At 66.1% G+C, this 43,262-nt stretch carries 48 protein-coding genes and 1 pseudogene (1 of these 49 only partly in view); 31 read left to right on the plus strand and 18 right to left on the minus strand.

All coding sequences use genetic code 11. The annotated features are described in order from the left end of the window. The 10 genes from ureC to E3U47_RS14095 all read left to right on the plus strand — a co-directional run. A protein-coding gene (gene ureC / locus E3U47_RS14055) for an urease subunit alpha (protein ID WP_134692037.1) crosses the window boundary here: on the plus strand, positions 1–598 show its 3' portion. 1,106 nt of this gene lie to the left of the window's left edge; 598 of the gene's 1,704 nt are visible here — the last part of the coding sequence; its start codon lies beyond the left edge, outside the window; it ends in the stop codon at positions 596–598. A gap of 53 nt (positions 599–651) precedes the next feature. Continuing rightward, positions 652–1,125: an urease accessory protein UreE gene (ureE, locus tag E3U47_RS14060; RefSeq protein ID WP_134692038.1), complete on the plus strand. Its 474-nt coding sequence runs from the start codon at positions 652–654 to the stop codon at positions 1,123–1,125. Between the two features lie 15 nt (positions 1,126–1,140). Further along, the gene (locus E3U47_RS14065; RefSeq protein WP_134692039.1) at positions 1,141–1,686 is read left to right on the plus strand and encodes a HupE/UreJ family protein; all 546 of its coding nucleotides are present in this window, start codon (positions 1,141–1,143) and stop codon (positions 1,684–1,686) included. After that, on the plus strand, positions 1,686–2,360 hold the full coding sequence (locus E3U47_RS14070; protein ID WP_134692040.1) for an urease accessory protein UreF: 675 nt from the start codon (positions 1,686–1,688) through the stop codon (positions 2,358–2,360). Before E3U47_RS14065 ends, E3U47_RS14070 begins: the two co-directional genes overlap by 1 nt. 10 nt (positions 2,361–2,370) lie before the next feature. After that, a complete protein-coding gene (gene ureG / locus E3U47_RS14075; RefSeq protein WP_134692041.1) occupies positions 2,371–3,012 on the plus strand; it encodes an urease accessory protein UreG in 642 nt (213 codons plus the stop codon). A gap of 152 nt (positions 3,013–3,164) precedes the next feature. Further along, on the plus strand, positions 3,165–3,404 hold the full coding sequence (locus E3U47_RS14080) for a hypothetical protein (RefSeq protein WP_134692042.1): 240 nt from the start codon (positions 3,165–3,167) through the stop codon (positions 3,402–3,404). A gap of 438 nt (positions 3,405–3,842) precedes the next feature. Next, positions 3,843–3,989: a hypothetical protein gene (locus tag E3U47_RS24975; protein ID WP_167659484.1), complete on the plus strand. Its 147-nt coding sequence runs from the start codon at positions 3,843–3,845 to the stop codon at positions 3,987–3,989. Positions 3,990–4,245: 256 nt separating this feature from the next. Further along, positions 4,246–5,151 (plus strand): LysR family transcriptional regulator, encoded by a 906-nt coding sequence (locus tag E3U47_RS14085; RefSeq protein WP_134692043.1) that lies wholly within the window; start codon positions 4,246–4,248, stop codon positions 5,149–5,151. Positions 5,152–5,193: 42 nt separating this feature from the next. Beyond that, positions 5,194–6,129 carry a DNA-3-methyladenine glycosylase gene (locus tag E3U47_RS14090; RefSeq protein WP_134692044.1) on the plus strand — a complete coding sequence of 312 codons (936 nt, stop codon included), beginning with the start codon at positions 5,194–5,196 and terminating at the stop codon, positions 6,127–6,129. Between the two features lie 175 nt (positions 6,130–6,304). Further along, on the plus strand, positions 6,305–6,565 hold the full coding sequence (locus tag E3U47_RS14095) for a DUF1652 domain-containing protein (protein WP_134692045.1): 261 nt from the start codon (positions 6,305–6,307) through the stop codon (positions 6,563–6,565). A gap of 15 nt (positions 6,566–6,580) precedes the next feature. Here E3U47_RS14095 and E3U47_RS14100 read toward each other — a convergent pair whose 3' ends face one another. The 3 genes from E3U47_RS14100 to E3U47_RS14110 form a co-directional block, all read right to left on the minus strand. Continuing rightward, positions 6,581–7,195: a Yip1 family protein gene (locus E3U47_RS14100; RefSeq protein ID WP_134692046.1), complete on the minus strand. Its 615-nt coding sequence runs from the start codon at positions 7,193–7,195 to the stop codon at positions 6,581–6,583. A 90-nt stretch (positions 7,196–7,285) separates the two neighbouring features. Further along, positions 7,286–7,573 carry a hypothetical protein gene (locus E3U47_RS14105; RefSeq protein ID WP_134692047.1) on the minus strand — a complete coding sequence of 96 codons (288 nt, stop codon included), beginning with the start codon at positions 7,571–7,573 and terminating at the stop codon, positions 7,286–7,288. Positions 7,574–7,662: 89 nt separating this feature from the next. Continuing rightward, on the minus strand, positions 7,663–7,977 hold the full coding sequence (locus E3U47_RS14110; protein ID WP_134692048.1) for a hypothetical protein: 315 nt from the start codon (positions 7,975–7,977) through the stop codon (positions 7,663–7,665). 159 nt (positions 7,978–8,136) lie between these two features. Here E3U47_RS14110 and E3U47_RS14115 point away from each other — a divergent pair, with 159 nt between their 5' ends. From E3U47_RS14115 to E3U47_RS14125, 3 genes are read left to right on the plus strand one after another with little or no spacing between them, the layout of a single operon-like run. Beyond that, positions 8,137–8,784, plus strand: a complete 648-nt coding sequence (locus E3U47_RS14115) for a secretin and TonB N-terminal domain-containing protein (RefSeq protein ID WP_256660276.1) — start codon at positions 8,137–8,139, stop codon at positions 8,782–8,784. Next, a complete protein-coding gene (locus E3U47_RS14120; RefSeq protein WP_134692049.1) occupies positions 8,781–9,323 on the plus strand; it encodes an RNA polymerase sigma factor in 543 nt (180 codons plus the stop codon). The genes E3U47_RS14115 and E3U47_RS14120 overlap by 4 nt, the downstream gene beginning before the upstream one ends. A gap of 29 nt (positions 9,324–9,352) precedes the next feature. Beyond that, entirely contained in the window at positions 9,353–10,261 is a 909-nt protein-coding gene (locus tag E3U47_RS14125; RefSeq protein WP_134692050.1) for a DUF4880 domain-containing protein, read from the plus strand. Here the strand turns inward: E3U47_RS14125 and E3U47_RS14130 are convergent. Further along, a complete protein-coding gene (locus tag E3U47_RS14130) occupies positions 10,254–10,847 on the minus strand; it encodes a type II secretion system protein J (RefSeq protein WP_134692051.1) in 594 nt (197 codons plus the stop codon). The genes E3U47_RS14125 and E3U47_RS14130 overlap by 8 nt on opposite strands. Beyond that, the gene (gene gspH / locus E3U47_RS14135; protein ID WP_134692052.1) at positions 10,844–11,278 is read right to left on the minus strand and encodes a type II secretion system minor pseudopilin GspH; all 435 of its coding nucleotides are present in this window, start codon (positions 11,276–11,278) and stop codon (positions 10,844–10,846) included. The genes E3U47_RS14130 and gspH overlap by 4 nt, the downstream gene beginning before the upstream one ends. 117 nt (positions 11,279–11,395) lie before the next feature. On the opposite strand from gspH, the gene E3U47_RS14140 reads away from it, so the two are divergent. After that, entirely contained in the window at positions 11,396–11,836 is a 441-nt protein-coding gene (locus E3U47_RS14140) for a general secretion pathway protein GspC (protein ID WP_134692053.1), read from the plus strand. On the opposite strand, the gene E3U47_RS14145 is transcribed toward E3U47_RS14140, so the two are convergent. Then, a complete protein-coding gene (locus E3U47_RS14145; protein ID WP_134692054.1) occupies positions 11,818–12,297 on the minus strand; it encodes a GNAT family N-acetyltransferase in 480 nt (159 codons plus the stop codon). The two genes, E3U47_RS14140 and E3U47_RS14145, sit on opposite strands and share 19 nt — an antisense overlap. A 274-nt stretch (positions 12,298–12,571) precedes the next feature. Here E3U47_RS14145 and E3U47_RS14150 point away from each other — a divergent pair, with 274 nt between their 5' ends. From E3U47_RS14150 to E3U47_RS14165, 4 genes are all read left to right on the plus strand, one after another. Then, positions 12,572–13,192 (plus strand): LysE family translocator, encoded by a 621-nt coding sequence (locus E3U47_RS14150; protein ID WP_134692055.1) that lies wholly within the window; start codon positions 12,572–12,574, stop codon positions 13,190–13,192. Positions 13,193–13,211: 19 nt separating this feature from the next. Further along, positions 13,212–14,087 (plus strand): alpha/beta fold hydrolase, encoded by an 876-nt coding sequence (locus E3U47_RS14155; RefSeq protein WP_134692056.1) that lies wholly within the window; start codon positions 13,212–13,214, stop codon positions 14,085–14,087. Positions 14,088–14,201: 114 nt separating this feature from the next. Continuing rightward, positions 14,202–15,338: an HlyD family secretion protein gene (locus tag E3U47_RS14160; RefSeq protein ID WP_134692058.1), complete on the plus strand. Its 1,137-nt coding sequence runs from the start codon at positions 14,202–14,204 to the stop codon at positions 15,336–15,338. Beyond that, positions 15,328–16,836, plus strand: coding sequence for an MDR family MFS transporter (locus E3U47_RS14165; protein WP_134692060.1), 1,509 nt, complete (start codon positions 15,328–15,330; stop codon positions 16,834–16,836). The genes E3U47_RS14160 and E3U47_RS14165 overlap by 11 nt, the downstream gene beginning before the upstream one ends. A 3-nt stretch (positions 16,837–16,839) precedes the next feature. Here the strand turns inward: E3U47_RS14165 and E3U47_RS14170 are convergent, their stop codons facing one another. Next, positions 16,840–17,445: an START domain-containing protein gene (locus tag E3U47_RS14170; protein WP_134692062.1), complete on the minus strand. Its 606-nt coding sequence runs from the start codon at positions 17,443–17,445 to the stop codon at positions 16,840–16,842. Between the two features lie 80 nt (positions 17,446–17,525). Next, the gene (locus E3U47_RS14175; protein ID WP_134692064.1) at positions 17,526–18,362 is read right to left on the minus strand and encodes a bifunctional allantoicase/(S)-ureidoglycine aminohydrolase; all 837 of its coding nucleotides are present in this window, start codon (positions 18,360–18,362) and stop codon (positions 17,526–17,528) included. Between the two features lie 279 nt (positions 18,363–18,641). Between E3U47_RS14175 and E3U47_RS14180 the strand changes: the two genes are divergently transcribed. After that, a complete protein-coding gene (locus E3U47_RS14180) occupies positions 18,642–19,544 on the plus strand; it encodes a hypothetical protein (RefSeq protein ID WP_134692066.1) in 903 nt (300 codons plus the stop codon). A 125-nt stretch (positions 19,545–19,669) separates the two neighbouring features. Then, positions 19,670–20,422 carry a class I SAM-dependent methyltransferase gene (locus tag E3U47_RS14185; protein WP_134692068.1) on the plus strand — a complete coding sequence of 251 codons (753 nt, stop codon included), beginning with the start codon at positions 19,670–19,672 and terminating at the stop codon, positions 20,420–20,422. A gap of 86 nt (positions 20,423–20,508) precedes the next feature. Here the strand turns inward: E3U47_RS14185 and E3U47_RS14190 are convergent, their stop codons facing one another. After that, the gene (locus tag E3U47_RS14190; RefSeq protein ID WP_134692070.1) at positions 20,509–22,062 is read right to left on the minus strand and encodes a hypothetical protein; all 1,554 of its coding nucleotides are present in this window, start codon (positions 22,060–22,062) and stop codon (positions 20,509–20,511) included. A gap of 91 nt (positions 22,063–22,153) precedes the next feature. Here E3U47_RS14190 and E3U47_RS25120 point away from each other — a divergent pair, with 91 nt between their 5' ends. Further along, a complete protein-coding gene (locus E3U47_RS25120; protein WP_218568157.1) occupies positions 22,154–22,663 on the plus strand; it encodes a hypothetical protein in 510 nt (169 codons plus the stop codon). 69 nt (positions 22,664–22,732) lie between these two features. Here E3U47_RS25120 and E3U47_RS24980 read toward each other — a convergent pair whose 3' ends face one another. Then, complete coding sequence (locus tag E3U47_RS24980; protein ID WP_167659485.1) at positions 22,733–22,903, minus strand: hypothetical protein; 171 nt, start codon at positions 22,901–22,903, stop codon at positions 22,733–22,735. A 197-nt stretch (positions 22,904–23,100) separates the two neighbouring features. Between E3U47_RS24980 and E3U47_RS14200 the strand changes: the two genes are divergently transcribed. The 8 genes from E3U47_RS14200 to E3U47_RS14235 all read left to right on the plus strand — a co-directional run bounded on the left by E3U47_RS14200 (position 23,101) and on the right by E3U47_RS14235 (position 32,315). Further along, positions 23,101–24,123: a substrate-binding domain-containing protein gene (locus E3U47_RS14200; RefSeq protein ID WP_134692074.1), complete on the plus strand. Its 1,023-nt coding sequence runs from the start codon at positions 23,101–23,103 to the stop codon at positions 24,121–24,123. Positions 24,124–24,195: 72 nt separating this feature from the next. Next, on the plus strand, positions 24,196–24,966 hold the full coding sequence (locus E3U47_RS14205) for a sugar phosphate isomerase/epimerase (protein WP_134692076.1): 771 nt from the start codon (positions 24,196–24,198) through the stop codon (positions 24,964–24,966). Continuing rightward, positions 24,959–25,918, plus strand: coding sequence for a sugar kinase (locus E3U47_RS14210; RefSeq protein ID WP_134692078.1), 960 nt, complete (start codon positions 24,959–24,961; stop codon positions 25,916–25,918). The genes E3U47_RS14205 and E3U47_RS14210 overlap by 8 nt, the downstream gene beginning before the upstream one ends. A gap of 57 nt (positions 25,919–25,975) precedes the next feature. Further along, entirely contained in the window at positions 25,976–27,253 is a 1,278-nt protein-coding gene (locus tag E3U47_RS14215) for an MFS transporter (RefSeq protein WP_134692080.1), read from the plus strand. Between the two features lie 10 nt (positions 27,254–27,263). Then, complete coding sequence (locus E3U47_RS14220; RefSeq protein ID WP_134692082.1) at positions 27,264–28,250, plus strand: D-glycerate dehydrogenase; 987 nt, start codon at positions 27,264–27,266, stop codon at positions 28,248–28,250. 200 nt (positions 28,251–28,450) lie between these two features. Further along, positions 28,451–29,197: a gluconate 2-dehydrogenase subunit 3 family protein gene (locus tag E3U47_RS14225; RefSeq protein ID WP_134692084.1), complete on the plus strand. Its 747-nt coding sequence runs from the start codon at positions 28,451–28,453 to the stop codon at positions 29,195–29,197. Between the two features lie 11 nt (positions 29,198–29,208). After that, positions 29,209–30,984, plus strand: coding sequence for a GMC family oxidoreductase (locus tag E3U47_RS14230; protein WP_134692107.1), 1,776 nt, complete (start codon positions 29,209–29,211; stop codon positions 30,982–30,984). A gap of 11 nt (positions 30,985–30,995) precedes the next feature. Then, on the plus strand, positions 30,996–32,315 hold the full coding sequence (locus E3U47_RS14235; RefSeq protein WP_134692086.1) for a cytochrome c: 1,320 nt from the start codon (positions 30,996–30,998) through the stop codon (positions 32,313–32,315). A gap of 187 nt (positions 32,316–32,502) precedes the next feature. Here E3U47_RS14235 and E3U47_RS14240 read toward each other — a convergent pair whose 3' ends face one another. The 3 genes and pseudogenes from E3U47_RS14240 to E3U47_RS14250 form a co-directional block, all read right to left on the minus strand. Further along, a complete protein-coding gene (locus E3U47_RS14240; RefSeq protein WP_102685238.1) occupies positions 32,503–32,832 on the minus strand; it encodes a hypothetical protein in 330 nt (109 codons plus the stop codon). Positions 32,833–32,906: 74 nt separating this feature from the next. Next, a pseudogene (locus E3U47_RS14245) lies at positions 32,907–33,557 on the minus strand (DUF998 domain-containing protein). A gap of 64 nt (positions 33,558–33,621) precedes the next feature. Beyond that, positions 33,622–34,437 carry a sulfite exporter TauE/SafE family protein gene (locus E3U47_RS14250; RefSeq protein ID WP_134692088.1) on the minus strand — a complete coding sequence of 272 codons (816 nt, stop codon included), beginning with the start codon at positions 34,435–34,437 and terminating at the stop codon, positions 33,622–33,624. A gap of 109 nt (positions 34,438–34,546) precedes the next feature. Here E3U47_RS14250 and E3U47_RS14255 point away from each other — a divergent pair, with 109 nt between their 5' ends. Both E3U47_RS14255 and E3U47_RS14260 read left to right on the plus strand, forming a co-directional pair. Continuing rightward, on the plus strand, positions 34,547–35,314 hold the full coding sequence (locus tag E3U47_RS14255; protein WP_134692090.1) for a helix-turn-helix domain-containing protein: 768 nt from the start codon (positions 34,547–34,549) through the stop codon (positions 35,312–35,314). A gap of 79 nt (positions 35,315–35,393) precedes the next feature. Then, positions 35,394–36,143: a FadR/GntR family transcriptional regulator gene (locus E3U47_RS14260; RefSeq protein ID WP_134692092.1), complete on the plus strand. Its 750-nt coding sequence runs from the start codon at positions 35,394–35,396 to the stop codon at positions 36,141–36,143. Positions 36,144–36,193: 50 nt separating this feature from the next. Here E3U47_RS14260 and E3U47_RS14265 read toward each other — a convergent pair whose 3' ends face one another. From E3U47_RS14265 to E3U47_RS14285, 5 genes are all read right to left on the minus strand, one after another. Further along, positions 36,194–37,774: an aldehyde dehydrogenase (NADP(+)) gene (locus E3U47_RS14265; protein WP_134692093.1), complete on the minus strand. Its 1,581-nt coding sequence runs from the start codon at positions 37,772–37,774 to the stop codon at positions 36,194–36,196. A gap of 121 nt (positions 37,775–37,895) precedes the next feature. Then, positions 37,896–39,449 carry a galactarate dehydratase gene (garD, locus tag E3U47_RS14270; protein WP_134692095.1) on the minus strand — a complete coding sequence of 518 codons (1,554 nt, stop codon included), beginning with the start codon at positions 39,447–39,449 and terminating at the stop codon, positions 37,896–37,898. A 73-nt stretch (positions 39,450–39,522) separates the two neighbouring features. After that, positions 39,523–40,872, minus strand: a complete 1,350-nt coding sequence (locus tag E3U47_RS14275) for an MFS transporter (RefSeq protein WP_134692097.1) — start codon at positions 40,870–40,872, stop codon at positions 39,523–39,525. A 102-nt stretch (positions 40,873–40,974) separates the two neighbouring features. Beyond that, complete coding sequence (gene kdgD / locus E3U47_RS14280) at positions 40,975–41,886, minus strand: 5-dehydro-4-deoxyglucarate dehydratase (protein WP_038706239.1); 912 nt, start codon at positions 41,884–41,886, stop codon at positions 40,975–40,977. A gap of 451 nt (positions 41,887–42,337) precedes the next feature. Continuing rightward, positions 42,338–43,147, minus strand: coding sequence for a gamma-glutamyl-gamma-aminobutyrate hydrolase family protein (locus tag E3U47_RS14285; protein ID WP_134692099.1), 810 nt, complete (start codon positions 43,145–43,147; stop codon positions 42,338–42,340). Positions 43,148–43,262: the final 115 nt, after the last annotated feature.

The raw sequence follows: 43,262 nt of genomic DNA on the forward strand, positions 1-43,262 counted from the left end.
GGTGGTGCTGCGTACCTGGCAGGTGGCGCACCAGATGAAGCTGCGCCGCGGCCCGCTGGCGCCGGACAACGACTTTAGCGACAACTTCCGGGTCAAGCGCTACATCGCCAAGTACACGATCAACCCGGCGCTGACCCATGGCATCGCCCATGAAGTGGGTTCGGTGCAAGTGGGCAAGCTTGCCGACCTGGTGCTGTGGGCGCCGGCGTTCTTCGCGGTCAAGCCGGCGCTGGTGCTCAAGGGCGGGATGATCGCCAGCGCGCCGATGGGCGATATCAACGGCTCGATCCCCACGCCGCAGCCGGTGCACTACCGGCCGATGTTCGGCGCCCTGGGCGCGGCGCGCCATGCCACGCGCATGACGTTTTTACCCCAGGCCGCCATGGACCGTGGCCTGGCCGCAGAGCTGAACCTGCGCAGCCTGATCGGCGTGGTCCATGGCTGTCGGCGGGTACGCAAGGCCGACATGGTCCACAACAGCCTGCAACCGCGGATCGAAGTCGACGCGCAAACCTACCAGGTGCGCGCCGATGGCGAACTGCTGGTGTGCGAGCCGGCCCACGAACTGCCGCTGGCCCAGCGCTACTTCCTGTTCTGAGGGAGCGATGCCAATCAACGTTGCACGTTCTGGTTTGTTTTGAAGGAGTGAACATGATCGTACTGACCCAAAGGCTCAGCGCCGCTGCCAGGGTGACCGGCAGCGTCACCCTGAGTGTCGACAGCCGTATCAAGAGCCGCCTGCGCGTGACCCTCGACGATGGCCGCGAAGCCGGCCTGATGCTCGAACGCGGCCACCTGTTGCGCGGCGGCGAACTGCTCGCCGATGCCGATGGCCGCCAGGTGATTCGCGTGCTGGCGGCGCCCGAAGCGGTGTCGACAGTGCGCTGCGCCGACCCACACCTGCTGGCGCGCGCCGCCTATCACCTGGGCAATCGCCATGTGCCGCTGCAGATCGAGCCGGGCTTGCTGCGCTACCAGCACGACCATGTACTCGACGACATGCTGCGTGGCCTAGGCCTGAGCGTCGCCGCCGAACAGGCGCCGTTCGAGCCCGAGGCTGGCGCCTACCAGAGCACAGCGCACAACCACGACCACCCGTTCGTGCGCCTGAATGCACCTGCCTGACCTTTGGAGCTTGCAATGAAAAAGACCTTGGCCTTTTTGCTGTTGATGGTGGCCCTGCCGGCCTTCGCCCACCCAGGGCACGATGCCAACCCGTTGCAGGATGGCTTGTTGCACCCGCTCACTGGCCTTGATCATCTGCTGATGCTGCTGGGCACCGGCGCGCTCGCCGCCCTGGCCAGGCGCCCCCTGAGCTTGCCGCTGGCGACCCTGGCGGCGATGTTCGGCGGCGCCGTGTGCGGCCACCTGTTCGGCAACGTGATCGGCATGGAGCAGATGATTGTCAGTTCGCTGCTGGTGGCCGCCGCCGCCCTGTTGTTGCCCAGCCGCCAGTGGCTGTTGTCGCTGATCATGCCGGTGTTCGCCCTGTTCCACGGCTGGGCCCATGGCGTGGAGGCCACCCCGAGTGCGTTCTGGCTGTTCAGCGCCGGCTTCGTCACCGTCAGTGGCCTGTTGCTGGCGGCAGGTTTCGCTGGCGGTTGCCTGTTGCGGCGTCACCCGGGGTTGCAGAAAGCCTTCGGTGGCGGCCTGCTGGCCGGTGCCGCGCTGGTGCTGGCCGGTTGATGCACAGCGACCTGGCGCTGCTGCGCCTGCTGCAACTGGCCAGCCCAGGGCTGCCGGTGGGCGGTTTTACCTATTCGCAAGGCCTGGAATGGGCCGTCGAGGCCGGTTGGGTGAGCGGTGCCGTGGGCTTTGCCGCCTGGCAGCGTGAGCAATTACGCGACACCCTGGGCTGTCTCGATTGGCCGGTGCTGGCCCGCCTCTACCAAGCCTGCCAGGCGCATGATGCACAAGCGTTCGCCCACTGGACGCGCTTTCTGTTGGCCAACCGTGAAACCGCCGAGCTGCGCCTGGAAGAGTGCCAGCGCGGCAGCGCCCTGGCGCGGCTGCTCGAAGGCTGGCAGTTGGCCCAGGAGCCGGCCTGGCGCTCCAGTCTCGAACTCAGCCAGCTCGGTGGCATGGCCTGGCTGGGCGCGCATTGGGCGATTCCGCTGCGCCAGCTTGCCCTCGGCCATGGCTATGCCTGGCTGGAAGGGGCGGTGATGGCTGGGGTCAAGCTGGTGCCGTTCGGCCAGCAAGCCGCCCAGACGCTGTTGCGCGATTTGGGCGCGGAACTGCCCGGCGTGCTCGATCAAGCCTTGATGCTGCAGGACGGCCAGCTCGGTGGTGGCCTGCCACTGCTGGCGATTGCCTCGTCACGCCACGAAACCCAATACACCCGTTTGTTCCGTTCCTGAGGATTGCCCCATGCAAAACTACCAGCAACCCCTGCGTGTCGGCGTCGGCGGCCCGGTCGGCTCCGGCAAGACCGCACTGCTCGAAGCCCTGTGCAAGGCCATGCGCGATGAGTACCAGATCGCCGTGGTGACCAATGACATCTACACCAAGGAAGACCAGCGCATCCTCACTGAGGCTGGCGCCCTGGAGCCCGAGCGCATAGTGGGCGTCGAAACCGGCGGCTGTCCGCACACCGCGATCCGCGAGGATGCTTCGATGAACCTGGCCGCGGTCGAAGCCCTGGCGCGAAAATTTGGCAACCTCGAGGTGATTTTTGTCGAGAGTGGCGGCGACAACCTCAGTGCCACCTTCAGTCCGGAATTGGCCGACCTGACGGTGTATGTGATCGATGTCGCCGAGGGCGAGAAAATTCCGCGCAAGGGTGGGCCGGGCATCACCAAATCGGATTTCCTGGTGATCAACAAGACCGACCTGGCGCCCTACGTAGGGGCCTCGCTGGAGGTGATGGCGCGCGACACACGACGCATGCGCCCTGAACGGCCGTGGACCTTCAGCAATTTGAAGCAGGGTGAAGGCTTGCAAGCCGTGATCGATTTTATCGTTGAGCGAGGGATGCTCGGGGTAGGGCGTCGTCGGCGCGAAGGCGCTTAGGTCAAGCGATCGGGGTGTTGCCCACGCGATCGTGCGTAAACGGCGGCCCGCTTGAGGGCGCAGGGCCACCTTCATAGGTTTGGCTGAGGAGGTAGAGTCATCGGGGGTGGCGGCGTACCTTGCCGCCAGTTCACTGACTCAAGGACGCTAACATGAATACCACGGCATTGATCGCCCTATGGATTGTCGCAAACTCAGCTCAGGTACAGCCTGATGACTGCGCCCCGCAGGCAATTCTCCCTTCACCCTTTACCCCGCCTGCGTCGGCGAGTGGCAATGCCGCGCAGGTAGCGGGGCTCGGGCACTACGGTGGTGTGACCGCGATGGACTGTCCGGACGATACCTTGCGCACATCGGTTGGGCATTGCCAGCCATTCTTCGAGTTCGACTGAGCCTTGTGATAATGCTGTGCCGCAGGCGAGGCTCTTCGCCTGCGTTCCCTTCGTCAGGTTGGGTTCGAGTACGCCCAACCTGAGCCCTTCGGTGTTCCACACGCGCCTGCGCGAAGCACCTAAGCATTGAGCCTGTCAGCTGCCCTGAATGCGTTTTCCGGTCAATCTGCGGCCGTCTGGAACGCCTCGCTCAATGCGCTCCCTGGCCCGCGTTGTAGGAAACTTCACAGCGTTGCGGTAGACCAGTGCAGGACTAAAACACCATCGCCATTGAATTGAACGGGCTTTGTGCACGACAGAGGAAGATATCCAGTCGTTGCACCAGGCTTTGGCAAAGGAATGTAGTCGGTGATGTAAGTAAAGTTCGTCGGGCTGACGGCAGAAAGGATTGAGAAAGTTCATCTGCAGCAGCCCCAACAAATACTACAGAAGGATTACATGATGAAACGCCTTGCACTGATCGCATTTCTGGCCACTGCTGGTCTGACCCAAGTCGCCCTGGCGGGTGATTGGCCAGACAATTGCCCGGAAGGTACCTACCCGACGCCAGTGGGTCATTGCCAGCCTGCCTGGGATTTTGAGTGATCGTTAACGATCGACTAGCGCCCTAGGTGGATTAACCCCCGTCCGTATCGCCACGGACGGGGTCTTTTGTGCAAGGCCGTCCTGTCGAGCGCCGGGTTGGCAGTTGACGGAGCTGCTCGGTGGGCGGCAACCGAGGGACAGCGCAAATGTGCTCAAGGCATAGGCAAATCCTTGGTCGCGTGATCTGCCGCAGGTTTAGGCGTCGAGGTAAAGTGACAGAAAAACCGATGCCGTGCCCCGCGCCAGAGAGGTATCCATGGCCTCCTATACCTTGCGTCAACTCAAGTACTTCGTCACTACCGTCGAGGCTGGCAGCGTGGCCGAGGCTTCCCGTCAGCTTTATATCGCCCAGCCATCGATTTCCACCGCGATCAAGAGCCTGGAGGAAAGCTTTGGCGTGCAACTGTTCATCCGCCATCATGCCCAGGGCGTCTCATTGACCCCAGGTGGCAAGCGTTTCTATGCCAAGACCCGGGCGTTGCTGCAGATGGCCCATGAATTCGAGCAGAACGCCCTGGCCGACAACGACACCGTAGCTGGACAGATCGATATCGGCTGCTTCGAGACCGTGGCACCGCTATACCTGCCGCGGCTGATCGCCGGTTTTCGTGAACGTTACCCGGGAGTCGACATCCGCCTGCGCGACGGTGAGCAGCAGGACCTGATTCAGGGTTTGACGGCCGGCACCTTCGACCTGGCCTTTCTCTATGATCATGACCTGGACGGCACCATCGAGACCGAACCGCTCATGCCGCCCCAGAAGCCCTACGTGCTGCTGCCCGAGAAGCATCGTTTCGCCGGCCAGGCCCAGGTGTCGCTACGCGACCTGTGCCCGGAACCGATGATCCTGCTCGACGTGGCGCCGAGCCGTACCTACTTCGTCAGCCTGTTCAATGACCTTGGGTTGACGCCGAACATCGTCTTCAGCTCACCGTCGATCGAAATGGTGCGCGGGATGGTTGGTCAAGGCTTTGGGTTTTCGCTGTTGGTCACCCGGCCTCATTCTGAATTCACCTATGACGGGCAGCGCCTGGTGACCCTCGATATTGCCGAGCCGGTGGCCTTGTCGGGGTTGGCTGCGGCCCATCTGAAGCGATTGCAATTGACCAAGCCGGCGCAGTTGTTCGTGGCTTTTTGTCGGGAGCAACTGGCCAGTGGGTAGCGCAGGCTTGCCGGGAACAGAATCAGCCGAGATGATGCGCCCATGACTCGATTCACCGGTTTGCACGCCGTCCGGCGTAGCCTGTCTGCGCAGGGGCCGCAGTGGCTCTGGCTGCGCTACCAGCGACCCTATCATTGGCCGTCGACCTTGGCGTTCTTCGCCGCGAGGTGTATTCCCGGTATCGAGAGCTGCCTGGAGGGTGTATATCGGCGCAGTTTCGTCTGGGCGGGGCGCCATGGCGTGCTCGAGGCCAAGCCGGGGGTGTGCCTTCGGGTGCGTCTGAGCGGGGTGGCTCCGGCGCAAGTTCCTGGGTTGATTGCTCGCTTGCGCCGCGTGTTCGACCTGGATGCCCAGCCCGCGCGGATCGCCGCGGCGCTCTGCGCCGACCCGTTGATGGCACGCTTGCTGGCCGCCCGCCCGGGCCTGCGTGTGCCCAAGGGCTGGGAGCCCTGCGAGCAGGCGATGCGCACTGTGCTGGGGCAGCAGATCAGTGTCGCCGGCGCCATGACCCTGGCCGGCCGGCTGGTGGCTCGACATGGGCAGCCATTGCACGCCGCCGAGCCGTGCTTGAGCCATGTGTTTCCCGGCGTCGAAGCACTGGCGGTGGCTGAGTTGACCGGACTGGGCATGCCCCAGGCGCGAGCAATGACCTTATCGACCCTGGCCAGGGCCTTGCTCGTTCAGCCCGACTTGCTGCGGTCGGGCCAACCGCTTGAGCGCGCTATCAATCGCTTGTGCCTGCTCAAGGGTATCGGCCCGTGGAGCGCGCATTACCTGGCTTTGCGCCAGCTGGGCGATAGCGATGCGCTGCCCCTGGGGGACGTGGCGCTGGTCAAGGCCCTGCGCCTGCATGAGGGCCCGTTGGCACAACTGGCCGAACGCGCCCAGGCCTGGCGCCCTTGGCGTGCCTATGCGGCGCAGCACTTGTGGGCCTCGTTGGCCGACTTTCCCCCGGCAAGCGGTCGCCAGGGCAGGTAAGCGGTCGGGTTTGGACCACCTGTCGGATCAGCGGGACTGTCGGTCGAACGATCTGCCTGCGACCAGGATCTTCCACTAAGGTGCAAGAGGATTGCGCTGCTCTTCATAGCCTGGGCGAAGGGACCGTCGCCGGGGCGTAATCACCCACAACAGGCCAGACAGAGAGGGACGTACCATGTCGTTGATTGGCGTTTCGATGCTTGAAATGCGGCAGATGATCGAACAGGCCTGCCTGCCCGATCGCTGCGAGGTGAGCTGCCCGGATGGCGAATACCTCACTATCCGCCTGGGCCAGGGCCAGAGCCTGGACGATTGCCTGACTGTCACCGGGGTGCCGGTGACCAGCCTCAACAGTTGCCGCGACCTGGTTGGCCTGGTGACCCAGCTCAAGGAGCAGCGTCACGGCCAGCCGCAGCCGCTCAAGGCGTTTGCCTGAGCGGCGACAGCCCGGTCAGCCGAGGCTGGCCGGGCGCACATATTCAGGCATCAGGCCGTTGAACCAGAACAGGATCATCGACACCAGCAGGGTGACCAGCAGCAACAGCCCCACCCCCCAGATGCAGGTGGCGAACAGCATGGCTTGCTCCTTGCGCAGCCGCAGGAAGGTTTGCAGGCCGCCATACAGCAGCACGCTGGCATAGGCCGACGCCGCCAGCAACGCCACCACCGCCACCCAACGCACCGGGACCAGGCCCACCACCCCGGCGAAGAACCAGGGCGTGGCGCAATAGGCGGCAAAGCCGATGCATTGATTGAGGTTCGGTTGCACATCGAAACCGCGCGACATCCAGCGGATCATCACCCCCATCAACATCACCCCGACCACGGTCGTGGCGTACAGCAGCCCGGCCAACTGCGCCGCGCTGGTCGCGTCCAGGCGTACCCGTGCCTCGGTGGCCAGGCTCCAGCCCAAGGTGCTGGTGCCGACGAACAGGCACAGGGCCGGGATCAGCGCCAGCACCAGCAGCCGTGGCAAGTATTGCTGCGGGTGGTCTTCCTCGGCCCGGCGGATCTCGATCCAGGCGTCGGCTGGGTGGGTGAAGAGCTTGAGCAATGGGCTGTTCATGGTGTTCTCCTCGCAAGGCATGCACTGCCTTTGTGCTATGGAGACGCGGGTTCGCGGCAGGGTTCAGCCGGGCTTAACGCCGTTGATCGGCTATTGCAGCTCCAGCAGCAGGTTGAGGCCGCCGTCGCCGCAGCGCACATGGTCGCGGACCACGCCGTGGTAGCTGCGGCCCTCCCAGACGAACGCGACACTGTGGGCGCGCTCCACCTTGCCCGGCAGCGGCGGTTCGATATGCAGGCGCAGGGCCGGGCGCCCCTGCAGGTTGAGGGCTGCCACCTGCACCTGACAGGCGGCGCGCTGCGCTACTGGGCCGAACAAGGTGTCACGGACGAAGTCCAGCTCCAGGCAGGCACAGGGCGCACGGCAGGACATCTTCATGGCGGGCTCCCGATGAAAGAGGCGATACATCAATCATTGGAAGCCTGGCGCAGGAAGGTGTTCAAATTATTTCAATGCCGTTGGGCGGCTTACGGGCGCTGCGGCACTGCCGATGTGCCAAAGCTATTACCCATGCGCGTCGAGGTTGCCGCCGGGGTGGCCAGCCCCATCTGGTTGGGGGCCTTGCGCTGCAACTGGCGCGCCGGGTCGAGCTGTTCGCGCAGGCCTTTGGCCGCCTGCGCGGCGCCACCCTTGAGTTGTTCGGTCAGGCAGCCGTAGGCCAGCGCACGTGCCTGGCCGACTTGCACATCGATACAGCCTTGCGCAGGTTCGCGCTGCTCGGCGAACACCGGCCCGGTGGCGGCCAGCAGCAAAGCAAGGGTGGTGAGCGATAACCGGCTCATGGTGCGGCTCCTCGATCGAATCCTGGCGCAAGTCTAGCCCCCGCGGGCCCGGGGCGGGGTGAAGCTTTGGTTGCGGTGGGCTGTCACCACAGCGTCATACACAGGCCCCAGGATGACGTCTTCCCGGCGACTGCGGCCAGCAAGGAGGCCCGTTCATCCGTGCGTGCATTGCTCGTGGCCGGTGCGCTGATGCTGGCCTGGTCGCTCGCTGCGACTCCGCTGCGCGGCCAGCCGTTGCTGACCCTGGACATTCCGGCACAAGCCTTGGACCAGGCCTTGGACAGCTTCGCCCGGCAAAGCGGCCTGGCAGTGCTGGTCGATCAAGCCCTGGTGGGCGGACAGCGCTCGAGCTCTGTACGTGGGCGTTATGCCGCGCGTGAGGGGTTGCAACGCTTGTTGCAGGGCACTGGATTACAGGCACGCTACAGCGGCAGTGGTGGCTTTACCGTGCAACCGTTGCGGTTGAACGACGTTGCACCGCGCAAGCGGCAGGGCAGCGGCTTGGCAGGCGGTTACGCCCTGGCGTTGCAGCAGGCGGTGGAAAGGGCCCTGTGCGGTTCGACGCTGACCCGGCCGGGTGGTTACCGAGCGGCCCTGCAGGTCTGGATCGATGGTCGCGGCCAGTTGCTGCAGAGTCGCTTGCTGGCTTCGACCGGTGATCCCTTGCGCGACGCCGCGGTGATCGAACGCATGCGTGCGGTACGCCTAGAAGAGGCGCCGCCAACATCCCTGGCGCAGCCGGTAACCCTGCTGTTGCGCCCGGTACCCATGGATTGCCCATTTTCGCAAGGAGCTGCGGCGGCATGAACAAACCCCGGGACAGTGCGCTGATCAAACTGTTTCTGTCCTCCTACGACGCCTTCAGGGTGCGCCTGAAACGCCGGCTGGGTTCGGACGACCTGGCCAACGATGTGCTGCAGGAGACCTACCTGCGGGTCGATCGCCTGGAGGCCGTGCACGATGTGCACAAGCCCGGCGCCTACCTGTATCGCATGGCCCTCAACGTCGCCGCCGATCGCCGCGAGGCCGACGCGCGCCTGCTCACCGGCGCCGAAGTGGAGGCCTTGCTACAGGTTGGCGAGGACCAGGACCCGGCGCGTATCGTCGGCGGCCAGCGCGAGATCCAGAGCCTGATGGGCGCCTTGTACGAGTTGCCGGCGCGGCGGCGACGGATTTTCATTGCCGCGCGCCTGGAAGAGGCCTCGCACCTGGAAATCTCCCAGCGCTTCGGCATATCCACGCGCACGGTGGAAAAGGAACTCAAGGCGGCGCTGGGCCACTGCGCGGCGCGCCTGGACAGAAAAGTGTTTCAGCGCTTCGGTCCAGGCGCGGGAAAACCGTCTTGATCAATAGTCGACCCATTCATGTGAGCACCATGCCCAAGATTGCGCCCGATTCCGACTTGCAGCGTCAGGCCCTGGACTGGCTGGTTCGGTTGACTTCCGGCCAGGCCACCGAGGCCGATGCCAAGGCCCTCAGGCACTGGTGCGCACGCAGTCCCGCGCATGCCGAGGCGTTCGTCCAGGCCCGGCAACTGTGGCAACTGCTGGGCCCGGCGGCGCGCCAGGCCCGCCAGGTGGTGCCGCTGCCGACGCTGAGCCGGCGGGCGCTGCTCGGTGGCGCGGTGGCGGCTTCGGCGGCGCTGGTGATGTGGCGTGGCGGTTGGCTGCAAGGCTTCGCGTCGGCGCCGGCGGCCTTTGCCACCGAGGCGGGTGAGCAGCGCCGCATCGAGTGGGCCCCCGGCGTCGAGCTGGAACTGAACGTGCGCACCCAGGTCGGTCGTGAGGCGCACGGGATTGCCCTGTTGCGTGGCGAGATCGAAGTGCAGGCCCGCCGGGCCGTGCAGGTGCGGGCCGGGGAGGGGCTGATCGATGCCGAGCAGGCCCGCTTCAACGTGCGCGAGGATGAGGGTGGCGTCTGCGTCACCTGCCTGAGTGGCGAGTTGCGTATCGCCACCCAGGGCCAAGCCGAGGTGCTGCCGGCGGGGCGCCAACTGCGCTACGACGCCCAGGGTCTTGGCGTCGCCGGGGCCTTCGATGCCAGCCAGGTCATGGCCTGGCGCGAGCGCATGCTGGTGTTGCGCGATGCCCCTCTGGCCCAGGTCATCGACGAGATCAACCGCTACCGCCCCGGGCGCCTGGTGTTGCTCAACCCAAGCCTGGGCCGACGTCGGGTCCAGGCCCGATTCAGTTTCGACCAGTTGCCCCAGGCCGCCGAGCTGATCCGCGCCGCTTATGGCGCACGTTGCCTGGAGTTGCCCGGCGGCGTGGTCCTGGTCAGTTGAACGGCCCCAGCACCTGGCGGTAGCGCTCCTCGCCCTGTGGGCCGCGCCAGTGCAAGCGCACTTCAAGCCCTGGCGGATCGTCCCGCGCCTCGCCGCCTGGCGCCTGCCACCCCGCCTTGGCCTGCCACGCCCGCAGGTTGAAGGCTGTCACGTTGTCCAGTACCGCTACTGCAGCCTTTGGTGCTGGCAGTGGGTAACGCGCGCGCAGTGGCGCGGCGGCCCGGTACAGGGTGCCGCCCCGCACGAACCAGCGCACCCGTTGCAGGCCGCTGCCGGGCACGGCGCCAACGCGCACCAGCTCCAGGCGTTCGGCGCGCACGCGCAAGGCAGGCAGCAGCGGTTTGCCGGGCGCTTCGCGGCCGGGCAGCGGTGGCTCCAGCAGCTCGACCGAGGCGCGCAGGGCCAGGTCGCGCTCCAGTTGCTGGAAGACCCGCTGCAGCGCCTGGCTGTCCTCGCTGGCCTGGCGTACATGACGATCGGCGCGGCTGACGCTGTCCAGGCCTCGCCAGGCGATCAGGCTGACCACCGCCATCAGCAGGATGGCGATCATCACTTCGAGCAGGGTGAAGCCTTGTTGGTGCCTCATGGCTGGCTGACCCTGAGCGCGCCAGCGGCACTGCGTGTCAGGTCCATGCGCACGGCGCCGCTGCGCAGGTGCAGGGTCAGCGGCGTGCCGATCCATTCGCCCTCCAGCCAAAGCGGCCCCGGGGGCTCGACCTGCACCCTGACCGCGTCGGCTTGCCAGCGTCGCGGCTTGAGCGGGCCGTCGGCAAGCGGTTGGCCGTCGGCGCGGACGAAGCGGTAGCCTTCGCGGTCGCTGCGCCAGCGCAGCGGCTGGCCATCGGCCTGGGCCTCGCTCTGCGCCAACTGCAACAGGCGGGCCAGACGCTCGGCATCGGCGCGCAGCTGCTTGCCCGGGTCGGGGCGGATGTTCAGGCTGATGGCGGCGCTGGCGATGCCGACGATCACCAGCACCACCATCAGTTCGATCAGGGTGAAACCACGTTGTCCTGGCACGGCAGCGCTCCTTGTCCATGCCTGCCAGCTTGCCCGAGCAAGATGATCGCGATGTGAAACAAAACCGTGAGGATTGCCCGCTATGCTCGGGCACAGGCCCACAAGGAGCGCGTGACCATGCCGATTGTTCGTCTCAAGCTGTCCCCCGGTCTGTTGTTGCAAGGGCTGGGCGTGTTGGTTGCCGCCGCCGGGTTGGTGACTTGGGCTGCGCTGCTGCTGCCGTCAGCGCCGTCGGCCGCCTCGGCTGAGCCGGTGATGGCGGTGCCGTTGAGCGAGACCCCGGCGGCGCGCTGGTTCGCGGATATCCCGCTGCAACTGCAGATCAGCGTCAGCGGGGTGATGGCTGGCAGCCAGGGCGCGGTGGCCATCGTCAGCCTCGACGGTGGCCCGGCCCGCGCGGTACGCAGTGGCGAGGAGCTGGCGCGCGGCGTGCGCCTGGTCGCCATCGAGCGTACCGGGTTGCTGATCGAACAGGCTGGCCAGCGCCGCCGGGTCGAGGTGCCGGTGCTGGCTCAGGCATCGTTCTGGGGCGAAGCGCCTCAGCCTTCGGCGAACTGACGCAGGCGCTCGCCGTCCAGGCGGTAGCGGATCCACTCGTCCTGTGGCTCGGCGCCCAGGGATTGGTAGAAACCGATGGCCGGTTCGTTCCAGTCCAGCACGCTCCATTCCAGGCGCCCGCAGTGATTGGCCAGCGCTTCTCTAGCGATATGCCGCAGCAACTGGCGACCGGCACCGTCGCCGCGTTGTTGGGGGCTGACGTAGAGGTCTTCGAGGTAGATGCCGTTACGCCCCAGCCAGGTGGAGTAGCTGTAGAAATACACGGCGAAACCGATCGCCTGGCCGTCGCGTTCGCAGATCAGGCTATGCACGGTGCTACCGGCGTCGAACAGGCTGTGCTCGATATCGGCGAGGGTCGCCACCACTTCGTGGCGGGCGCGCTCGTATTCGGCCAGTTCGGTGATGAAGGCAAGGATCTGCGCGGCATCGGTGCGTGCTGCGCGGCGGATGGTCAGGCTCATGGTTTGGCTTCCTTGTGCAAGGCTCTGGGGCGACAGGCAGTGTCATGCAATTGGCCGGTGCCGCGCCAGTGCCTCTTCAGGCCCATAGGAGCCAGCCTTGCTGATGAATCAGCCTGGCACCGGCGGCGCCAGTGTTCGCCGGCAAGCCGGCTCCTACGGTGATCGCGACCATATCAATAATGTGTATCTGTGCAATTTTTATAAACTGTACCGGTCACGATCCGTGTGGCTCCGTTAGTGTGGCAACACAACTACCCCTCCGGAATACACCGCCATGCTTGCCTCGCTCGATCTGCTCAGCGCCTTCGTGCTGTTCGCCTTCGTTTCATCCATCACCCCGGGCCCCAACAACACCATGCTGCTGGCCTCGGGGGTGAATTTCGGCGTGCGCCGCTCGATCCCGCATGCCCTGGGGATCAGCGTCGGCTTCATGGTCATGGTGCTGGCGGTAGGGCTGGGGCTGGGCGAGGTGTTCAAGCTGTGGCCGGCGCTGTACACCGTGCTGCGTTATGCGGGCGCGGCCTACTTGCTGTACCTGGCCTGGAAGATCGCCACCTCCGGGCCGCTGTCGGGCGACGCCAAGGGTACTCGCAAACCGCTTGGGTTCTGGGGCGCGGCGGCGTTCCAGTGGGTCAACCCCAAGGCCTGGGTGATGGCCGTGGGGGCGATCACCACCTATACGCCGGCCCAGGGTTATGTGTTCAACGTCGTCGTCATCGCGGTGGTATTTGCCTTGGTCAACCTGCCCAGTGTCGGGGTCTGGGTGATGTTTGGCAGCGCCTTGCGCAACCTATTGCGCAATCCGCGCGCGGTGGTGCTGTTCAATGTCGTGATGGCCGTGTTGCTGGTGATTTCGCTCTATCCACTGCTGTTTGTAGAATCGACGTTTTCCTGAATGTCGGTGAGTGCTGTAGATGGAGTTGATTCCCTGGTCCCATGACTGCGCCGAAGGCTTCACCCTGCGTGGTTGGCGCACACCGGCCAGCGGCCGGCCACTGTTGCACTTCGTGCATGGCAACGGTTTCTGCAGCCTGGCCTATGAGCCGTTGCTGCTGCGCCTGGGGGCACATTTCGACCTGTGGCTGAGCGATGTCCAGGGGCATGGCGACAGCGACCATGGCGGCCCGTTCCGCGGCTGGAACCGCACGGCGGCGTTGGCGCTGGAGGCGTTCCAGGCCGGGCGTGGCGAATACGGTGAGGTGCCGTACCTGGCTGTCGGGCACAGTTTCGGTGGGGTGCTGACCGGGTTGATGCTGGCCGCCGAGCCGGGCCTGTTCCAGCGCGCGGTGCTGCTCGACCCGGTGTTGTTCAGCCGGCGCATGCTCGGGGTGATGGGCGCGGCCGCGCTGGTTGGCCTGCATCGTCGCCATGCCCTGGCGCGTAAAGCCGCAAGCCGCCGCAGCCACTGGCCCGACCGTGAGTCGGCGCACGCTGCGCTGCAAGGGCGGGGGATCTTTAAGGGTTGGAGCGATGCCGCGCTGCAGGCTTATGTGGCCCATGCCATCGGCGATTGCGGCGAGGCGGTGGTACTCAAGTGCCGGCCCAGCCGCGAGGTGGAGATCTTCAGTTCGTATCCCGAGCGGATGTGGCGGCAACTGACGAGCATCCAGACGCCAACGCAGATTCTGTATGGTGAGCATACCTATCCGTTCGTGCCGCATTCGGCGCAGCGTCTGGCCGCGCTCAACCACCAGGTGAACGCTCGGCAGGTGGCGGGAGGGCATTGCTTCATGCAAGAGGACCCGGTTACCGCGGCCGAGCAGGTCCTGGCGTTTCTGATGGCGCATTGATGCGTTGCGCCGTAAAGCGCTGATGTCCATTTCACGACGATCAGCGCCCTTATCGCGCGCGAACGACAGTCGCAGATTGCGTACCCTGAGGCTCCCCATCGGACGGAGCCCAGCATGAACCAGGCGGTCAGCCCAGATCCCCAGCACACCCTCGAGCAATCCCCTGCCCAGCGCCGCCAGCGCTTGCTGCGCTTGGGCCTGGCGAGCGGGTTGGGGCTGCTACTAGCGGCCTATGGCGGTTACTGGTGGCTCGATGGGCGTTTCCTCGAACAAACCGACGACGCCTATGTGCGGGCCGATTGGGCGCCTGTCAGCGCGCGGGTCAGCGGCTACGTCGCCGAGGTAGCGGTGGCCGACAACGCCACGGTCAAGGCGGGCGATTTGCTGGTACGCCTGGACGAGCGCGATTTTCGCGATCGTCTGCGCAAGGCCGAGGCACGCCTGGCGGTCAGCGAAGCCGCCTTGCAGGTGCAGGCCATGCGCCTGCGTGCGTTTGCCGCCGAGCAGCACGAGCAGGTCCAGGCCATCGCCCGCGCCGCTGCCGAACGTGGCGGCAGCCGTGGCGAGGCGCAGCGTGCCGAAGCCGACTGGCAACGTTACCAGCGCCTGGCGCAATGGCAGGCGGCAAGCGTGCAGCGCATGGAGCAGGCGCGGGCCACGCATATCCAGGCCCTGGCCCTGCAGCGCGCCGCCAATGCCGAACTGGCTCGCCAGCAGGCGCGCCAGGCGGTGTTGGCCGAGCAAGGCAAGCAGTTGCAGGCCGAGTTGTTGCAACGCCAGGCCGACCTCGACCAGGCGCATGCCGAAGCGGACCTGGCCCGTAGCGCCCTGGCCGATACTGCGATCCGTGCGCCGTTCGATGGCGTGGTGGGTCAGCGCAAGGTGCGCCAGCAGCAGTACGTCACCCCAGGCTTGCCCTTGCTGGCCGTGGTGCCGGTGCGCCAGGCGTATGTGGTGGCCAACTTCAAGGAGACCCAGCTGGCGCACATGCGCCCCGGACAGCCGGTGACCCTCGAGGTCGACACCTTCGGGCGGCACTGGCACGGCACCGTGGATAGCCTTTCGCCGGGTTCCGGCGCGGTGTTCGCGCTGCTGCCGCCGGACAACGCCACGGGCAACTTCACCAAGATCGTCCAGCGCTTCCCGGTGCGTATCCAACTCGATACCGACAGTGAAGAAACGCCGCGGCTGCTGCCTGGCATGTCGGTGATTGCCACCGTGGATACCCGGCAGGCCCGCGATGAGCGCTGAGGAAAAGGTTTCCACTCGCGCCTGGGTCGCGGTGATCGGTGGTCTGTTCGGCTGCTTCATGGCCGGTATGAACGTGCATGTCACCAGCGCCGCGCTGCCGGAGATCGAAGGCGCACTGGGGGCCAGCTTCGAGGAAGGTTCGTGGATCTCCACCGCCTACCTGGTGGCGGAGATCAGCATGATCCCGCTGACCGCCTGGTTGGTGCAGGTGTTCTCCTTGCGCCGGGTGATGCTGGTGGGCTCGTCGCTGTTCCTGGCCAGTTCGGTGAGTTGCGCCCTGGCCCCGAGCCTGGAGGCGATGATCAGCTTGCGGGTGATCCAGGGCGCGTCGGGGGCGGTGCTGATCCCGCTGTCGATGCAACTGATCATCACCGAGCTGCCGGCCAGTCGCATCGCCCTGGGCATGGCGCTGTTCAGTCTGTCCAACAGCGTGGCCCAGGCCGCCGGGCCGTCGATCGGCGGCTGGCTCACCGACTTGTACTCCTGGCGCTGGATCTTCCTCTTGCAGCTGCCGCCGGGGTTGGCCTTGCTGGCGGCGGTGGCTTGGTCGATCAAGGGCCAGGCCGGCGATCGCAGCGCCCTGCGCCAGGCCGACTGGCTGGGGATCGCGGCCATGGCCCTGGGCTTGGGGGCATTGCAGATCGTGCTGGAAGAGGGCGGGCGCAAGGATTGGTTCGATTCGCGTTTCATCACCAGCTTCAGCGTGATCGCGGTCATTGCCTTGGCGCTGTTCATCCAGCGCCAGCTGTGGGGCGCGCGTCCGTTCATCAACCTGCGCCTGCTGGCCAGTTACAACTTCGGCGTGTCGAGCCTGGCCATGGCGGTGTTCGGCGCGGCGACCTTCGGCCTGGTGTTCCTGGTGCCCAACTACCTGTCACTGGTGCAGGGCTACAGTGCCAGCGAGATCGGCAAGAGCCTGATCGCCTATGGCTTGGTGCAGTTGTTGCTGGCGCCGTTGCTGCCACGCCTGATGCGCTGGCTCAACGCCAAGCTGCTGGTGGCCAGCGGCTTCGCCATCATGGCCCTGGGCTGCTGGTTGGGGTCGCAGTTGACGGTGGACTCAGGCAGCAACGTGATCATTCCCTCCACCGTGGTGCGTGGCATCGGCCAGCCGCTGATCATGGTGGCGCTGTCGGTGCTGGCGGTGAAGGGCCTGGACAAGGCCCAGGCCGGCTCGGCCTCGGCGTTGATCTCGATGTTGCGCAACCTCGGGGGCGCACTGGGCACGGCGTTGTTGACGCAACTGGTGTCGCAGCGCGAGCGCTTTCACTCGGTGCGGGTGGGCGAGGCCTTGACCCTGTTCGACGGCGCTTTGCAGCAGCGCTTGCCGGGGGGGATGGTCGACCCGCAGTCGCCCGAGGTCATGCAGACCTTGGCGCTGATCGACCAGAGCGTGCGCGAGCAGGCCTATCTGATGGCGTACTCGGATGCCTTTTACCTGTCGTGCGTGGCCCTGCTCGGCTGCGCCGCGGCGTCGCTGTTGCTGCGCAGCCGTTAAGCCTCAGGGCTGGCGCTCGGCCATGGCCCGCAGGGTCTTGAGGGTAACCAGCGGCGCATCCACCACGAACTGGTTGGCCAGCCAGCCCGGCACGTCGCCGGCCGGGTCGGCGCGCAGTTGGTAGATGACCTCGGTCTCGCGCTCGGCCAAGGGGCGCATGATCCATTCGCCGCTGAGCCGGCGCACCCGGATCAGCCCGGGTTCGGTCGGTACCCGCCCGGGCTCGGCGCTCAGGTGGCGCACCAGGGAGTCGTCGTCCAGGCGCTCGGTACGCACCTTGAGCACCATGTCCCTGGGTTTGGCCGGCCAGGGCAGGGCGGTGCTCAGGTAGACCCAGGTGGTATCGCCGTCCACTTCCAGCAGGCGCATGTCGGCGCAGGCGTACAGCCATTTGCAGGCCACGCGCAGGTTTTCCTGCAGGTCACTCAGGGTCCGGACGCTGGCCTTGATCCGGGTGACGCCGCGAAATTGCTGGTAGGCCGAACCGTCGACGCTGGCCAAGTAGACGTCGATGCCGTCTTCCTGGCGCGCGAGTTGCCAGTCGTCTGCCCACGGCAACGCGCCCGGCAGCAGGAGCAACAGGGCAAGTAGAAGGCGATGGAAGGTCATGGCGGGAGGCCGGGAAGGGGCTGTGCGCTTAGTATGGCCCAAGACAGCAGGAGCGGCAGGCTGCCGCTCCTGCAAGGTCATCAACGCTGCGGGTTGAGCGTCAGGTGCACGTGGCGGTTGACGTCCTTGTACAACAGGTAGCTGAACGGGCCCGGGCCGCCGGAGTAGCAGGCTTGCGGACAGAAGGCGCGCAGCCACATGAAGTCGCCGGCCTCGACCTCGACCCAGTCCTGGTTCAGGCGATATACCGCCTTGCCTTCCAGCACGTACAGGCCGTGCTCCATTACATGGGTCTCGGCGAACGGGATCACGCCGCCAGGCTGGAAGGTGACGATGTTCACGTGCATGTCGTGGCGCATGTCGGCCATGTCGACGAAGCGGGTGGTGACCCAGCGGCCTTCGGTGCCTGGCATCTCGATGACGGTGGCGTTGTCGCGGTGGGTGACGAACGACTCCGGCGCCGGCAGGCCTTCTACCTTCTGGTAGTGCTTGCGCAGCCAGTGGAAGGTGACGTTGGCCTTGCTGTTGTTGCGCAGGCTCCAGTCGGCGCCTGGGGCCAGGAAGGCGTAGCCGCCTGGGACCAGGGTGTGGTGCTTGCCTTCGACGGTGATGTCGATCTCGCCTTCGACGACGAACAGCACCGCTTCGGCGTTCGGATCCAGTTCAGGGCGCTCGCTGCCGCCTTCGGGGGCGACTTCTACGATGTACTGCGAGAAGGTCTCGGCGAAGCCGGTCAGCGGGCGGGCGATGACCCACATGCGCATCTTGTCCCAGAACGGCAGGTGGCTGGTGACGATGTCACGCATCACGCCCTTGGGGATCACGGCATAGGCTTCGGTGAACATGGCACGGTCAGTCAGCAGCTCGGTCTGAGCCGGGTGTCCACCGTGGGGGGCGAAGTAGGAAGGTTTCGACATGAACGGTCTCGACTTGTTGTTCTCTCCCCGTGCCTGGGACCACACCGGCCGGTGCGTGCAGGGGATGCCACGGCAGCATAGGGGGCAGTTCGGGATATCCACAAATGAAATGTTGAAATACCCAGTATTTGGTTTGTGAATGAAGTCCTTGGCTGCTTGTCTGGGCGCATGCAAGCCAAATTCCTATATCGATGTAGGAAGGTTCTGCAATATTGGATCCACGACATTTTTTTCACATCCCCTTGCTAGCATCGCCGGCACTTTCAAGGAGCCGATTCGATGATGCATGTGCTGCGCAAGCGTGGTGTTCGCCTGACCTTGGCCGCTACCGCAGGCCTGGCCGCCAGCACCCTGGGTTTCTTCGCCTGGCAAACCTTCTACCCGGTGCAGGCCGCCGACGGCTGGGAGGTGCAGGTGTTGCACACCTCGGTGGCCCGGGCCGCCTCGCTGCTGCCCCAGGCCGACGGCAGCCTGCTGGTGAGCCGCGAGCTCAATGGCGGCAAGGGCAGCATCCTGCGCATCAGCGCCGAGGGTGACCGGGAGGTCTTGCTCGAGGGGCTGTCCAAGCCTGATGGCATGGTCGCCGTCCACGGCGGCTGGGCGTTCAGCCAGGAGGTGGGCGGGGCGCCGGTCAGCGTATCGCGCAGTGGCCAGGTCAGCACGCTGTTCCAGGGCAACAACGTCCAGGGGTTGTACAACGATGGCGAACACCTGTACGCCATCGAAGACCGTAAGGGTGATGGCCGGCTGATGCGTTACAACTGGCGCAGCGGCCAGCTCGAGGTGCTGCGCGCGGGGCTGACCGAGACCGAGGGCCTGACCCGCTGCAATGATGGGCGACTGCTGTACACCGAGAAGAGCACCGGCAAGATCCGCGCGTTGACTACCGAGGGCAACGATCCGGTGGTGGTCGAGGGGCTGCGTAATCCCACCTTCCTGCTGTGCGATGCGCGTGGGCTGTGGATCAGCGAGGATTCGACCCATCGCGCGCGGTTGCTGCGGGTCGACGGCGCTGGCGTGCAACACGTCGTGCTCAGTTACCTGAAGGCGCCGCAAGCCATCGTGCCCGATGGCAAGGGGGGCTACCTGCTGGCCGAAGGCGGTCGTGACCGAGTATTGCGCCTGACCCCGCCGGTACCGGCCGACACCGCCGCGCTCGCGCAGCGGGTGCCGCAGGCCTGAGCCAGGTGAACCCGCACGGCGCCAGGCCCGACGACTGCGCACAGGCGCGCGAGGCCTCGGCATAGGAGCCCTTGTGCCCGAACCACCAGGCTCGGCACACTGGGTGCCTTGTGAAGGAGCAGGCCATGGCATGTGCGAAAGCGGATTTCACCACGCGGCTGTTGCTGGACGCCGGCATCGGCCCGGGCATGCGCGTGCTCGATGTCGGTTGTGGCAACGGCGAGGTGAGCCTGCTGCTGGCCGAACTGGTGGGCGAGGACGGCGCGGTGGTGGGCATCGACCAGTCGAGCGCGGCACTGGCCAGCGCCCAGCAGCGCGAGGCCCCCACGGGCGCGGCATCGCTGCTGTTCGTGGCCGCCGACCTGAATGCCCCACCGGCCTCGCTGGGGCTGTTCGACGCCGTGGTCGGGCGGCGGGTGCTGATGTACCAGGCCGATGCGCTCAAGGCGGTGCGGGCCCTGGCCCGACAACTGCTGCCCGGTGGCGTGATGGTGTTCCAGGAGCATGACACCACCCTGGCCCCAGCCAGCCTCGAACCTTTCCCGCTGCACCGCAAGGCGACCCGCTGGCTACAGCGCATGCTCGCCGCCGAAGGGGCGGACCTGCAGTGTGGTTTCCACCTGTACGCGACCCTGAGCCAGGCCGGCCTGAGCGTACAGGACCTGCGCGCCGAATGCCTGGTACAAACGCCCGACAACGACATGGGCCTGGCCGCGATCATCCGCGCCTGCCTGCCGCGTATCATCGCCCTGGGCGTGGCCACGCCGCGCCAGGTCGGCATCGACACCCTGCACGCCCGGCTCGAGGTCGAGCGGCGGCAGGCGCAGGGTATCTACATCGGCGATGTGATGTTCGGCTGCTGGGCCCGCAAGCCTTAGGCACTGTACGAAAAGCCTTGATACTCGTTCATGCTGCGTTGAAAACAGCCTCGCCTGACCTTCGTCTCAAGACTTTCATACAGAGCCTAGGCCTCGCTGGGTTCCTCCTCCATGGCTTCTGCCAGCAGCTCCACCTGGCCGTGGCCGGGCAGGGAGGCGACGATGTTGTCGATCTTGGTCTGGTCGAGAATTGGCGCCGAGCGCATGCGTTCCTTGGCCGCGGCATGGGTCACGTCGATTTCGTTGAAGCGCCCGTCCAGCTTGCGGTAATGGGCGTAGCAGCCGATGTCGACGGCGAAGGCCTGGAAGGTACCCTCGGCCGACTTGTGGGTCAGGGCGGTGGCGCAGCTGTGGATGATGCGGTAGTCGAGCAGGCGATAGATCAGCGCCCGTAGCGCGTCGTTCTGCTGCAGCAGTTTCTCCTCGATGACGAAGATGTTGTTCTTTTTGTCCAGGCAGAAGCTCTTGATGATGTAGATGCCCTTGATCAGGTCGTCCTGCTCGTCGTCCTTGGAGTCCTGCTTGAGCTCCTCGATCTTGCGCTCGAAGTTGTTGCGCGAAAGGATCCGCACCTCGTCCTTGCCAATCTTGCCGCCTTCGTTCTGCACGGTCTCGTTGAGCAGGTGCAAAAACAGCGAAAGCACGTCGCGCGGCACGCCACCGCCGGCCATCACCAGGCGCTCGAAGCCTTCGCCCTTGAACAGACCCATGATCTGCGTCTCGCTGATGCCGGCCTGGGCGCCGAACTGCAAAAGGATGGCGTGATTCTGCTTGAGGGTGCGGGGGAAGTTGCTGAAGGTGTAGTCGATGTCGATGGGTTGGTAGTCGTGGCGCTCCTGGGCGCCGATCGGCTGGCCCTCGCGGTCGACGTAGAGGGTGGAGGAGTGGCGCAGGGTGGCGATCTTGAAGTAGATCGGGATGTCCTTGCACAGCCGATGCACGTAGTCGACGACGAAGGCCTGGTCGGTGCGCTTGAGGTGATACAGGTCGTCGATCTGCAGCAGGATGCCCTTGACCGTGTTCGACGCCGCGAACAGCTCGCGCAGGTTGTCCTTGAGCCGTGGCAGCCAGAGGTCGAGCTCTTGCAGTTTTTGCCGGTGGATACGGAACGAGCGCTCGACCTCCTGGGTTTCCTTGGCCGTGCTCTTGGCATTGAAGGTGATGTCGTCGATCTTGATCCCGGCGTCGAAGCCGGCATGCTGCTCGCTGGCGCTGCGGCTCCTGACCTCTTCCTCGTGGGCATCGGCGTTGACGTGCAGGGTTTTGAGCTTGTCGAGGATGTCCTTGATGATCAGCTTGAGCTTTTTCTTCTTGCCGAACCAGCCCGAGATGTTCTTGTCCAGTTCGCGGAAGATCGACGCCAGGATCTCCACCAGCACATTGGGGAACGAGTGGCGTTTGAAGTCCTCGCAGTTGAGGTAGATGCTCTTGAGCTCGGGTTTGAGGCTGCGTGAGGAGTGGTGCAGCAGCAGGGTCTTGCCACAGCCACGGCGGGCGAAGATGGCGTGGTTCTGCTTGGAGATCGCATCCTGCAGCGCGGTGCCGACGCTGATGTAGGCGACCGGGTCGTTGTCGCGCTGGACGCGCAGGTTTTCCGAGATGACTTCGCGGAGTTTTTCGAGTTGCGCGGGTTTGAGCATGGGACGTGCCTGTCAGGGAGAAATTTTCACCTGCGTAGCAAAGCACGACCGATGCTCCGAAATTTCCCCCTTGCGCGTAGGGCGATTCCGAGTGATTCACCCCCATACGGTTTGCCGCCTCGCCAGCACCTGGCACTGCCGACTCTGGAAACAGTTACAGCCGCAGTTCCTTGGCCAGTTCGGGTGTGTTGGTCTTGAGGTCTTCGATGATGTGGCTCAGTGGCACTGCCTTGTTGACGCTGTCCTGTTGCTCGCAGGTCCGCGGGTCCCGTCGGAAGCCCAAATGGTGAAGGGCAACCACTTGGCCCTGAGCGTTGCGGACGCGGTGAGTATCGGTGGCATTGCGGTATCGACCCCGGCGACCCATGGTCCGCTCAACTTCAAAGTGGTGGCCGAAAATCACTTCAATTTCACCAAACCGCTGAAATTCCCGGCAAGTAACGATGTGTACATCAATTTTTCGGTCGTGGAGACCGGTACGCTCGCGGGGCTGGATAGTCAGAGCAAAGCCGAGATCAAGGCCATGGCCGATGCGCTTGGCCCGGTGGCCAAGGAAGCCTGGAAGAAAAAGCTGGAGAAGGAAAGCAAGAAAGAAGAGTAGAACGCTTGGGCAAGGGTGATGATCACGCTGGCCAGACAGCGCCGACGCATGCCCTGTCCGCAGGGCAGTTTAGGCGATGAATTGCGCTTCGGTCGGGGCGAGGGGCTCGGCATCTTGCAGGATGCTGGCGTAGATCGCGCCGCCGCACAGGCCCGCCAGGCCGATGCTGGCCACGACGATATCGCCCAGGAGCAGGCCGGCAAGCAACAACAGCAGGCTTATGCGAAACACGGTAGTCATGGCGCGCTCCTGGGCGGTCGTTATGGCGTCCTGGCCTACCATAACGTGCTGGTTCCGACCGTACAGTCCTTTGGCACAGTTCGCCTGTGCTTTGGCCGAACGAGCGTCACTTGACGATCCGGGCCATCCCTGATTTCATTGAAACCGTTTTCATCGCCTCTGCGCATGCATCGATAACAAGACAAGAAGGGCATTGGGTGGACAAGGATCAGGCTCCCGCGCGCACGCGGGTCACCATCAGCGAAGTCGCCAAGGCAGCGGGCGTGTCCAAGGCCACCGTCTCGCGCTACATGGGCGAGGACCGGCAACTGCTCGCCGAGGCCACGGCCGCGCGTATCGCCGCGGTGGTCGAGAACCTCGGCTACCGGCCCAATCGCATGGCCAGCGCCCTCAAGCGCGGCCGCACTGGGCTGATCGGCATGCTCCTGGCCGATATCCGCAATCCCTATTCCGTGGCGGTGATGCACGCTGTCGAAACCGCCTGCCGCCAGCACGGCTACAGCCTGGTGGTGTGCAACACCGATTGTGACGATGCCCAGGAGCGCAGCCAACTGCAGGCCCTGCAGGCGTACAACGTCGATGGCCTGATCGTGAACACCCTGGGCCACCGCGCCGGGGAGCTGGCCAGCCTGGCCCGCGACCTGCCCATGGTGCTGGTCGACCGGCAACTGGCGGGCCTGCCGGTCGATCTGGTGGGCCTGGACAACAGCGACGCTGTCGAGCAGGCGCTCGATCACCTTGAACACAACGGTTATCGCGACATCCTCGCCGTCACCGAGCCACTCGATGGCACCAGCTCGCGGCAGGAGCGCGTGGATGCCTTCCAGGCCTCCATCGCCCGGCGCCATGGATTGCGCGGGCAGGTGCTGGAGGTAGGCCCGGGCCTCGCCGAGCAACTGGGCGCGTTCATCGCCGGGGCAGGGCACGGCCCGCAGGCGCTGTTCAGTTGCAATGGTGTCGCCACCCTGGAGCTGGTGCGGGTGCTGCACGCCAGGGGCGGGCCGCTGTTCCAGGACCTGGGCCTGCTGGCGCTGGACGACCTGGACTGGTACCCGCTGGTGGGTGACGGCATCAGCGCATTGGCGCAACCCACCGGGCGCATCGGCGCGGCGGCGTTCCAGTGCCTGCTGGAGCGCCTGCAAGGCAGCCCTCTGCCTGCCCGGCGCCTGGATATGCGCGCGCAGCTCATTGCGCGAGGCTCTACCCGATCACAACACTGACGGCGTCGCGGACGCCGTTGTGGCCGGGGAAAAATGAAACCGGTTTCATTCACAAGAACAAGGACTACCACGATGCGCACGCACACTGTCTCCATCAGCTTGTCGAGTTTCGGTGCCGATGCCGTGAGGCGGCTGGGCCAGGCCAGCTACCTGCCGTTGCTCGCTGCGGCGGGTGCGCGGCGGGTGGAGTGGCGCGAGGAGCTGTTCGACTCCGCGCCTGATGCCGCTACCCTGGCCAACCTGGCCGCCGAGCATGGCCTGCAGAGTCTCTACTCCACGCCACTGGAACTGTGGCGCGAGGACGGTAGCCTGGAGCCCGCGATTGCCCAGCGCCTGCAGCTGGCGAGCGAGATCGGTGCGGTGGCGCTCAAGGTGTCGCTGGGTCATTACCAGGATGGCTGCGATTTGCCGGCGCTGGCGCCACTGTTGCAGCACAAGACGGCGCTGTACGTGGAAAACGACCAGACGCCCTACGGCGGGCGGCTGCAGACCTTGGTCAAGTTCTTTCGCGAGGCACAGGCGCAGGGCGTGGCGCCGGGCATGACCTTCGACATCGGCAACTGGTACTGGCACGACGAGTCGCCGCTGCTGGCCGCGCAATTGCTGGGGCGCTGGGTGCGCTACGTGCACTGCAAGGCGGTGGCGCGCCGCGCCGACGGGCGCCTGGTAGCCGTGGTGCCCGAGGACCTCGACCTGGCCCAGTGGCGCGAATTGATGACGCATTTCGCCCCGGGCCTGCCGCGTGCAATCGAGTACCCCCTGGCCGGCGAGGACCTGCTGGCGCTGACGGCGCGCCAGGTCGCGCAACTGGCCGAGCTGGAAGGGCAGGTGTGCCATGGCTGAGCATGACGTGCTGTGCTTCGGTGAAACCATGGCCATGTTCGTGGCGGCGCAGCCGGGCGACCTGGCCCAGGTCGAGGGCTTCGGCAAACGCATCGCCGGTGCCGACAGCAATGTGGCCATCGGCTTGTCACGCCTGGGCCTGCGGGTGCAATGGCTGAGCCGGGTCGGTGACGACTCGCTCGGTGCCTTCGTGCTCGACAGCCTGCGCCGCGAAGGCCTGGACTGTTCCAGTGTCGAGATCGATGCCGGGCACCCCACGGGGTTCCAGCTCAAGGAGCGCTGCGACGATGGCCGCGATCCGAAAGTCGAGTATTTCCGCCGTGGCTCGGCGGCCAGCCGGCTGTCGCCCGCGCTGGTGCGGCCGGCGTTGTTGCAGGCCCGGCACCTGCATGCCACGGGCATTCCGGCGGCGCTTTCAGGCAGTTGCCGCGAACTGTGCCACCAGTTGCTGGATGGCATGCGAGCCAATGGCCGCAGCATTTCCTTCGACCCCAACCTGCGTCCGTCACTGTGGCCCGACCGCCAGACCATGGTGCGCGAGGTCAACGCCCTGGCGGCCAAGGCCGACTGGGTGCTGCCAGGGCTGGAGGAGGGGCGTCTGCTCACCGGCCGGCAGTCGCCGCAGGCCATCGCCGAGTTCTACCTTGAACAGGGCGCGCAGTACGTGGCGATCAAACTGGGGGCCGAAGGCGCCTACTGGCGCGATGCCCAGGGTGCCCATGGCGTGGTGCCCGGCCAGCCGGTTGCCCGGGTCGTGGACACCGTGGGCGCGGGCGATGCCTTCGCCGTCGGGGTGATCAGCGCCTTGCTCGAAGGCTTGCCGCTGCGCCGCGCCGTGGCCCGCGGCAACTGGTGCGGCAGCCGCGCGGTGCAGAGCCGCGGCGACATGGAAGGCCTGCCGCAACGTCATGAACTGGACCACCACGAAAACCCTGTGCGCGATGCACGCTGAAGCGCCGGCTTGCGCGCAACCTGATGTGACAAGAACAACAAGACCAGGAGAACACCCATGCAGATCGATCGACTCGCACCCAGACGCTGGTGGTACATCATGCCCATCGTCTTCATCACCTACAGCCTGGCCTACCTCGACCGGGCCAACTACGGCTTCGCCGCGGCCTCGGGCATGGCCGACGACCTGAAGATCACCCCGGCGCTGTCGTCGCTGCTCGGCGCGCTGTTCTTCCTTGGCTACTTCTTCTTCCAGGTGCCGGGCGCCCTGTACGCGCAGAAGCGCAGCGTGAAGAAGCTGATCTTCGCCAGCTTGATCCTCTGGGGCGGGCTGGCCACGCTGACCGGGATCGTCCACGACGTCTATTGGCTGATCGCCATCCGCTTTCTCCTGGGCGTGGTCGAGGCGGCGGTTATGCCGGCCATGCTTATCTACCTGTGTCACTGGTTCACCCGTGCCGAGCGCTCGCGGGCCAATACCTTCCTGATCCTCGGCAACCCGGTGACCATCCTGTGGATGTCAGTGGTCTCGGGTTACCTGGTGCAGCAGTTCGACTGGCGCTGGATGTTCATCATCGAGGGCGCGCCGGCCATTCTCTGGGCGTTCATCTGGTGGCGCCTGGTCGATGACCGACCGGAGCAGGCCAAGTGGCTCGATGCCCGGGAGAAGGCTGCGCTGCGCGAAGCGCTGGACGCCGAGCAGCAGGGCATCAAGCCGGTGAAGAACTATGCCGAGGCATTCCGCTCGCCCACGGTGATCATCCTGTCGTTGCAGTATTTCTGCTGGAGCATCGGCGTGTACGGCTTCGTTCTGTGGCTGCCGTCGATCCTCAAGCAGGCTGCGGCGCTGGACATCGTTACCGCTGGCTGGCTGTCGGCGGTGCCCTATCTGGGGGCGGTGCTGGCCATGCTCGGGGTGTCCTGGGCTTCGGACCGCCTGCAGAAGCGCAAGCGCTTCGTCTGGCCGCCGCTACTGATCGCCGCGCTGGCGTTCTACGGCTCCTATGCCCTGGGTACCGAGCACTTCTGGTGGTCATACGCCTTGCTGGTGATCGCCGGCGCCTGCATGTACGCGCCCTACGGGCCGTTTTTCGCGATCGTTCCCGAACTGTTGCCGGCCAACGTCGCCGGGGGCGCCATGGCGCTGATCAACAGCATGGGCGCGCTGGGCTCGTTCTCGGGCTCGTACCTGGTCGGCTACCTCAATGGTGTCACCGGCGGCCCCGGCGCTTCGTACCTGTTCATGTGCGGTGCACTGCTGCTGGCCGTGGCCCTGACCGCCGTCCTCAACCCCTTGCAACAGGCGCGCCGGCACAGCCTGGCGCCGAGCCGATAGGAGCCTCAGCATGAAAAAGCGCATCGTCGCCTACAAACGCCTGTCCGATGAACTGATGGCGCGCCTGCACGCGCAGGCCGAGGTGACCCTGGTGGAAGCGCCGGCCGCCGATGGCCTGGCGCGCTTGCGCGCGGCGCTGCCGGGCGCCCATGGCCTGCTGGGCGCCAGCCTGCGCCTGGACCGCGCGCTGCTCGACCTGGCGCCGCAGCTGGAGGTGATCTCCAGTGTGTCGGTGGGCGTGGACAACTACGATATCGCGGCGCTGGATCAGCGCGGGGTGCTGCTGACCAATACCCCAGACGTGCTCACCGAAACCACCGCCGACACCGGTTTCGCGCTGATCCTGGCCTGTGCCCGGCGGGTGGTCGAGCTCGACGGCTGGATTCGCGCCGGCCACTGGCGGGCCGGGATCGGCCCGGCGCAGTTCGGCTGCGACGTGCAGGGCAAGACCCTGGGCATCGTCGGCATGGGCCGTATCGGCGAGGCCCTGGCGCGGCGTGCCCACGCCGGTTTCGGCATGCGCGTGCTGTACCACACCCGCAGCCCGCGGCCCGAGGTGGAGGCGCGGTACGGCGCTGGCTATCGCAGCCTTGACGCGTTGCTGGCCGAGTCCGATTTCGTCTGCCTGTGCCTGCCGCTGACCGGCGCTACGCAAAACCTGATCGGCGCGCGCGAGCTGGCCCTGATGAAACCCTCGGCGATCCTGGTGAACATTTCCCGCGGCCGCGTGCTCGACGAGGTGGCACTGTTGCAGGCGCTGGCCGAGCGGCGCATTCGTGGTGCCGGGCTGGACGTGTTCGTGCAGGAGCCACTGGCGGTGGATTCGCCGCTGCTGCAACTGGACAACCTGGTGGTCACCCCGCATATCGGCTCGGCCACGCTGGAGACCCGCGAAGCCATGGCCCGTTGCGCAGTGGACAATCTGCTGGCCGCGCTGGCCGGCGAGCGGCCGGCAAACCTGGTCAACCCTGTGGCCTGGGAGCGGCGAAACAATTGAACCTGGTGAGCGTCGCGCTTGCCTCATGTCTAGCAAAACAACAGCCTTTGTCTGGTTCGAGATCCCGGGGTCGCGCTGCGACCCCTTGGCAATTCAAGGTCGGCCACGCAAGACAGCGCTGTCTTGTGTGGCCGGCGGGATCTCCATTGGCGAAAAGGGCGACGATTCCCGTATGACCTGATCAACAGAGAGACATCCTCATGTCCAAGGACCAACCCGCCTCCGTGCAACCGGCGCGCCGGGCGTTCCTGCGCCAATCCCTGACCCTGATCCCGGTGGCGACCCTCGCCAGCACCGGACTGGGCGGTGCAGTGCTCGCCGACAGCGCCACCCCGACACCCGCTGAACCGGCCCGGCCGGTTACCGCGCGCGCCTACCAGCCGACCTTCTTCACCCAGGAGGAGTGGGCCTTCGTCAGCGCCGCCGTGGCCGTGCTCATTCCCACTGATGCCTTGGGTGCTGGCGCGGCCGATGCCGGCGTGCCCGAGTTCATCGACCGCCAGCTCAACACCCGCTACGGCAGTGGCGGGCTGTGGTACATGCAAGGGCCATTCCACCCCGACGCCCCCAGCGAGCTGGGCTACCAGCTCAAGCTCAACCCCCAGGAAATCTACCGGCTGGGCATCGCCGAGACCGACGCCTGGTGCAAGGCGCAGCTCGGCAAGGCGTTCGCCCAGCTCGATCTTGCGCGCCAGCAGCAGGTACTGGAGGCCCTGGACGGCGGCACGGCGACATTTGCCTCGTTGCCGGCGGCCACCTTCTTCAACATGCTCTGGCTCAACACCCGCGAAGGCTTTTTCAGCGATCCGCTGCACGGCGGCAACCAGGGTTTGGTCGGTTGGAAGCTGGTGGGCTTCCCCGGCGCTCGCGCCGATTTCATGGACTGGGTGGAGCGCGACGAGCGTTATCCGTTCCCGCCGGTCTCCATCAGCGGCGAGCGGGGGTAAGCATGAGCCAGATGAAAAAAGTCGATGTAGTCATCGTCGGGTTCGGCTGGGCCGGGGCGATCATGGCCAAGGAGCTGACAGAGGCCGGCCTGCAGGTGGTTGCCCTGGAGCGAGGCCCGGCCCGGGACACCTACCCGGATGGCGTCTACCCGCAGACCATGGACGAGCTGACCTACAACTCGCGCAAGAAGCTGTTCATGGACATCTCCCGCGAGACCGTGACCCTGCGCCACAGCGTCAACGACGTGGCCGTGCCGTATCGCCAGTTCGGCGCCTTCCTGCCCGGCACCGGCACGGGTGGGGCGGGGCTGCACTGGTCCGGCGTGCATTTTCGCGTCGACCCGGTGGAGCTGCGCCTGCGCAGCCACTACGAGGAGCGCTACGGCAAGGCCTTCATCCCCGAAGGCATGACCATCCAGGACTTCGGCGTGAGCTACGAAGAGCTCGAGCCGTACTTCGATTTCGCCGAGAAGGTGTTCGGCACCTCCGGCACGGCCTGGTCGATCAAGGGCCAGGTGGTGGGCCGCGACAAGGGCGGCAACCCGTTCGCCGCCGACCGCTCCAGCGACTTCCCGCTGGTGGCGCAGAAGAACACCGTGTCGGCGCAACTGTTCGAGAAGGCCGCCCGTGAAGTCGGCTATCACCCCTACAACCTGCCGTCGGCCAACACCTCCGGGCCTTACACCAACCCGTACGGCGCGCAGATGGGACCGTGCAACTTCTGTGGTTACTGCAGCGGCTATGCCTGCTACATGTACTCCAAGGCCTCGCCCAACGTGAACATCCTGCCGGCCCTGCGCCAGGTGCCCAACTTCGAGTTGCGCAACAATGCCCATGTGCTGCGGGTCAACCTGACCGAGGACAAACGCCTGGCCACCGGCGTGACCTATGTCGATAGCCAGGGGCGCGAGGTCGAGCAACCGGCCGACCTGGTGATCCTCGGCGCCTTCCAGTACAACAACGTGCGCCTGATGCTGCTCTCGGGCATCGGCAAGCCTTACGATCCGGTCAGTAACCAAGGCGTGGTGGGGCGCAACTTCGCCTACCAGAACATCTCCACCGTGACCGCGTTCTTCGACCGCGACAGCCACCACACCAACCCCTTCATCGGTGCCGGCGGCAACGGTGTGGCGGTAGACGATTTCAATGCCGATAACTTCGACCATGGCCCCCACGGTTTCGTCGGCGGCTCGCCGTTCTGGGTCAACCAGGCGGGCGCTAAGCCGATCTCCGGCACCAAGGTGCCGCCGGGCACGCCGAAATGGGGCAGTGGCTGGAAGGCCGCGGTGGCCGACAGCTACCGGCACATGCTGTCGATGGACGCCCACGGCGCGCACCAGTCCTACCGCGACAACTACCTCGACCTGGACCCGGTGTACAAGGACGCCTACGGCCAGCCGTTGCTGCGCATGACCTTCGACTGGAAAGACAACGACGTGAAGATGAACCGCTTCATGGTCGAGCGCATGGGCAAGATCGCCGAGGCCATGGGGCCCAAGGCGATCAGCGCGGGCAAAAAGGCCTTCGGCCAGCACTTCGATGCCTCCTCCTACCAGACCACTCACCTCAATGGCGGCGCAATCATGGGCACCGACCCGAAGACCAGCGCGCTCAACCGCTACCTGCAATGCTGGGACGTGCACAACGTGTTCGTGCCTGGCGCCTCGGCCTTCCCCCAGGGCCTGGGCTACAACCCCACCGGGCTGGTGGCGGCGTTGACCTACTGGTCGGCGCGGGCGATCCGCGAACGCTATCTTAAGAACCCCGGCCCACTGGTGCAGGCATGAGGAGGCCGGTCATGAAACTCAAGACACTGTTCATCGCCATGCTCGGCCTGGGTGCGAGCACCTTGCTGCACGCCGCCGACGGCGTCGATCCAGCCTTGGTCAAACAGGGCGAGTACCTGGCCCGTGCCGGCGACTGCGTGGCCTGCCACACCGCCAAGGGCGGCAAGCCGTTCGCCGGCGGGCTGCCGATGGAAACACCCATCGGCACCCTGTACTCGACCAATATCACCCCGCACGCCAGCGGCATCGGCCAGTACCGCTACGAAGACTTCGAGCGCGCCGTGCGCCAGGGCATCGGCAAGGATGGCAGCACGCTGTATCCGGCCATGCCATACCCGTCCTATGCCCGGGTCAGCGATCAGGACATGCAGGCGCTGTATGCCTACTTCATGCACGGCGTGCAGCCGGTGGCGCAGCAGAACAAGGCCAGCGACATCCCTTGGCCATTGAGCATGCGCTGGCCGCTGGCGTTCTGGCGTGGGTTGTTCGCGCCCGAGGTCAAGCCGTTCGAGGCTGCAGGGCGTGATCCGGTGGTGGCGCGAGGTGCCTACCTGGTCGAAGGGCTGGGCCATTGCGGGGCCTGTCATACGCCACGGGCGATCACCATGCAGGAAAAGGCGTTGGATACCACCGACGGTGATGCCTTCCTGGCCGGCAGCGCACCGCTGGAGGGCTGGATCGCCAAGAGCCTGCGCGGCGACCACAAGGACGGCCTGGGCAGTTGGAACGAGGCGCAGATCGTCGCCTTCCTCAAGACCGGCCGCAACGAGCGCACCGCGGTGTTCGGCGGCATGAGCGACGTGGTCGAGCACAGCATGCAGTACATGAGCGATGCCGACCTGACGGCCATTGCCCGCTACCTGAAGACCTTGCCGCCGAGCAACCCGGACGACCAGCCGTTCCAGGCGGACCCCAGCGTGGCCCAGGCGCTGTGGCAAGGCAATGACCGCAAGACGGGCGCGGCGTTGTACGTGGACAACTGCGGGGCTTGCCACCGTACCGACGGCCAGGGCTATGCCCGGGTGTTCCCGGCGCTGGCGGGCAATCCGGTGGTGCAGGGGCAGGATGCCACCTCGCTGATCCACATCGTGCTGGAAGGCGCGACCCTGCCGGCCACGGCGAGCGCGCCGTCGACGTTCAGCATGCCCGGCTTCGGCTGGCGGCTGTCGGACCAGCAGGTGGCCGATGTGGTCAACTTCATTCGCAGCAGCTGGGGCAACCAGGCCGCGGCGGTGACCGCGGGGCAGGTGGCGGCGCTGCGCAAGGCGGCACCGGTGCCGCTCAAGGCGCAGACGCTGATCGGCGATACCACGGGGATTACCGAGCCTTGATCGACAGGCCCGATTGACCGGGAGGTGTTGTGGGAGGGGGCTTGCCCCGCGATGGCCGCTTGGCCAGATCGCGGGGCAAGCCCGCTCCCACCGGTTGCCGATTACGCCGCTGAATACCTCGAAATCACTTCAACATGTTCTAATAAATTACATTTCATATAACTCATAACCATTTGAATTATATGAATTATTTTTTAGCAACTGCGTGCTGGGCACATTGCTCGTAATACGTCTGCTTGATCGCCGCCGGCTTCAGCCGCGAGCGGCTGTTGTACGTCTGCTCGGTGATCCCGAACGCCGTCATGCGCATCCATGGCTTGGCGAACTTGCGTACCTGCAGCTTCTTGCGCGTGGCGTACAGGGTCACCCCGGAAAGCTTGGCCTGTTGCGCCTCGGCGGCGATCTGCGCGCCCCAGCCGCACACCTGGCGATCGTTCTGGCTCAGGGCCCGGGCCTGGGCGCCGAAGGCGGTCGTGGCCAGCAGGCACCCAGCCACGGTTGCTAGAATTACGCGCATGTTGCTGTCCTAAGCATCTGAAGGAAAACGAAGTTTGCCCGCGCTTTCGACGCCTGGGGGCCAGCAGTTTGCCGTCAGGCGATGGCCATTTGCAGGCCATCGCGGCTGTGCGCGCGCAGCGATTGCAGGGCCAGGGCGGCAACCCACAACACGCTGATGCCGTAGTTGAGGCGCTGGTACAGGCCGAACAGTTCACCGCCTTGCGCGGCTTTGGCCATCAGCACCACGGTGATCATCGCCAGCACCGAGCACAGCAGTGACCACCTTCCCAGCCACGGGGAGCCTGCCACACGTTTGCCCAGCCAGATCCACAACACGCTGGCCAGGGTCAGCGAGAGGAACATCAGCAGGCCGCTGAGGTTGTGCATCTGTTGCGAGAACGACGGCTCCAGCAGCGCGCAGCCCTGGTCGCAGGGGAACCAGCCGGTACCCAGGCTGCCGACAGCGTGCAACAGCACCAGCCCCGCGCTCGACCGAGCCAGCCCCGAGTAGCGCCAGCGCCGCGCCAGGCCCCAGGCGAACAGGCCGAAGAGCAACGCCAGCGGGAAGTTGTTGACCCAGGGCGAGAGGCCATGGGTCGGCGCACCGACCGCGCCGAGCTGGCTCATGGCCTACTGCAGATGGTCGTAGCCGGGATAGGCCAGGGCGGTCAGGCCAACGCCCGACAGCAGCCAGAGCGGAATGAGCAGGCCTGTGGCGAGCAGCAGGCGATCGAACGTCTTCATGCGGTTTCCTTCCTTGGAGAGAGCAGGTCGCAGCCTACAGCGCGGGCATGACCGATGGCCAGGCTCAATCGCCAACGAGCAGCATCACCAACAGTACGCAGGCCAGCAGCGCCAGGTAGGCCCGGGCATGCACATGGTCGGGGATGCGCCCCAGCAAGGGCGCGGCCAGGTGCATGCCCAACCAGGCGCCGACCGTCATCACCAGCGCGGCGCGCAGGTCGATCAGCCCGAGCAGGCCGGCGCCAAGGTCAGCCTGACTACTTGGCACCAGGGCATAGACCAGCGTGGCCACCAGGGCCATGGGCAGCGACAGCGGATTGGCCATGGCGGTGGCGGTGCGCATGCTGGCGCCGCGGCGGCGCATCAGCGGCACGGTCATCACGCTGCCACCGACGCCCAGCAGCGCCGCCAGCGCGCCGATGGGCAGGCCGGCCAGGGTCGCGCCGGCACGGCTCATTCCAGCCAGTGCCTGCCCGCCTGTGCGGACGAAGCCCGGGCGCAGCCAGGCATCGAGCAGGCTGAGCAGGAGATAGGCGATGAACAACCCGCGCAGCCAGGCGCTGGTCACGTACAGGGCGGCCCAGGCGCCGAGCAGGGCGCCAACGGCAATGGCCGGCGCCAGGGGGCGTACCAGGTCCCAGCGCAGGCTGCCGGCGCGGTGGTGGCGCCAGGTGGCCAGGGCGCTGCTGAAGATCATCAGCGTGGCCGAGGTGGCCACGGCGATCTGCATGGCATGCTCCGCCACGGCCGTGCCGGCGCCGTGGCTGGTGAGCAGCAGGGCATAGAGCAGCGGCACGGCGAAGAACCCGCCGCCGAAGCCGAACAGCAAGGTGGTGACGCCGGCACACAGGCCGAACAGGCCAAGCAGGGGGTAGAGCATGGGAACAGCCTCAGGGCCAGGACAGGGGCTCTCAGCGTAGGTGCCTGCCCCTTGGCTGGCTTGCGCCAGTTGGCCAATAATCATCGCATCACGGCCAGAGCCTGCTGTCATGCGCAATGTTCCCCTGTCCCAGATCGATGCCACCCCCCGTGCGGTACTGGCCATCGCTACCGATTACCCGCCCGACACCCTGTTGCCCAGGCATGTCCATCGCCGGGCGCAATTTCTTTATGGGATGAGCGGGCTGATGGAGGTGCTGACCGACGATGGCGCCTGGGTCATTCCACCCGGCAGCGGCGTGTGGATTCCTCCCGGCAAGCCGCACCAGGTACGCATGCGCGGCGTGAGTACCCGCAGCCTGTACATCGAGCCGACAGCGCTGCCCCGCTCAGGGCCGCTATGCGAGGCATTGCGCGTCGAACCGCTGCTGCACCAGCTGTTGCTGGCCAGCGCCGAAGTGCCGGCCCTGCATGACGAGGCGGGGCGCGACGGCCTGCTGCTGGGGCTGCTGTTGCACGAGCTGGGCCAGGCCGAGCGCCTGCCGCTGTTCGCGCCGATGCCGAGGGAGCCACGTTTGGCGGCCCTGTGCCAGGCGTTCCTGGCGCAGCCGTTGATCCATGCCCGCGCCGAGGCCTGGGCCCGTCAACTCAACTGCAGCCCGCGCACCTTCAGCCGGCGTTTTCGCGAGCAGACCGGGCTGTCGTTCGGCCAATGGCGCCAGCAGGCCTGCCTGATGGCGGCGGTGACCCGCCTGGCGGCGGGCGAGGCGGTGACGGCCATCGCCCTGGACCTGGGCTACGAGAGCCCCAGCGCATTTTCCAGCCTGTACCGCAAGGTCATGGGTCACACGCCCTCGGCGGCGCGCCAGGGCGCATGAAAACCCGCCCGGACGTATGTGATCGTACAACTGCTTGCGCTATCATCGCGCCTGTCTTCCACAACCAGACAGACAGGGCATGACAGAGCAGCAGGTACAGGCACGGGCCCGGCGCAAGCCACGCAGTCTGGCCCAGGAACTGGTCACGGTGCTGACCGAGCGCATTCGCAGCGGCCAGCTCAAGCGCGGCGACAAGCTGCCCACCGAATCGCAGATCATGGCCGAGGAGGGGGTCAGCCGCACCGTGGTGCGTGAGGCCATTTCGCGGCTGCAGGCCGCAGGCCAGGTAGAGACCCGCCACGGTATCGGCACCTTCGTGCTGGACACCCCAAGCACCGGGGGTTTTCGTATCGACCCGGCGACCATCGTCACCCTGCGCGAGGTGCTGGCGGTGCTGGAGTTGCGCATTGCCCTGGAGATCGAGTCGGCGGGCCTGGCGGCCGAGCGTCGCAGCGACGAGCAACTGGCCGGCATGCGCGCCGCGCTGGACGAGCTCAACGAGGGCGCGGCCCATGCCTCGGATGCGGTGTCGGCGGACTTCCAGTTCCACCTGCGCATCGCCCAGGCCAGCGGCAATCACTACTTCGCCGACATCATCAATCACCTGGGCACCAGCATCATCCCGCGTACCCGGCTCAACTCGGCGCGCCTGGCCCATGACGACCAGGCGCATTACATGAGCCGGTTGATGCACGAGCACGAGGCGATCTACGAGGCTATCGCCCGGCGCGACAGCGAAGGCGCCAAGATGGCCATGCGCATGCACCTGAGCAACAGCCGCGAACGCCTGCGCCAGGCCCATGAAGAGGCCGAGGCGCAGCGGGGCTGATCACGTTGGTAGGGGCCGAAAAGCGGCCCCCTATGACGCTTTCAGGGCGCTCAAATCGCCCTGTCGGACCACTGCCCATTAACCAGGCGCCGCACGCCCAGTGGGTTACCGTCGCGCAACGCCTCCGGCAGCAAAGCCTGCGGGTAGTTCTGGTAGCACACCGGCCGCAGGAAGCGATCGATCGCCAGCGTTCCCACCGAAGTGCCACGGGCATCCGAGGTCGCCGGGTAAGGCCCGCCATGGACCATGGCGTCGCATACCTCGACCCCGGTCGGGTAGCCATTGACCAGGATGCGCCCGACCTTCTCTTCGAGCAGCGGCACCAGCCAGGCAAAGGCCTCGAAGTCGTCCGGCTCGCCGATCAGCGTGGCGGTGAGCTGGCCGCGCAGGCCGAGCAGGGCGGCGCGCAACTGCACCTCGTCGGCGACCTCCACGGCCACCGTGGCCGGGCCGAACACCTCCTCCTGCAGCAGCGGGTCGGCCTCTGCCAGCAGGCGGGCATCGGCCTTGAACAGCTGGGCGCGGGCCTGATCGCCTTGCTGCGGCTGCCCCGCCAGATGCTGGATGCCGGCGTGGGCCTGCAGATGCTCCAGGCCGCCGACATAACTGCGCAGGCCGCCGGCATTGAGCAACGTCTGCCCGGCCTGCTGATCCAGGTGTCGGCCCAACTCGCCCAGCAGTTGGCTGAAACCTGGGGACTGCAAGCCGATCACCATCCCGGGATTGGTGCAGAACTGGCCGGCGCCCAGGCACACCGAGCCTGCCAGTTCGCGGGCGATGGCCTCGCCGCGCTTGGCCAGGGCGCCGGGCAGGACGATCACCGGGTTGATGCTGGACATTTCGGCGAACACCGGAATTGGTTGCGGCCGCTCGGCGGCCATGCGGCACAGCGCGTCGCCGCCCTTCAGCGAGCCGGTGAAACCGACGGCCTGGATGGCCGGGTGCTTGACCAGCCATTCGCCGACACCACCGCCGAACACCATGTTGAACACGCCCTTGGGCATGCCGGTGCGGTCGGCGGCGCGCAGGATGGCGCTGGCCACCAGGTCGGCGGTGGCCATATGGCCGCTGTGGGCCTTGAACACTACCGGGCAGCCGGCGGCCAGGGCCGCGGCGGTGTCGCCACCGGCGGTGGAGAACGCCAGCGGGAAGTTACTGGCACCGAACACCGCCACCGGGCCGACCCCGATGCGCATCTGGCGGATGTCCACCCGTGGCAGCGGCTGACGCTCGGGCAGCGCCAGGTCGATGCGCGCACCGAGGTAGTCACCGCGACGCAGCACCTGGGCGAACAGGCGCATCTGGCCGCTGGTGCGGCCGCGCTCGCCCTGGATGCGCGCGGCGGGCAGGGCGGTTTCACGGCAGACGATGGCGACGAAGTTGTCGTCGAGTTCGTCCAGTTCGGCGGCGATGGCTTCGAGGAACTCGGCGCGGCGGGCCGGGGGCAGTTGGCGGAACGCGCTGAAGGCGTCGGCGCCGGCGCGGGCGGCGCGGTCGACTTCGCCCTCGGTGGCCTGGGCGAAGCTGTAGGGCAGGGCTTCGCCGCTGGTGGCGTCGAGGCTGTGCAGGCGTTGCGGGCCAAGGGCGCTGCGCTGGCCGGCGATGAAGTTGTGGCCGAGGATTTCGGGCATGGAATGCTCCTGTAGATGAATGGCTGGGTTCAGGGCCTGGGCGAGTGCTACGCACTCGTTTCGCCGGCAAGCCGGCTCCCACAGGGGGCGTGTTGTCGGCGAAGGGCCCAGGCACGCTTCGTCAGGTGATGGGGGCCGGATTGAACAGGGTGATGTCGTTGTGCAGCCCGTGCTGTTCGGCCCAGGTCTGCCTGCGGCCGCTGGCCACGTCCAGGTAGTAATGGAACAGCTCCCAGCCCAGCTCCTCGATGCTCGCCCGGCCGCTGGCGATGCGCCCGGCGTCGATGTCGATGAGGTCCGGCCAGCGCTGGGCCAGCTCGCTGCGGGTGCACACCTTGACCACCGGCGCCATGGCCAGGCCATAGGGCGTGCCGCGACCAGTGGTGAACACATGCAGGTTCATCCCGGCCGCCAGCTGCAAGGTGCCGCAGACGAAGTCGCTGGCCGGGGTGGCGCAGAAGATCAGGCCCTTGCGCGTTACCCGCTCGCCGGGCCCGAGCACGCCCTGGATCGCGCCGCTGCCGGACTTGACGATCGAGCCCAGGGCTTTTTCGACGATGTTGGACAAACCGCCTTTCTTGTTGCCCGGCGTGGTGTTGGCGCTGCGATCGGCGGCGCCCTGCTGCAGGTAGCGGTCGTACCAGTCCATTTCGCGCACCAATGCTTCGGCGACCTCCGGCGTTTCGGCCCGGGAGGTGAGCATGTAGATGGCGTCGCGCACCTCGGTAACTTCCGAGAACAGCACCGTCGCGCCCGCGCGCACCAACAGGTCGGCGGCATAGCCCAGCGCCGGGTTGGCGGTGATGCCGGAGAAGGCGTCGCTGCCGCCGCACTGCATGCCGAGGATCAGTTCGCTGGCCGGCACGCTCTCGCGGCGGCGCTGGTCGAGCTTTTTCAGGCGGGTCTCGGCCAGGGCCATGATCTGCTCGATCATCTCGCCGAAGCCCAGCGTCGCATCCTGCAGGCGGTACAGCCACGGCTCGCTGAGGTCCACGGACGGATCGCCGTCGTGCATCACCTGGCCGGCCTGGAGCTTTTCGCAGCCCAGGCTGATGACCAGCGCCTCGCCGCCTAGGTTGGGGTTGCGCGCCAGGTTGCGCACGGTGCGGATCGGGATGTAGGCGTCGCGGGCGTTGATCGCCACGCCGCAGCCGTAGCTGTGGGTGAGGGCGACCACATCGTCGACATTGGGGTAGCGGGGCAGCAATTCGGCGCGTATACGCTTGACCGCGTGGTCGAGCACGCCGGTCACGCACTGCACGGTGGTGGTGATGCCGAGGATGTTGCGGGTGCCGACGCTGCCGTCGGCGTTGCGGTAGCCCTCGAAGCTGAAGCCGTCGAGTGGCGGCAGGGCGGCGGGCACGGCGTCGCAGCGTGGCAGGCTGGCAAGCTCGGGCGCGGCCGGCATCGCCAGTTGATCTTCCTTGACCCAACTGCCCTGGCGCAGGTCTGCCAGGGCATGGCCGATGACCTGGCCATAGCGGCGCACCGCCTCGCCCTTGCGGATGTCCACGGTGGCGACCTTGTGGCTCTGCGGCACGCCCTCGACCAGGGTCAGGCCATCGGCAAAGCGCGCGCCTTCGCCCAGGCCGCCGTCGTTGACCACCACCACGACGTTGTCGTCGGGGTGCAGGCGCACGTAGCGGGGCGACTCGGAATGTTCGATCAACTGCATGGTCAGGCCCTTCTTGTCTTGTCTCTCAGGCGTGGTGCTGTCGCCGGCGCCGTTGGGCGCCGACGTGTCCGGCTTACTGGCGGGCCAGTTCGGCGTCGGGCGCAGGTTCGCGCTTGGGCGGCTCCTTGAGCTCGATGCGCTTGATCGGGCCGACGATCACCAGGTAGCTGAACACCGCCACCAGGGCGTTGGCGCCCACATATACCAGGGCCCATTTGAACGAACCGGTGGCGCTGATGATGTAGCCGATGACGATCGGCGTGGTGATCGAGGCGATGTTGCCGAAGGTGTTGAACAGCCCGCCCGAGAGGCCGGCGATCTGCTTGGGCGAGGTGTCGGCGACCACCGCCCAGCCCAGGGCGCCGATGCCCTTGCCGAAGAACGCCAGGGTCATGAAGCCGACCACCATCCACTCGGCCTCGACGTAGTTGCAGAACACCATGGTGGTCGACAGCAGCAGGCCGCAGACGATTGGCAGCTTGCGCGCGAAGGTCAACGAGTTGCCGCGACGCAGCAGCCAGTCCGACAGCACCCCGCCGAGCACCCCGCCGATGAAGCCGCATACCGCCGGCAGTGAGGCGATGAAGCCGGCCTTGAGGATGGTCATGCCGCGCTCCTGCACCAGGTACACCGGGAACCAGGTGAGGAAGAAGTAGGTGATGGCATTGATGCAGTACTGGCCGAGGTAGACGCCCAGCAGCATGCGGCTGGTCAGCAGCTGCTTGATGTAGTCCCATTTCGGGCCGTCGCCGCCGCGTTTCTGGTCCATGTCCACCAGGCCGCCGTTCTGCTCGATATGCTCGAGTTCGGCCTGGCCTATGCGTGGGTGCTGGCGCGGGTTGTAGATGGTCTTCAGCCACACCGCCGAGAACACGATACCCAGTACGCCCATGACCACGAACACATGTTCCCAGCCGAAGGTGAAGACGATCCAGCCCATGATCGGGGCGAACAGCGCGGTGGCGAAGTACTGTGCCGAGTTGAAGATCGCCGAGGCGGTGCCGCGCTCCTGGGTGGGGAACCAGGCCGCGACGATCCGCGCGTTGCCGGGAAACGACGGCGCTTCGGCGAAGCCTACCAGGAAGCGCAGGGTGAACAGCGTGACCACCGCCCAGGCCACCGGCAGCCCGCCGACGAAGCCCTGCAGCAGGGTGAACAGCGACCAGGTGAAGATGCTGAAGGCATAGACATTCTTCGAGCCGAAGCGGTCGAGCAGCCAGCCGCCGGGGATCTGCCCGGCCACGTAGGCCCAGCCGAAGGCGGAGAAGATGTAGCCGAGGGTGACCGCGTCGATGCCCAGGTCTTTCTGCAGGCTGGAACCGGCGATGGCGATGGTGGCGCGGTCGGCGTAGTTGATGGTGGTCACCAGGAACAGCATCAACAGGATCAGGTAGCGTACATGCGTCTTTTGCGTCGCTTGCATGCTGGTTACTCCCACTCGTTATTTTTATACGGGGATTGGTTGTAGGCCGGAGCGGGGCGTCCCTGCTCCGGCGGCGGCTTTGGCAGGCCGCGGGGTGCTCGCTTATTGCGGGCCCATCTTGTCCATCAGCGCGGCGAGCATCTCGTACTCCTGCGCGGTGAGGTCGGTCAGCGGCGTGCGCACGGGGCCCGCGTCATGACCGGCGAGCTTCGCCCCGGCCTTGACGATGCTCACGGCGTAACCGGCCTTGCGGTTGCGGATGTCCAGGTACGGCAGGAAGAAATCGTCGATCAGCTTGGCCACGGTGGCGTGATCGTCGCGGGCGATGGCGTGGTAGAAGTCCATCGCAGTCTTGGGCACGAAGTTGAACACCGCCGACGAATACACCGGCACTCCGAGCGCCTTGTACGCCGCAGCATACACCTCGGCGGTGGGCAGGCCACCCAGGTAGCTGAAACGATCGCCCAGGCGGCGACGAATCGACACCATCAGCTCGATGTCGCCCAGGCCGTCCTTGTAGCCGATCAGGTTCGGGCAGCGCTCGGCCAGGCGTTCCAGCAGGTCGGCGTTCAGTCGGCAGACGTTGCGGTTGTAGACCACCACGCCGATGTTCACCGCCTTGCACACCGCCTCGACATGGGCGGCGACGCCGTCCTGGCTGGCTTCGGTGAGGTAGTGGGGCAGCAGCAGCAGGCCCTTGGCGCCCAGGCGTTCGGCCTCCTTGGCGTATTCGATGGCCTGGCGGGTCGAGCCGCCGACGCCGGCGAGGATCGGTACCGAAGTGGCGCAGGTGTCGACGGCGGTCTTGATCACCTGGCTGTACTCGCTGGCGGCCAGGGAGAAGAACTCGCCGGTGCCACCGGCGGCGAACAGTGCGCTGGCGCCATACGGGGCGAGCCATTCCAGGCGTTTGACGTAGCCTGCGGGGTTGAAGTCGCCGGCCGCGTCGAAGTCGGTGACGGGGAACGACAGCAGGCCGTGGGAGAGGATGGATTGCAATTCTTGTGGATTCATTGTTGTAGGCATCCTGTGGCGCTTGGAAGGAGGAGGTACCAAGGTGAGAGGTAAGTTATCGTACAACTAGTGACATGACTAGTCCTCTGCAACAGGAAATTTGCGCTGGGGAAGTTTCACTGGTCCCTGTAGGAGCGGCCTTGTGTCGCGAAAGGGCGGCGCAGCAGCCCCAGAGGGTTTACGCCTGGACGCCAAGATCGCCGGGGCCGCTCTGCGGCCTTTTGGCGACACAAGGCCGCTCCTACAGGAGGAGATACGCCCGGCGCGAATAGGGTGCGAGGCCGATCAATGTGGTTGTCGTATGTCTTATGAGGAAAAAGGATCGCGGAGACAGGCACAAGCCCGCCGCCCGCTTCCACGGGAGATGTTCTGGGACCAGCAGAGGGTGACCGTGGTAAACGGGGGCGACCTTGCGCCGCCCCGCGATCAAAGCTAACGAAGCTTCAGAGGGTCAGGCGGCCTGGTTGCGCTTGACCTGGGACTTGCGGACCTGGACGCGGCAGGCGTCGCCGAAGGCCTGGAACATCTTGATCGAATCGGGGTTCTTCGCCGCCTGCCACTCCGGGTGCCACTGCACCGCGAACAGGAAGGGCGAGATGCTCGGGGCGTGGATCGCCTCGACCAGGCCATCCTCGGCATGGGCGATCGGCTCGATGCCCGCGCCCAGGTTGCGCAGGCCCTGGCCGTGCAGCGAGTTGACGCGAATTTCGTCGCTGCCGAGGGTGTCGCGCAGCCAGCTTCCCGGCTTGATCTTCACGCCGTGCACCTGGGCGTACTGGACCTCGACCGGATCTTCCGGGTTTTCCCGGTGGTCGTTGAAGCCTGGCTCGGCGTAGACCTTCTGGTAGATGTCGCCACCGAGGGCCACGTTGATTTCCTGCATGCCGCGGCAGATGCCGAAGATCGGCAGGCCACGCTTGATCGCCGCCTTGACCAGCGGGATGTCGAACAGGTCGCGGTTCTGGTCCTGGCCTTTGCCGGGCGTCTGGTTGTCCTGGCCGTAGAGGGCCGGGTCGATGTTGCTGCCGGCACCGGTCAGGTACACGCCGTCGGCCATGTCCAGGTAGGTCTCGAGGTCTTCGACGCCGCAGCAGGTGGGCACCAGGACCGGGACACAACCGGAGAACTCGACCAGCGGGGAGATGTATTTGTGGGTCATGACCTGATAGTCATGGCCTTTGCGCTCTTGGCTGCCCATGGTCATTAGGACGACGGGTTTGCGCAGGGAAGGTTGCTTGTTGCCAATGTTGCTGTTGGACATATGTCACCTTGGGACAGGTCATGCCTGTCGTTGTTGTGCAGGCGCACGGCCGGGGCCTTGAGTGCTGCCTGAAGCCCCGAGCACTGCCGGCTCGCCATGCAGGCGATGTCGGTCG

It is taken from the genome of Pseudomonas sp. RIT623 (assembly GCF_004519305.1).
Classification (GTDB): domain Bacteria; phylum Pseudomonadota; class Gammaproteobacteria; order Pseudomonadales; family Pseudomonadaceae; genus Aquipseudomonas.

What these genes read in the sequence shown, in the direction of transcription:
- E3U47_RS14275 (WP_134692097.1), bottom strand. Translation starts at nt 40,872, where the DNA reads ATGCAAGCGACGCAAAAGACGCATGTACGCTACCTGATCCTGTTGATG.
- E3U47_RS14125 (WP_134692050.1), top strand. Translation starts at nt 9,353, where the DNA reads ATGCCCAAGATTGCGCCCGATTCCGACTTGCAGCGTCAGGCCCTGGAC.
- E3U47_RS14230 (WP_134692107.1), top strand. Translation starts at nt 29,209, where the DNA reads ATGAAAAAAGTCGATGTAGTCATCGTCGGGTTCGGCTGGGCCGGGGCG.
- E3U47_RS14065 (WP_134692039.1), top strand. Translation starts at nt 1,141, where the DNA reads ATGAAAAAGACCTTGGCCTTTTTGCTGTTGATGGTGGCCCTGCCGGCC.
- E3U47_RS14180 (WP_134692066.1), top strand. Translation starts at nt 18,642, where the DNA reads ATGATGCATGTGCTGCGCAAGCGTGGTGTTCGCCTGACCTTGGCCGCT.
- E3U47_RS14240 (WP_102685238.1), bottom strand. Translation starts at nt 32,832, where the DNA reads ATGCGCGTAATTCTAGCAACCGTGGCTGGGTGCCTGCTGGCCACGACC.
- kdgD (WP_038706239.1), bottom strand. Translation starts at nt 41,886, where the DNA reads ATGAATCCACAAGAATTGCAATCCATCCTCTCCCACGGCCTGCTGTCG.
- E3U47_RS14220 (WP_134692082.1), top strand. Translation starts at nt 27,264, where the DNA reads ATGAAAAAGCGCATCGTCGCCTACAAACGCCTGTCCGATGAACTGATG.
- ureG (WP_134692041.1), top strand. Translation starts at nt 2,371, where the DNA reads ATGCAAAACTACCAGCAACCCCTGCGTGTCGGCGTCGGCGGCCCGGTC.
- E3U47_RS14095 (WP_134692045.1), top strand. Translation starts at nt 6,305, where the DNA reads ATGTCGTTGATTGGCGTTTCGATGCTTGAAATGCGGCAGATGATCGAA.
- E3U47_RS14145 (WP_134692054.1), bottom strand. Translation starts at nt 12,297, where the DNA reads ATGAGCCTGACCATCCGCCGCGCAGCACGCACCGATGCCGCGCAGATC.
- E3U47_RS14110 (WP_134692048.1), bottom strand. Translation starts at nt 7,977, where the DNA reads ATGAGCCGGTTATCGCTCACCACCCTTGCTTTGCTGCTGGCCGCCACC.
- E3U47_RS14150 (WP_134692055.1), top strand. Translation starts at nt 12,572, where the DNA reads ATGCTTGCCTCGCTCGATCTGCTCAGCGCCTTCGTGCTGTTCGCCTTC.
- E3U47_RS14080 (WP_134692042.1), top strand. Translation starts at nt 3,165, where the DNA reads ATGAATACCACGGCATTGATCGCCCTATGGATTGTCGCAAACTCAGCT.
- E3U47_RS14225 (WP_134692084.1), top strand. Translation starts at nt 28,451, where the DNA reads ATGTCCAAGGACCAACCCGCCTCCGTGCAACCGGCGCGCCGGGCGTTC.
- E3U47_RS14235 (WP_134692086.1), top strand. Translation starts at nt 30,996, where the DNA reads ATGAAACTCAAGACACTGTTCATCGCCATGCTCGGCCTGGGTGCGAGC.
- E3U47_RS14090 (WP_134692044.1), top strand. Translation starts at nt 5,194, where the DNA reads ATGACTCGATTCACCGGTTTGCACGCCGTCCGGCGTAGCCTGTCTGCG.
- E3U47_RS14210 (WP_134692078.1), top strand. Translation starts at nt 24,959, where the DNA reads ATGGCTGAGCATGACGTGCTGTGCTTCGGTGAAACCATGGCCATGTTC.
- E3U47_RS14185 (WP_134692068.1), top strand. Translation starts at nt 19,670, where the DNA reads ATGGCATGTGCGAAAGCGGATTTCACCACGCGGCTGTTGCTGGACGCC.
- E3U47_RS14140 (WP_134692053.1), top strand. Translation starts at nt 11,396, where the DNA reads ATGCCGATTGTTCGTCTCAAGCTGTCCCCCGGTCTGTTGTTGCAAGGG.
- E3U47_RS14155 (WP_134692056.1), top strand. Translation starts at nt 13,212, where the DNA reads ATGGAGTTGATTCCCTGGTCCCATGACTGCGCCGAAGGCTTCACCCTG.
- E3U47_RS14190 (WP_134692070.1), bottom strand. Translation starts at nt 22,062, where the DNA reads ATGCTCAAACCCGCGCAACTCGAAAAACTCCGCGAAGTCATCTCGGAA.
- E3U47_RS14160 (WP_134692058.1), top strand. Translation starts at nt 14,202, where the DNA reads ATGAACCAGGCGGTCAGCCCAGATCCCCAGCACACCCTCGAGCAATCC.
- E3U47_RS14070 (WP_134692040.1), top strand. Translation starts at nt 1,686, where the DNA reads ATGCACAGCGACCTGGCGCTGCTGCGCCTGCTGCAACTGGCCAGCCCA.
- E3U47_RS14130 (WP_134692051.1), bottom strand. Translation starts at nt 10,847, where the DNA reads ATGAGGCACCAACAAGGCTTCACCCTGCTCGAAGTGATGATCGCCATC.
- E3U47_RS14255 (WP_134692090.1), top strand. Translation starts at nt 34,547, where the DNA reads ATGCGCAATGTTCCCCTGTCCCAGATCGATGCCACCCCCCGTGCGGTA.
- E3U47_RS14105 (WP_134692047.1), bottom strand. Translation starts at nt 7,573, where the DNA reads ATGAAGATGTCCTGCCGTGCGCCCTGTGCCTGCCTGGAGCTGGACTTC.
- E3U47_RS14175 (WP_134692064.1), bottom strand. Translation starts at nt 18,362, where the DNA reads ATGTCGAAACCTTCCTACTTCGCCCCCCACGGTGGACACCCGGCTCAG.
- E3U47_RS14170 (WP_134692062.1), bottom strand. Translation starts at nt 17,445, where the DNA reads ATGACCTTCCATCGCCTTCTACTTGCCCTGTTGCTCCTGCTGCCGGGC.
- E3U47_RS24980 (WP_167659485.1), bottom strand. Translation starts at nt 22,903, where the DNA reads ATGACTACCGTGTTTCGCATAAGCCTGCTGTTGTTGCTTGCCGGCCTG.
- E3U47_RS14205 (WP_134692076.1), top strand. Translation starts at nt 24,196, where the DNA reads ATGCGCACGCACACTGTCTCCATCAGCTTGTCGAGTTTCGGTGCCGAT.
- E3U47_RS14260 (WP_134692092.1), top strand. Translation starts at nt 35,394, where the DNA reads ATGACAGAGCAGCAGGTACAGGCACGGGCCCGGCGCAAGCCACGCAGT.
- garD (WP_134692095.1), bottom strand. Translation starts at nt 39,449, where the DNA reads ATGCAGTTGATCGAACATTCCGAGTCGCCCCGCTACGTGCGCCTGCAC.
- E3U47_RS14100 (WP_134692046.1), bottom strand. Translation starts at nt 7,195, where the DNA reads ATGAACAGCCCATTGCTCAAGCTCTTCACCCACCCAGCCGACGCCTGG.
- E3U47_RS24975 (WP_167659484.1), top strand. Translation starts at nt 3,843, where the DNA reads ATGATGAAACGCCTTGCACTGATCGCATTTCTGGCCACTGCTGGTCTG.
- E3U47_RS14285 (WP_134692099.1), bottom strand. Translation starts at nt 43,147, where the DNA reads ATGTCCAACAGCAACATTGGCAACAAGCAACCTTCCCTGCGCAAACCC.
- E3U47_RS14165 (WP_134692060.1), top strand. Translation starts at nt 15,328, where the DNA reads ATGAGCGCTGAGGAAAAGGTTTCCACTCGCGCCTGGGTCGCGGTGATC.
- E3U47_RS14250 (WP_134692088.1), bottom strand. Translation starts at nt 34,437, where the DNA reads ATGCTCTACCCCCTGCTTGGCCTGTTCGGCCTGTGTGCCGGCGTCACC.
- E3U47_RS14215 (WP_134692080.1), top strand. Translation starts at nt 25,976, where the DNA reads ATGCAGATCGATCGACTCGCACCCAGACGCTGGTGGTACATCATGCCC.
- E3U47_RS14265 (WP_134692093.1), bottom strand. Translation starts at nt 37,774, where the DNA reads ATGCCCGAAATCCTCGGCCACAACTTCATCGCCGGCCAGCGCAGCGCC.
- E3U47_RS14120 (WP_134692049.1), top strand. Translation starts at nt 8,781, where the DNA reads ATGAACAAACCCCGGGACAGTGCGCTGATCAAACTGTTTCTGTCCTCC.
- ureE (WP_134692038.1), top strand. Translation starts at nt 652, where the DNA reads ATGATCGTACTGACCCAAAGGCTCAGCGCCGCTGCCAGGGTGACCGGC.
- E3U47_RS14085 (WP_134692043.1), top strand. Translation starts at nt 4,246, where the DNA reads ATGGCCTCCTATACCTTGCGTCAACTCAAGTACTTCGTCACTACCGTC.